Raw genomic sequence first — 49673 nt, forward strand, 5'->3', positions numbered from 1 at the left:
ATCTCGGCGAGGATGCGCTGCATCTCCTTCTTGGTCTCCGGGGTCACCACGCGCGGGCCGCGGGAGTAGCCGCCGTACTCGGCGGTGTCCGAGACCGACCAGTACATCTTGTGGATGCCGCCCTCGTACATCAGGTCGACGATCAGCTTCATCTCGTGCAGGCACTCGAAGTAGGCGACCTCGGGCTGGTAACCCGCCTCGATCAGCGTCTCGAAACCGGCCTTGATCAGCTCGGACACGCCGCCGCAGAGCACGGCCTGCTCACCGAACAGGTCGGTCTCGGTCTCCTCCTTGAAGGTCGTCCGCAGCGCGCCGGCGCGGGTGCCGCCGATGCCCTTGGCGTACGACAGGGCCAGCTCCAGGGCGTTGCCGCTGGCGTCCTTCTCCACGGCGACCAGGCACGGCACGCCGCGGCCCGCGGTGTACTGGCGGCGCACGAGGTGACCGGGACCCTTCGGCGCGACCATGGCCACGTCCACGCCCTCGGGCGCCTCGATGAGGCCGTAGCGGATGTTGAGACCGTGCCCGAAGAAGAGCGCGTCGCCCTCGACCAGGTTCGGGGCCACGTGGTCGGCGTACAGGTGACGCTGGATGTGGTCCGGCGCGAGGATCATGGTCAGGTCGGCCTCCTCGACGGCCTCCGCGGGAGCGAGCACGCGCAGGCCGTCGGCCTCGGCCTTCTCCCGGCTCTTGGAGCCCTCGGGCAGGCCGACCCGGACATCCACCCCTGAGTCGCGCAGCGAGAGCGCGTGGGCGTGCCCCTGGCTGCCGTATCCCAGTACGGCGACGTGCCGGCCCTGGATGATCGACAGGTCGGCCTGGTCGTCGTAGAAGATCTCAGTCACTTGCTTAACCTTTCGGGTTTCTCAGCACGCGTTACGCGGTCCGGTCCAGGGCCCGGAGAGAACGGTCGGTGATGGAACGGGCTCCGCGGCCGATGGCCACCATGCCCGACTGGACGAGCTCTTTGATGCCGAACGGTTCGAGGACCTTGATGAAGGCCTGCAGCTTGTCCGGCGTCCCGGTGACCTCGATGGTCACCGCGTCCGAGGAGACGTCGACGCAGCGCGCCCGGAACAGGTTGACCAGCTCCAGCACGCTGGAGCGGTTCTCCGAGTCGGCCCGCACCTTGATCAGCGTGAGCTCGCGCTGCACCGCCTGCGCCGGGTCCAGCTCCACGATCTTCAACACGTTGACGAGCTTGTTGAGCTGCTTGGTGACCTGCTCCAGCGGGAGGTCGTCGACGTTGACCACGATGGTCATCCTGGAGATGTCCGCGTGCTCGGTCGGCCCGACCGCCAGGGAGTCGATGTTGAACCCGCGCCGGCTGAACAGCGCCGAGACGCGCGCCAGCACGCCCGGCTTGTTCTCCACCAGCACCGAGAGCGTGTGCCTGCTCATGCGTCGTCCTCGCTGTCCCACACCGGCGCCATGTCGCGCGCGAACTTGATGTCGTCGTTGCTGGTCCCGGCTGCGACCATCGGCCACACCATGGCGTCCTGGTGCACCACGAAGTCGATGACGACGGGCACGTCGTTGATCTCCATCGCCTTGCGGATCGTGGCGTCCACGTCCTCGGGCCGCTCGCAGCGCAGGCCCACGCATCCGTACGCCTCGGCGAGCTTGACGAAGTCGGGGATCCTGCGCACCGTCTGCAGGTCGGTGTTGGAGTACCGCTTGTTGTAGAAGAGCGTCTGCCACTGGCGGACCATGCCCAGGTTACCGTTGTTGATGATCGCGACCTTGATCGGCACGCCCTCGATCGTGCAGGTGGCGAGCTCCTGGTTGGTCATCTGGAAGCAGCCGTCGCCGTCGATGGCCCAGACCGTGGTGTCGGGACGGCCCATCTTGGCGCCCATCGCCGCGGGCAGCGAGAAGCCCATCGTGCCGGCGCCGCCGGAGTTGATGAACCTGCCGGGCCTCTCGTAGCCGATGAACTGGGCGGCCCACATCTGGTGCTGGCCCACGCCCGCGGTGTAGATCGCGTCCGGGCCGACGATCTCGCTCAGCCGCTGCATGACGTACTGCGGGGCCAGCGAGCCGTCCTCGAACTCGGTGTAGCCCAGCGGGTAGGTCGCCTTGTAGGTGTTCAGCGCCGTCCACCAGTCGGCGTAGTCGCCCTTGCGGCCCTCGTTGCGCACCGTGGTGATCAGCTCGGTGAGGACCTCCTTGCAGTCGCCCACGATCGGGACGTCCGCGTGCCGGTTCTTGGAGATCTCCGCCGGGTCGATGTCGGCGTGCACGACCTTCGCGTACGGGGCGAAGGTCGACAGGTCACCGGTGACGCGGTCGTCGAAGCGGACGCCGAGGCCGATGAGCAGGTCGGACTTCTGCAGCGCGCCGACGGCCGACACCGAGCCGTGCATGCCGGGCATGCCCATGTGCTGGGGGTGGCTGTCGGGGAAGGTGCCCCGCGCCATCAGCGTGGTGACCACCGGGATGCCGGTCAGCTCGGCGAACTCCAGCAGCTCCGGCGACGCCCCGGCCCGGTGCACGCCGCCGCCCACGTACAGGACCGGCCGCCTGGCCTCGGCGATCAGCTTGGCCGCCTCGCGGATCTGCTTGGAGTGCGGCCGGGTCACCGGGCGGTAGCCGGGAAGCTGCATGACGACCGGCCACTGGAAGGTCATCTTCGCCTGGAGGGCGTCCTTGGCGATGTCGACCAGCACCGGGCCCGGACGGCCGGTGGAGGCGATGTGGAAGGCCTCCACGATCGTCCTGGGGATGTCCGCGGCCTCGGTGATCAGGAAGTTGTGCTTCGTGATCGGCATGGTGATGCCGGAGATGTCGGCTTCCTGGAAGGCGTCGGTGCCGATCGCGGCACTGGCCACCTGGCCGGTGATCGCGACGATCGGGACCGAGTCCATGTACGCGTCGGCGATCGGGGTGACCAGGTTGGTCGCGCCGGGGCCGCTGGTGGCCATGCAGACCCCGACCCTGCCGGTGGCCTGCGCGTACCCCTGTGCCGCATGCCCGGCGCCCTGCTCGTGCCGTACGAGCACGTGCCGGACCTTGGTCGAGTCGTAGAGCGGATCGTAGGCGGGCAGAATCGCGCCGCCGGGGATCCCGAACACGGTGTCGACCCCGACGTTCTCCAGCGCCCTCACGAGGGCCTGGGCTCCTGTCATCTGTTCGGTCATCGGCTCGTTCCTTGTGGCTGAGCATGCGTGATGGCATAAAAAAGGCCCCATTCCACCTGGTCGGCGGAGCTGGGGCGGCGCGCAGGTCGGAGTGCTTCGCTATCGGCCTGCGCGCCGGCGAAGTACTACGAGAATCCCACGGTGAAGCTGCATGGCTCCACCATGGCCGACCAGGCGTGTCCACGTCAAATCCATGGACAGGTATCTCAGATCGTGAGATATGAGCTCAGGCGGGGGTGCCGAGGCTGGAGAGGCTGGTGCGCATCAGCGAGTCGACGCCGCGCGCCGCCATCGGGCGCGCCACCAGGAACCCCTGGCCGCGCGTGCAGCCCATCTCGCGCAGCAGCTCCAGCTGCTCGGGCCGCTCGATGCCCTCGGCCACCACGATCAGCCCCAGATCGTGGCCGAGCCGCACGATCGTGCGGGTCAGCAGGGTCAGCGTCTCGTCGCGGCCGAGCCCGGACACGAAGGACGGATCGATCTTGATCATGTCGACCGGGAGCTGCCGCAGGAGCGCCAGCGAGGCGTACCCGGTGCCGAAGTCGTCGATGGCCAGCCGGACGCCGAGGGCCCGCAGCTCCGACAGGCGGACGATGGTCTCGTCGGCGTCCTCGACCAGCATCTCCTCGATGACCTCCAGGGTCAGCGCGCTGGGCGGCAGACCGCTGTCGCCCAGGGCCGACTCGACGGTCTCCACGAAGCGGGGCGCCATGATCTGGCGGGCCGACAGGTTCAGCGAGAGCCCGATCTCCCACGCCGAGGCGCGCCAGGCGGCCACCTCGCGGCACGCCTCCCGCAGGATCCACTCGCTCAGCGGCACGATCAGGCCGGTGTCCTCGGCCGGCCCGAGGAACTGCTCGGGCGGCACGGACTCCCCGGCCCGGCACCAGCGCACCAGCGCCTCGACCGCGGTGACCCGCGAGGTGGCCAGGTCCACCACCGGCTGGTACTCGATCGCGAACTGGTCCTCCAGCAGCGCCCGCTGCAGGTCGGCGGCCAGCTCCAGGCGCCGTACCACGTCGGTGTGCATGTGCGCGGCGAACACCTCGACCCGGCGCCCGCCGAGCTCCTTGGCCCTGGCCATCGCCACGTCGGCGTTGCGGATCAGGTCGGCGGAGGAGACGTCGTCGGCGGCGAAGGCCACCCCGACGCTCGCGGTCAGCGCGATGTCGCGGTCGGCCACCCGGAACGGCTCGGAGGAGACCGTACGGACCAGCCGCTCGGCCAGGTCCACCGCGGTCTGGGCGTCGGCCGCCCCCTCCAGCAGCACCGCGAACTCGTCGCCGCCCCAGCGCGCCAGGGTGTCGTCGGCCCGTACGGTGGCGCGGAGCCTGCGGGCGGCCTGGCCGAGCAGGTAGTCGCCGCTGGCGTGGCCGACCGAGTCGTTCACCGCGGTGAAGCCGTCCAGGTCCAGGAAGATCACGGCCGCGCCGCTCGTGCCGGGGCGGGCCAGCACCTCCCTGGTGCGCTCCTCGAAGTAGGCCCGGTTCGGCAGGCCGGTGATGCCGTCGTGGAAGGTCAGGTGGGTGACCTGGTTGCGCAGGGCCTCCTGGTCGCTGACGTCGCGGGTGGTGACCAGCAGCAGGTCCTCGCCGCCCACGTGCCGGGTGGCCACCGACTCGGCGGGCCGCCAGGTGCCGTCGGAGGCCCGGACCCGGCAGGCGACCATGCACGCCCCCGGCCCCTCGGCCGGCTCGTCCTCGACGCTCATCACGCTCAGGGCCGCCCGGATGCCCGGCACGTCCTCGGGATGGATGTAGTCGAAGATCGACCCTCCGACCAGGTCGGCGGGACGGTACCCGTAGGTGATCTCGACGCCCTCGCCGATCCGGTGCACCACGCCCTCGTGGTCGCAGACCATGACCACGTCGCCGGTGCTCTCGGCCAGGTCGTGCAGCTGCCGCTCGCCCAGGTGGACCAGCCGGCGCAGCCGCCCGGTCTCCACCAGCATCACGAACAGCCGTCCCACCAGGACGGCCACGATCGACGCGCACACCAGGGACAGGACCATCGGCGCCCCCTGGACGGCGCCGCCGCCGGCCACCCGCAGCAGCACCACGACGGTGGCCGCCGCGACCAGCAGCAGCGGCACCGCCGCGATCAGCGAGGAGGTGCTCTCGCGGACCGACGTCTCCTCGTCGGCGGGCTCCCACGGCCGCGTCGCGGGCCCGCTCCACGGGACCGCGGCCAGCACGAGGAAGGCGACCGGAGCGGGCCAGACCCAGGCGAGCGACGGCGTGTCACCGCTCACCCGGGCCAGCGCGGTGATCGTCTCGGAGGCCGCGACGGCGCCCAGCACGGACAGCGCGGCCAGGCCGACCGGCCAGGCCGACCGGCGGATCGGCACCACCGCGGGACCCACCACGCAGGCCAGGATCAGGCAGAACAGGGGCGAGGCGAAGGTGACCGCGAGGTTCCCGGCGTCGCCCGCCTCGCGGGAGGCCGGCCCCACCAGCGTCACCCAGAGGATCACCAGGATGGAGGCGGCGCACACGTAGGAGTCGGCGAGGTCGCGCAGCAGCGCGTGCCCCCGGGCGGGCCTGGCCGCCGAGAGGCCGGTGCCCACGGCGAGCATCGCCGTACCGGCCAGCAGCACCAGGTCGGCGAAGGTCACGACGAAGGGCGCGCCGTCCGCGATCGGCCGCACGCCGACCCCGGCCAGCCAGGTGAGCGAGCCGCCCGCCAGCCAGCGCCAGGCCAGCGCCCTGCGCCGGCCGTTCGTCCGGGAGGCGGCGGCGAACAGCGACCCCGCGGCGGCCGCGGCGGAGACGACCCCCGCCACCGCCTGCACGACCACGACGGGAGCCCCGCTGAGGAGCGCGGCGACGAGCCCCGCCACGCCGACGGCGGCGGCGGTCAGCGGTACCCGGGGGTCACGCCAGCGGATCAATGTCGTCTGCCCATCGGTGTCGTTACGGTGTCTCGCTCCGCGGCGTCCCTTGCTCGCCGCGCTCGTACCACCGGCGCGGGTGCTCCGTCGTTCGTCTCGGAGCCCACACCGGCACAGGGCCAGTGTGTGCCGTCCGGCTCGTACGGGTGGTGACAACGCCGTAGTCGTCACCGATCTGATAACCACGCGGGAACCGGTACCGCCTCTGACGAAGGTACGCAGCACAGGTCACGGGGCAGCCACGGTCAGGATTCCTTTACCGGTCAGTAAGAACCCGTGATCACATTTTTGAGCGGCTCGTCCGCGAGGTAGCGCAGGAGCTGCGAGCGGAGCAGTTTCAGGGTGCGCCGTACGGACGCCGGGCTGCTGCCCGCGACGTGCGGGGTGATGAGGACCCCCGGCGCGGTCCACAGCGGGTGGTCCGGCGGCAGCGGCTCGGGGTCGGTGACGTCGAGCGCGGCCAGGATCCGGCCCTCGCGCAGCGCGTCGACGAGCGCGCCGGTGTCGACCACCGGCCCCCTGGCCGCGTTCACCAGGACGGCCCCGTCCCTCATGGCCGCCAGGAACCCCGCGTCCACCATGCCGGTGGTCTCGGGCGTGAACGGCACCAGCAGCACCACCACGTCGGCGCCGGGCAGCAGGCCGGGCAGCTCGTCCAGGCCGTGCACGCCGGGCCTGGCGCTCCTGGCCACCCGGACGACGTCCACCTCGAAACCGTCGAGCCTGCGCTCCAGCGCCTCGCCGATCGAGCCGTACCCGACGATCAGCACGGTGGAGTCGGCCAGCACCGGGGTGTGGTGGTAGGTCCACTCGCCCCGCTCCTGCGCCCGGGCGAATCCCGGGAACTCCCGCAGCACCGCGATCATGGCTCCCACGACCCACTCGGCCGTACCCGCGTCGTGCACGCCCCGGGCGTTGCAGAGCGTCACCCCTTCCGGCAGGTGCGGACGGTAGGCGTCCACCCCCGCCGTGACGGTCTGCAGCAACCGCAGGGAGGTCATCCGGGCGAGCAGCGCGGGCAGGCCGGCCACCGGCATCAACGGCGGGATCCACACCTCGGCCTTCTCGGCCCCCTCGGGCACCGGCCCCGTGCCGTCGTAGACGACGCACTCCACCTCGGGCAGATCACGCAGAACACCGGCGGCGGCCTCGGAGGGAACCCAGATCTTCATGAGGACAACCCTAGGAGCACTTGAGGTTGGTCTCGGGTTTGTAGACCGTCGTCTTCTTGACGCGCTTGATCTCCTTGCCGTCCTTCTTGAAGACGCGCCAGACGTCGATCGTGAATCCCTGCTGCCCGACCATGTCGATGCAGTCGGGCCCGCTGCCGGTGGCGCTCCCGAAGGGAACGAGGTCGTAGCGCTCGGAGGAGACCGACTCGATCTCGTAGCGCCTGGTGCTCCAGAAGGAGACCGTGACCCCGCGGTCGTCGGCCGAGGTCTTGATCAGCACCCCGTACGGCGAGTCGTTCTTCCAGCGGAAGTCCGGCTCGGGCCAGGAGACCGTGGACTCCCTTCCGGCCGGGTAGCGGGAGATGTGGAACTCGTGCGCCACGTGCTGGACGTCCTCGAGCCCGCCGAAGAACACGGCGTTGTACATGGTGGTGACGAACTGGGAGATCCCGCCGCCGACCGAGTTGACCAGCCTGCCTCCCTCGATCATGGGGGCGGGCAGGAACCCGCGGGCCGTGTCGCGCTGCCCGACGATGCCGTTGAGCGAGAAGGTCTGGCCCGGTTTCACCACGTAGCCGTCGAGAAGCCGGGCGATCGTCTTGATGTTGACGACCCGCGCCGTGCAGCAGTCGTAGAACGTGGTGAACTGGCTGATCCGCTCCTTGATGCCGAGCTCGCGCGCCTGGGCGTCGGTCATCCGCGGCTGGACGGTGGTCAGCGACACCGGGATGGTGCGGTCGCCGCCGCTGACGATCATCTCGGTCACGTCCGCGGCGAGCCGCTCGTCGTCGACGCCCTTCCCCCTGCGGCCGGGCACCAGCTTCGGCTTTCCGGCGACGATCCGGAACGAGGGGTCGCGCGGGGCCGTGGCCGGGTCGACGAGGAGGTGCTCCACCGAGGCGACGGCGCTCCTGGCGTCGAACACCGGGCGCATGCCGCCGGAGCCGTCCGGCCGGTAGGAAAGGTGCGCCGCGAGGGTCTCCACCGGCAGCCGGACCCGCCTGCCGGCCACGGTGAGGGTGATCGGCTCGGACAGGGCCCTGGGAGCGCCGGCCGCGGCCTTGCTCACCATGGCGTCCGAGGCCTTGGGCTTGATCACCGAGACCGGGAGGCGGACCTCCCGCGCCGGGCCGAGGAAGGCGTCCTCGATCGCGGCGACCGCGGCCTCCCGCTCCAGCTCCCGGCCGTCGCGGGGCGTCACGAGGACGGGGTCGACGCCCTGGAAGGTGACCGCGCCCTCGCGGACCCTCAGGTCGATCTTCCTGGCCAGGCCCTCCACCGCGTCCTTCAACGCCTCGGGGTCGGAGGAGACCTTGGGGTCGAGCTCGGTGGGGCCGGTGAGGGCCCGCCAGACCTGGCCGGGCCCCGGGAAGCCGCTGGGGGCCTGGTTGATGGTGGCGACGACGTCGAACTTCAGCCCGGCCTCTTCGGGGTCGAACGCGAAGCGTTTGCCGGCCGCCAGCAGGGTCATCCTCTCGGACGCCGCGGTGGCGAGGCGGTCCCTGAGCCTGTCGGCCGCCTCGGTCGCGGTCAGCCCGCCGATGTCGACGCCCCGCACGGTGGTGCCCGGGAGCATCTTGCCGGACATGACCACCGCCGGAACCGCGTACGCGAGCCCGGCGAGGCAGAGGAGTGCGAGGACGGTCAGGACGATTCCGCGCCCTCTGCGGCGGCGCCGGGGCGGCTCCTCGTAGCGGAGCCCGTCGGGCCGGGGGAATCCGCCGTCACCGCCGGGGACCAGCGAGGGCTCGTCGCGTGGGGAGGGCCGCTCGGGGGGCGGGGCCATCTGCCAGGGCTGCGGGGGCTGCGCCGCGGGCGGGATGGACGCCGATCCGCGGGTGGGGCCGGCGGGGCCGCCGAGACCGGTGGAGCCGAAGATGTCGGGTGACACGCCGGGAGGGAGCCGGGAGCCGTTCTGGGATCGACCGGTTTGTCCGGTCGAGGGGCGCGGGTCGCGGGCACCCGGTGAGACGGGGCGCGAGGGAAGGGGAATCGCTTCGAAAGGGTCCGTCGGCGGGTTCACAGGTGCTCCGGCGTTCCGCACGGCCTCCGGCTCCTCCTGCCTCTCAGCGTCCACCTCCGGCAACCCTAAACCACATCGGATGACCACCGTCTAAAAAGGAATAACAAATCAGCCCATCCGGCGGTAGTGGTTGTGGGGGCCGTCCGGTGATCCTGTGGGGTGTCGTTCGGGCATTCAGGCCGTTCAACGCATTCGGGTCGTTCAAGCCGTTCGGGCCGCTCGAAAGGTGCGAGCCATTCGGGGTGTTCCGGCCGTTCAAGCCGTTCAAGCCGTTCAGGGTCCTCAGGGTCCTCAGGGTCTTCGAGGGGTGAGCGCCGCCGACAGGTCGTCCAGTGACGCCTTGACGCGCTCGATCGTCACCCCGTGCCCGCGCAGGCGGTGCGCGAGCAGCGGGGCGGCCAGCGGGGCCAGCAGGGTGTCGGCCAGGACGTGGGCGTCGGCACCGGGCCTGGCCCGGGCGACGAGCATCGACAGGTGGGCGTGGTAGGCCTCGTAGGCGCCGCCGAAACGGGCGAGCGGGGTCGCCGTCTCGGCCATCAGCAGCAGGTCGAGTTGCTCCACGGTCCTGTCGGCGAGGGCGTGCAGGAACGCGCGGATGCGGTCCGGCGCGTCGGCGCCCGGACCCAGGGGCGGCGGCCCCTCGATGAACGCCGACTGGAACGCGCGCTCCCGCTCGTCGATGAGCGCGTACGCCAGTCCCGAGCGATCGCCGAACCGGCGGTAGAGGGTGCCGACGCCGACCCCGGCCGCGGCGGCCACCTCGGCCATCGTCAGCCCCTCGACGCCCTGGGCCGCGACGATGCCGGCGGCGGCCTTGAGGATCTTCATCCGGTTACGCGCCGCGTCGACCCGCTCGGGGCGTGGGTTCGTGACGGCGTCCACGGTCACAGGCTAGACGTTCGCGCTCGCGGGCCATCGCGGAGGGTTGCAAGCGGAACAGGTTCCGTTTATCGTCAAACGGAATTGATTCCGGATAAGGAGAAGGCCATGACAGGCAGGGTCGCGCTCGTCACCGGAGGCAGCCGCGGGATCGGCGCCGCCGTCGCCGTACGGCTGGCCTCCGAGGGCACCGACGTCGTGATCACGTACGCGCGCTCGGCCGACCGGGCCGCGGCGGTCGTCAAGGAGATCGAGGCCGCCGGTGCCCGCGGCCTGGCCGTGGCGGCGGAGGCCGCCGACGCCGGCGCCCTGGTCGCGGCGGTCGAGCGCACGGTCACCGAGTTCGGGCGGATCGACGTCCTGGTCAGCAGCGCGGGCATCGCCCCGTACGGGCCTTTCGAGGAGGTCACGCCGGACGAGATCGACACCATCCTGGCGGTCCATCCCCGCGCCGCGTTCGTCCTGGCCCAGGCCGCCTCCCGGCACATGACGGAGGGGGGCCGGATCATCTGCGTCGGCAGCAGCCTCGCCGAGCGCGTGCCGTACCCGGGCTGGACCCTGTACGCGATGAGCAAGTCCGCGCTGGTCGGCCTGACCAAGGGCCTCGCCAGGGATCTGGGACCTCGCGGCATCACCGCCAACCTCGTCCATCCCGGCTCGACCGACACGGAGATGAACCCGGCCGACGGCCCGGACGCGGACGAGGAACGGCGTCTGTCCGCGCTGGGCCGCTACTGCGACCCCGAGGACATCGCCGCCACCGTCTCCCACCTGGCGGGCCCGGGCGGCAGGAACATCACCGGTGCCGTCATCCTGGTCGACGCTGGCACCACGGCCTGATCGCCATGGCCTGGATCCTGCTCGTCCTCGCGGCCATGCTGGAGATCGTCTGGGCCACCGCGCTCGAACGCTCGGACGGGTTCACGCGCCTCTGGCCGGCGGTCATCGGGGTGGCGACGGCGGCCCTGAGCCTCGTCATCCTCACCTTCGTCCTCAGAAGCCTGCCGATGGGCACCGCGTACGCCGTCTGGGTCGGGCTCGGCGCGCTCGGGGTCGCGGTCGCGGGCATCGTGGCCCTGGGCGAGAGCGCGGCGCCCGCGCGGCTGCTCTGCCTGGCACTCATCCTCGTCGGCGTCATCGGCCTCAGGATCCTGGACGGGTGACGCCCGTACGGCGGACCCGCCCCCGTCCCGGGGCGCTCCCGGTCACGGGGGAGGCCGTCCTGGCGTCGCCGATCCGGCCGCACGCGAAGACCTACGGGAATCGGCGGGCACGGGAGGAGGTCGTGGGGGGAACGCGAGGACGTGACGGCCGCCCGGCTGTGGGGAGCCGGGCGGCCGGGTCCGTCACCGGCGCGCCGGTCTCACTCCGCCAGGGTGTCGACGGCCGGGCCGTCGTAAAGGCGCTCGTGCTCCGTCGCCAGGTAGCTGCACGAGACGTATCCGGCGGTCCCCGAGGGCAATCCGGAAGCCGACGTTCTGCCCAGCCGGAAATAGCACCAGCCGTTCGTCGAGCCGTACCTGGTCTGCCCGGAATCGCCGTAGTAGAGATAACCGATGACCTTCGAGCCGCCCGGGGACGACCTGAAGCGCACCCCGTCGGCGATGATCACGGCGTCCACCCCCGCCGCCGCGGACGCGACGGAAGCGCCGGTCACGGCGGCCGCGGAGGCGGGGACCGCCGCGACGGCCACTCCCGCGACCGCCATCAGGGTCGCGGCCGTGGAGGCCAGAAATCTTCTCATGTGCATTCTTCCGATCGTGAGGTCAGGTCATACCGGAGCGAATGGCGAAAGTGCCGTGACAACTGTGCAAGTTATCGTGAATCACGTCAATAGCTGATGAATTTCAGAAGCAGGGATTACCGCATGAAAAGTTTCGGGTAAGCACGCGCTTTTCTCTCGCGGCCGCCGGACCCGCGAAAAGAAGGGGCCCGGGACACCGGCCGGCGGTCTCCCGGACAGCACCTTGACGGGCCCCTCTCGGGGACGACCACTTTCCCCGGGCACCCCCGCGGACGGCTCTCCGGCGGCTTCTCGAACAGCCCCTCGGCCGGTTCCCCGGTCGTCCTCCCTGGCGCTCTTCGGACAAGCCCCTCGGACAACTTCTCGAACGACTTCCCGGGCGCTTTCCCGGGCGGCCGGGCACGAGCAGGGACGTCGTCCCCGATTCCGGCCGCCGGTGTCATCGCCCGCAATCGTCACCTTCGCGCAGGAGACCGATGTCACAGCCGAGGGGTGATGTTTTGTCCGTGTTGGGTTAACGTCGATTAGATTCGTATCCTTACTTCAGGTATAACCTACCTGTGATACATGTTTCGGCACTTCGCAAGGTGTACGGCACCGGCGTCGTGGCACTCGACGGGGTCGACCTCGACGTACGCGAGGGCGAGATCTTCGGCGTACTCGGGCAGAGCGGGGCCGGCAAGAGCACCCTGCTGCGCTGCGTCAACCTGCTGGAGCGGCCCACCGGCGGCACCGTGACCGTCGACGGGCAGGACCTGACCGTCCTGGGGGACACCGAGCTTCGCGAGGCCCGGCAGCGGATCGGGATGATCCACCAGCATTTCGCGCTGCTGTCCTCCCGTACGGTCGCCGCGAACGTGGCCTTCCCGCTGGAGGTGGGGAAGGTGCCGCGCGCCGAGCGCCGGACCCGGGTGGCCGAACTGCTCGACCTCGTCGGCCTGTCGGACAAGGCCGGGGCCTACCCCGCGCAGCTCTCCGGCGGGCAGAAGCAGCGGGTCGGCATCGCCCGCGCGCTCGCGGCCCGGCCGAAGGTGCTGCTGTCGGACGAGGCCACCAGCGCGCTCGACCCCGGGACCACGCAGTCGATCCTCGCCCTGCTCCGGCGCCTCAACGCCGAGCTGGGGCTGACGATCATGCTGATCACGCACGAGATGCAGGTGATCAAGAGCGTGTGCGACTCGGCGGCCACCATGCGGGACGGGAAGGTGCTGGAGTCGGGACGCGTCCACGACCTCATCGCCCGGCCCGGTTCCCTGCTGACCAGGGAGATCTTCCCGCTGCCCGAGCCCGCGCCGTCCGGCAGCGTCACCCTGACCTTCGCCGCCGGGCAGGCCGGGGAGCCGGTGGTGTCCAGCCTGGTGCGGAAGTTCGACGTGGACGTCAACATCCTCGGCGGCTCGCTGGAGGAACTGCGCGGCGTGTCGGTGGGCCGGCTGCGGATCGGGCTCGACGGCAGGGAGATCGCCGCCGCGCTCGCCTACCTGCGCGAGCGCGGCGTACTGGTGGAGGAGAACCCATGACGTTCGAGGAGCTGCTGCCGATCCTGGGGCAGGCCACCCTGGAGACCGGGCAGATGGTGTTCTGGTCGACGCTGCTGACGGCGGTGCTCGGCCTGCCGATCGGCGTGCTGCTGGTCACCACCGACCGCGGCGGCCTGACCCCGATGCCCGCGGTGAAGGCCGTGCTCGGGGCGATCGTGAACGTGGGGCGGTCGCTGCCGTTCATCGTGCTGATGGTGGCGATCCTGCCGTTCACCCGGCTGATCACCGGCACCACCATCGGCACCGTGGCCGCCATCGTCCCGCTGACGCTCGGGGCCGTCCCGTTCTACGCCCGGCTGGTGGAGACCGCGCTGCGCGGCGTCGGCCGCGAGGTCGTGGAGGCCGCGCAGGCGATGGGGTCGCGGCGGATCACCGTGGTCACGAAGGTCCTGCTGCCCGAGACCCTGCCGGAGCTGGTCGCCGGGCTGACCGTCACCGTCGTGGCGCTGATCAGCTACTCCGCGATGGCGGGCGCGATCGGCGGCGGCGGCCTCGGTGACCTCGCCATCCGGTACGGCTACCAGCGCTTCGACACCGGCGTCATGGTCGTCACCGTCGTGCTGCTGATCGTGCTCGTCCAGTTCATCCAGATCCTCGGCGACGCCGTCGCCCGCAGGCTCTCACACAGATAGGAGAACACGGGGATGCGCAGATTGATGGGGGTCACGGCCGCGGCCGTACTGGCCATGGTCCTGACGGCCTGCGGGGGCTCGGCCGACACCGCCGGTCCCGCGGCGGCGACGTCGGGGGGCGCGGGCGCCTCGGCGGCCATGGACGCTCCGCTGAAGGTCGGCGTGAGCCCGGTGCCGCACTCGGAGATCCTCAAGTACGTCAGCGACAACCTGGCCGCCAAGGCGGGGATCAAGCTGGAGATCGTGGAGTTCGCCGACTACGTGCAGCCGAACGTGCAGCTCCAGGAGAGCCAGCTCGACGCGAACTACTTCCAGCACCGGCCGTACCTGGCGGACTTCCTGAAGTCCAAGGGCGGCGGGGAGCTGACCTACGTCCAGGACGTTCACCTGGAGCCGCTGGGACTGTACTCCAAGAAGATCAAGGCCGTGACCGAGCTGGCGAACGACGCCACGGTCGCGCTGCCCAACGACGCCACCAACCTGGGCCGCTCGCTCAAGCTGCTGGAGGACAACGGCGTGATCACCCTCAAGGAGGGCGTCGGGACGGCCGCCACCGAGCGCGACGTCGCGAACAACCCCAAGAACCTCCAGTTCAAGCCCCTGGAGGCGGCCCAGCTCCCGCGTTCCCTGGAGGACGTGGACGCCGCGGTGATCAACGGCAACTACGCCCTGGAGGCCGGTCTCAAGCCCGCAGGCGACTCGCTGGTGCTGGAGAAGGCGGAGGGCAACCCGTACGCCAACGGGCTGGTCGTCCGCCCGGGCCAGGAGAACGACCCCCGCGTGAAGAAGCTGGCCGAGCTCCTCGCCGGGCCCGAGGTGAAGCAGTTCATCGAGACCACGTACCAGGGTTCGGTGATCTCCTCCACGGGCTGACGTACGAACCCGCGGGGCCCCCGGAAGGGGACCCCGCGCCGTTCACGTGGCGGGGCTGGTCAGCCGGAGACGCCGAGGCGCTCCAGGATGAGCTCCCGGGCCCGGCCCGCGTCGGCCTTGCCGCGGCTGGCCTTCATGACGCCGCCCACCAGGGCGCCGGCGGCGGCGACCTTGCCGGCCCGCACCTTCTCGGCCGCGTCGGCGTTCTCGGCCAGCACCCGGTCGATGATCTCCATCAGCTCGCCCTCGTCGTTGACGATCTGCAGGCCGCGGGCGGCCACCACCTCGTCCGGGGAGCCCTCGCCGTTCACCACGCCCTCCAGCACCTGGCGGGCCAGCTTGTCGTTCAGCGCCCCCCCGGCGACCATCGCGCACACCCGGGCGATCTGGTCGGGGGTGATCGGCAGCGCGCTCAGCGCGACCCCGGACTCGTTGGCGCGGCGGGCCAGCTCGCCCATCCACCACTTGCGGGCGTCCGCGGGCGGGGCGCCCGCGGCGACCGTCGCCTCCACCAGCGCGATGGCGTCGGCGTTGTGCATGGCCGCCATGTCCAGGTCGGACACGCCCCACTCCTGCTGGAGCCGCCTGCGCCGCACGCTCGGCAGCTCGGGCAGGGACGCCTTGAGCGTGGCGACCCACGCCGTGTCGGGGGCGATCGGCACCAGGTCGGGCTCGGGGAAGTAGCGGTAGTCCTGCGCCTCCTCCTTGGACCGTCCCGAGGTGGTGGTGCCGGTGTTCTCGTGGAAGTGGCGGGTCTCCTGGATGATCCGGCCGCCACCGGCCAGGATCGCGGCCTGGCGCTCGATCTCGCCCCGGACCGAACGCTCGACGCTGCGCAGCGAGTTGACGTTCTTGGTCTCGGTACGCGTCCCCCACTCCGAGGAGCCGCGCGGCATGAGCGAGACGTTCACGTCGAACCGCATGGAGCCCTCCTCCATGCGCACGTCCGAGACGCCGAGGCCGCGCACCAGCTCGCGCAGCTCGGTGCCGTAGGCGCGGGCGATCTCCGGGGCCATCCGGTCGGTCCCCGGAATCGGCTTGGTGACGATCTCCACCAGCGGGATGCCCGCGCGGTTGTAGTCGACGATCGAGTAGTCCGCGCCGTGGATGCGGCCGGTCGCGCCGCCCACGTGGGTGGACTTGCCGGTGTCCTCCTCCAGGTGGACGCGCTCGATCTCGACCCTGACGGTCCTGCCGTCGACCTCGACGTCGAGGTAGCCGTCGAAGCAGAGCGGCTCGTCGTACTGGCTGATCTGGTAGTTCTTCGGCATGTCCGGGTAGAAGTAGTTCTTCCGGGCGAAGCGGCACCACTCGGCGATGGAGCAGTTGAGCGCCAGTCCGATGCGGATCGTCGACTCGATCGCGGCGGCGTTGGCCGTCGGCAGCGAGCCGGGCAGCGCCAGGCAGACCGGGCAGACGTGCGTGTTCGGCGGGGCGCCGAACGTGGTCGAGCAGCCGCAGAACATCTTCGACGCCGTGCCCAGCTCGACGTGCGTCTCCAGGCCCAGCACCGGCTCGAAGCGCTCCAGCGCCTCGTCGTACGGCATCAACGTCTCGGTGCTCATCGGTCGTTCACCCTTCCTCTTCCTCTTCCGCTTCCGCTCCGCGGAGCGATCGTCCCTCGCGCGCCGGTGCGCCCGGTGCGCCGGGATCCGCCCGCGCCCACCGTGCCTGTCTGTTCTGTCGTGAAACGCGCGTCGTGAGAACGCGCCGTGACGACACGCGCCCTGAGCGTCGTGACGACACGCGCCCTGAGCGTCGTGACGACACGCGCCCCGGGGACACGCGTCGTGGAGACGTGCGTCATGGACACCCGCGTCCTGGTTCCTGCGTCATAGATAACCGAGTCCCTTCAGCGCGTTCCTCGTCTCGGCCACCCAGTTCGCGTACGCGGGCACCTGGGCCAGGACGGCGAGATCGATGTTGCGTCCTATGTATTCGAAGTAGTCGCGGACCGGCTTGCCGCGCCGGGGGACGGTCGCGGCCAGCACCCCGGCGGGGTCGGCGATCCTGTCGACCTCGCGGGGCCGGGACGGCAGGAGGCTGAGGTCGCTGCCCTCCAGCCCCGCCCACACGGCCCGGTCGGCCAGCAGCCAGCCCTCGGTCTCGCCCAGCCCGATCACCGGCACCAGGTATTTCGAGTGGTAGCGCACGCTGTCGCGCCTGCGGCGTTCCCGCTGCTCGTCGTGCGTGAACAGCAGGTGACAGTCGGCCGCGAGCTCCTCCAGCGCCGCGACCAGGCGCTCCCGGTCGCAGGAGACGACCTCGGTGGCCTCGACGTCGACGGCGTGCGGCGACATCCAGGTGAGCTCGCGCAGCTGCCGGGAGATCACGATACCGAGGAAGCCCTCGTCGGCCTCCCCCTCGGCGACGAGTCCCGGGACCAGCGGGCGGCTCACGCCGCCGCGCCCAGGTACTTGCGGACCTGCCGGGGCGAGACGAACGTGCCCGGCTCGCCGTCCGGCTGGATCGGCTTGGCCACCGTCACCCGCGACACCCGGTCGTTGTCGGGATCGACGCGGACCGCGGTGTCGAGGAACGTCAGCGCCTCGGGCTCGGTCCGGTAGACCTCGGCGACGACCACCGGGGACTGGCTGGTGAGGATCACCTGCCGCAGCGGCTCAGGGCCCCCGGGCACGGTGATCCGCCGCCGTACCCGGCGCAGCAGCTCGCCCAGGCGGACGGGGTGCACCCCGCTCTCGATCTCCTCCACCAGCAGCGTGCCCGGGTGACCGGGGTCGTGCAGGGCCGTCAGCAGGCCGAGGACCCGCAGCGTGCCGTCGGACAGCAGCGCCGCCGGAACCGTCCCCTGCCCGTCGACGACCAGCTCGAAGGAGCACTCGTCCCGCTCGGCGCGCGGCACCAGGTCGCCGACGTCGGGGACCACCCCGGCCAGGTCCGCCGTGAGGTCGGCCATCGCCCCGGTGCCCGCCATCCGGCCCAGCACCGCGGCCAGGTTCGCGCCGTCGGCCGCGAGCGGCCCGGTGTCACCGGCCGGGCAGCGCCGGCGCATCGCCGCGGGCGAGGGCGCGTAGCGGCGCCAGGACCGGACCGTACGGCGGGGCGTGCCCTGCGGATCCGGGTCGGCGATCATGAGTTCCAGCAGCTCCGGGGGGATCTGCTGCGCCACGTGGCTGACGACGGCCCCGCTGGATCGGGGGATCTTCAGCACCATCTCCGCTCCCGCGTCGAACCTGATCGGCACGACCGTCCTCGGCTCGGGGGCGACCATCGCCTCCACCGCGACCACGAAGTCGGGCACGGCCGAGCCCTGGGCGACCCGGTGGAACTGCTCCCCCGGCAACCCCCGGGTCGCGCCGAACAGCCCGCCGGAGCCCTCGATCTCGGCGGCCACGAACCCGACCGCGTCGAAGAGGTTCGACTTGCCGCTCGCGTTCGGGCCGACCAGCGCGAGAAAGGGCGGCACATCGAGATCGAAGTTCAAGAAGGACTTGAACCCGTCGATCTCGATCCGAGTGATCATGCCGCCGTTCTCCCTGTCACCTGTCGCCCTGCCGCCCGTTCGCCCTCTCGAAGTCCCGGTGTGCCGGTGTCCCGATGCCGGGACGTCCCGGTGTCCCGGTGTTCCGAGGCCCGGGCCCTGAAGATCCCGACGTACCGGAAGGCCCTACAGCTCCGGCGCCCGGGACAGCAGGTCGCCGCCCCAGCGTCCGCGCAGGGCCCGCTCGACCGCGGCGCCGACCCGGTAGCAGCGGTCGTCGCCGAGCACCGGGGCCATGATCTGCAGGCCGACCGGCAGGCCGTCCTCGTCGGCCAGGCCGCACGGCACCGAGATGGCCGCGTTGCCCGCCAGGTTCGACGGGATCGTGCACAGGTCGGCCAGGTACATGGCCATCGGGTCGTCGGCGCGCTCGCCGATCGGGAACGCCGTGGTCGGGGTCGTCGGCGAGATGAGCACGTCCACCTGCTGGAAGGCCGCCTCGAAGTCGCGCGCGATGAGCGTGCGGACCTTCTGCGCCTGGCCGTAGTAGGCGTCGTAGTACCCGCTGGAGAGCGCGTACGTGCCCAGGATGATCCGGCGCTTGACCTCGGGGCCGAAGCCCTGGGCCCGGGTCAGGGCCATGACCTCCTCGGCGCTGCGCGTCCCGTCGTCGCCGACGCGCAGGCCGTAGCGCATGGCGTCGAAGCGCGCCAGGTTGGACGAGCACTCCGAGGGCGCGATGAGGTAGTACGCCGGCAGCGCGGTGGTGAACGACGGGCAGGAGACCTCGACGACCTTGGCGCCCAGCGACTCCAGCAGCTCCACGGTCTCGTGGAAGCGGGCCAGCACGCCCGGCTGGTAGCCCTCGGCGCTCTCGCCGCCGAACTCCCTGACCACGCCGACGCGCAGGCCCGCCACGTCGCCGTTGCGGGCCGCCTCGACCACCGAGGGCACCGGGGCGTCGACGGAGGTGGAGTCCATGACGTCGTGGCCGGAGAACGCCTCGTGCAGCAGGGCCGCGTCCAGCACGTTGCGGGCGAAGGGGCCGGGGGTGTCCAGCGAGCTGGCGAAGGCGATCAGCCCGTAGCGGGACGAGCCGCCGTAGGTCGGCTTCATGCCCACGATGCCGGTGACCGCGGCGGGCTGGCGGATCGAGCCGCCGGTGTCGGTGCCGGTGGACAGCGGGGCCTCGTACGCGGCGACCGCGGCCGAGGAGCCGCCCGAGGAGCCGCCGGGGATGCGGGAGAGGTCCCACGGGTTGTGGGTGGGCCCGTAGGCGGAGTTCTCGGTGGAGGAGCCCATCGCGAACTCGTCCAGGTTGGTCTTGCCGAGGATCACCAGGCCGGCCTCGCGCAGGCGCCGGGTGATGGTCGCGTCGTACGGCGGGCGCCAGCCCTCCAGGATCCTCGATCCGGCCGTGGTCGGCATGTCGGAGGTGGTGAAGACGTCCTTGTGCGCGATCGGCACGCCGGCCAGCGGGCCGAGCTCCTCACCGGCCGCGCGGCGGGCGTCGACGGCCCGCGCCTGCTCCAGGGTGGTCTCGGCGTCGACGTGCAGGAAGGCGTTGACCTTCGGCTCGACCTCGGCCATCCGGTCGAGGTGGGCCTGGGCGACCTCGACGGCGGAGACCTCGCCGCTCGCGATCATCGCGCCGAGATCGGCGGCGGTCGTGCGGATGAGACTCATGCTTCCTCCCCGAGGATGCGCGGCACACGGAAGCGGCCGTCCTCGACCGCGGGGGCGCCCGCGAGCGCCGCCTCGGGGGTCAGGCCGGGCCGGACCTCGTCGGGACGGAAGACGTTGGTGAGCGGGAGCGCGTGCGAGGACGGCGGGATGTCGTCGGCCGCCACCTCGGCGACGCGGGCGACCGCACCGATGATCACATCGAGCTGGGCGGCGAAGTGGTCGAGCTCCTCGTCGGCCAGCGCCAGCCGGGAGAGCCGGGCGAGGTGAGCGACCTCGTCGCGGGTTATGGCGGACATGAGTCGTTGAACCCGTTTCGTGAAATGTCAATTGGACACTGTCATCCTATGGCTCGCGACCTGAGGCTCCCGACTCATTGACCCGTCGGTGGCAACATCACGATCTCCTCACGCGTCCCCGCGCGGCCCTCACGGGGCCGTTCCGGTGCCGGTGAGGCCGCGGGCCGTCCCTCAGGCCCGCTGCGCGTCGAGGACGCTCCTGCGGCGCAGCAGGCTGAGATCGTGCGTGCTGAGCGCGCGGTGCTCGCGCAGCCACACGGTCGCGTCGGCGGCCGACATGGGCTCGGCGAACAGCCAGCCCTGGCCGAGGTCGCAGCCCATGGCCTTCAGCCGCCTGGCCACCTCGTCCGACTCGACGCCCTCGGCGACCGAGCGCAGCCCCAGGGAGCGGACCAGGTCGACGATGGAGCGGACGATCCGCTCGTCGTCCTTGGACTCGGCGATGCGGCGGACGAACGAGGAGTCGATCTTGACTTCGGCGACCGGCAGGCGCTGCAGGCGCACCAGCGAGGAGTAGCCGGTGCCGAAGTCGTCCAGCGCCAGCGGCACCCCCAGCGAGGCCAGGGCACTGACCGCCTCGGCGGTGTAGGCCTGGTCGGTCATCAGGATGCGCTCGGTGACCTCCAGCTGGATCGCCTTGGGCGGCAGCCGGTAGCGCGCCAGCCCCGCCCCGAGCTGGTCGGACAGGGCCGAGTCGAGCAGGTCGCGGGCCGAGACGTTGACCGAGATCTGCTCGTGCAGCCCGGTGTGCCACCAGTGCGCGGCCTGCTCGAGCGCCGCGTCGATGACGTACCCGGTGAGGTGACGCATCAGGTACGACTGCTCGGCCATCGGCACGAACTCGTCCGGGGGGATCATGCCCCGCTCGGGATGGCGCCACCGCACCAGCGCCTCCACCCCCCGCACCTGCCCGCCGGCCAGGTCGAGCTTGGGCTGGTAGTGCAGCCGCAGCTCGGAGCGGTCGATGGCCCTGCGCAGGTCACCGAGGAGCGTGAGCCGCTCGGGGCTGTTGCGGTCCTTGTCGGCGGCGTAGATCTCGACCCCGGTCCTGCCCTCCTTGGCCAGGTACATCGCCACGTCCGAGCGTTGCAGCAGCATCTCGAAGTCCGGGGCGTGGTCGGGGTAGATGGCGATGCCGAACGAGGCGTCCAGGTCGAAGCTCATGCCCTCCAGCCGGACCGGCTCGGTGATCGCCACCCGCAGGCGGGCCGCCACCTCCCTGGCCGCCGCCGCGTCCCTGACCGAGGGCAGCAGCACGGCGAACTCGTCGCCGCCCAGCCGGGCCACCATGTCGCCGGGGCGGACGCTGTGGGTCAGCCGGTGCGCGACCGTCTGCAGGAGCCGGTCGCCGACCGGGTGCCCGAGCGTGTCGTTGATCTCCTTGAACCGGTCGAGGTCGAGCAGGAACAGGCCGACCCGTTCGCCGTCCCGCGCCTCGGCCAGCGCCTCCTCGGTGCTGAGCACGAGCATCTTGCGGTTGGGCAGCCCGGTCAGCCCGTCGTGCATCGCCTGGTGGTCGCGGCGCACCGACATCATCGCCGTGAAGTAGACCGCCACCATGGGGGCCAGGAACAGCGGCACCAGGGCCGGCGAGTGGTTCATCACGACCACCACCAGCGGCGCCAGGCCGAGCATCCCGGCGTACACCAGGCTCTGGTGGCCGATGGTCGTCCTGATCACGCGGGTGATCGACCGGCGCTCGTGCAGGGCCACCGCGCCGGAGACGAGCAGTGCCCGCACGGTGAAGTAGCCGAGCCCGGCCAGCCCGATCATCAGCAGGTCCGAGCCGTCGGGCAGCCCCGAGCCGCCGAAGACGGGCAGATCGCCGAAGAGCCCGAGCACCAGCTCGGCCGCGCCGCAGGCCAACGTCACCTGAGCGATGTTGAACATGACCCGGTGGCACGCCTTGCGGGTCACCACCCCGTTGACCACGATGGCCACCGCTTGGAGCAGCGCGGCGACCGGAAGGCCGTACTGGAGGAGGGCGGCGAAGGTGAACATCGTCGACGGGTAGGTGCCGCCCACCGTCATCGACGACGACAGCACCACCGGGCGCAGTTCACCCAGCACGATCAGGACCGCGAGCATCCAGAACATCGGGCTGCGGACGAACACCGCCACCTCGGTCGCGTCCAGGCGCAGCTGGGACACGACGAGCACGGTGAACCCGATCGTGGTGACGACGGCCAGATAGCCCCACAGGGGCGTTCCCGGTCGCGGTCCGGTGTCGCGAGTGTCGGTTGGGTCGGCCATGAGTAACAAAACCCCCATTAGTTCACTATGGGAGAGTACGGCCTGCGGGCCACTTCGCGAAACCGATTGCGCACGTTCCGTTACGGAGAATTCACACGTTTTCACCGCCCGTCCCCGGGGCCCCGGCCGTCCCCCGGGCCCCAGGGGCGTCGTGACCACCCGTGACCCGCCTTCCCGCGTCGTGGATGCCGCCCCGCGCTCCTCTAGTCCTCGGGCGTCGGGGCCGTCTCGGACCCCCCGGGCTTCGGGGTCGTCTCGGACTCCTCAGACCTCAGGGGCGCCTCGGGCCCCTCGGGCGTCAGGGCCGTCGCGGCCGCCGCCTCGGGTCCCTCGGCCAGGAGCACCGCGAGGCCGTCCTCGTCCAGGACGGGCACGCCGAGCTTGGTCGCCTTGTCGAGCTTGGAGCCGGCGTTCTCCCCGGCCACCACGAAGGAGGTCTTCTTCGACACCGAGGACGCGACCTTGCCCCCGCGCGAGGCCAGGGCCGCGCCGGCCTCGTCGCGGGTGAAGGCGGCGAGCGTGCCGGTCACCACGAAGGTGAGCCCGGCCAGGGTCTGCGGGAGCTGCTCGGCCGGCGGGTCGTCGACCATCCGGACCCCGGCCGCCGCCCAGCGGTCGATGATCTCCCGGTGCCAGTCGACCTCGAACCAGTCGCGGATCGCCGCGGCCACCCGGGGGCCGACGCCCTCGACGGCGGCGAGCTCCTCCTCGGTGGCCTCCGCGATCGCCGGGATGGAGCGGAACTCCGCGGCGATCGCCTGGGCCGTCGGGGGGCCGACGTGCCGGATGGAGAGCGCCACGAGCACCCGCCAGACCGGCCGGTCCCTGGCCTTCTCCAGCTCCTGGAGCATCTTCTCGGCGTTCTTGCTGGGCTCGCCGCTCTGGTTGGCGAAGAAGGTGACGACCTTCTGCTCGCCGGTCTCCGGATCGGTCTTCGGCAGGCCGTTGTCGGGGTCGCGGACCACCGACCTGATCGGCAGGAGCTGCTCGATCGTCAGGTCGAACAGGTCGGCCTCGGTGCGGACCGGCGGCGGCTGCGGCGGCAGCGGCTGGGTCAGCGCGGTGGCCGCGACGTAGCCCAGCCCCTCGATGTCGAGGGCCTTGCGCCCGGCGGCGAAGAAGATGCGCTCGCGCAGCTGGGCCGGGCACGCCCTGGTGTTGGGGCAGCGCAGGTCGGCGTCGCCCTCCTTCTCGTAGGCCAGGGCGGTGCCGCACTCGGGGCAGCGCTCCGGCATCGTGAACGCCCGCTCGGTGCCGTCGCGCAGGCCGGTCACCGGGCCGGTGATCTCGGGGATGACGTCGCCCGCCTTGCGCAGCACCACGGTGTCACCGATCAGCACCCCCTTGCGCGCGACCTCCGAGCCGTTGTGCAGGGTGGCCCGCTCGACCCTGGACCCGGCCACGACGATCGGCTCCATCACCCCGTACGGCGTGATCCGGCCGGTGCGGCCCACCCCGACCTGGATGTCGAGGAGCCTGGTGTTGACCTCCTCCGGAGGGTACTTGTACGCGATCGCCCAGCGCGGGGCCCGGCTGGTGGACCCCAGGTTGCGCTGGAGCTCGACGCGGTCGACCTTGACCACGACCCCGTCGATCTCGTAGGCCGGGTCGTGCCGGTGCTCGCGGTAGAACTCGATGAACTCCTCGATGCCGCCGAGGTCGTCGACGACCCGGTAGAGGTCGCTGACCGGCAGGCCGAACCCCGCGAGGCGCCGGTAGATCTCCGACTGGGCAGGAGGCAGGGGCGTGCCCTTCCACACGCCGACCCCGTGAACGATCATGCGCAGCGGGCGCTGCGCGGTGACGCGCGGGTCCTTCTGCCGGAGCGAGCCGGCCGCGGCGTTGCGCGGGTTGGCGAACGGCGCCTTGCCGGCCTCGACCAGATGCTCGTTGAGCCCCGCGAACTCCGCGACCGGCATGTAGACCTCGCCCCTGACCTCCATCAGGTCGGGCACGTCGTCGCCGGTCAGGCGCTGCGGGATGTCGGCGAGGGTGCGGACGTTGGCCGTCACGTCGTCCCCGACCCTGCCGTCGCCCCTGGTCGCCCCCCTGACCAGGCGGCCCTCGCGGTAGACCAGCGCGATCGCCAGGCCGTCGATCTTCACCTCGCACAGGAACGGCGCGGGGTCGCGCTCGGCCAGCCGCTCGGCCCTGGCCCGCCAGGAGGCGAGATCCTCGGCGTTGAAGGCGTTGTCGAGGCTCTCCATCCGCTGCAGGTGATCGACAGGGGTGAAGTCGGTGGAGATCGGCGCGCCGACCTTCTGGGTGGGCGAGTCGGGCGTGCGCAGCGTGGGGTGCTCCTCCTCCAGGGCCCGCAGCTCGCGCATCCACAGGTCGTACCGGGCGTCGCTCACGGTGGGCGCGTCGAGCACGTGGTAGCGCCAGTTGGCCTCCTCGGCCAGCTCGGCCAGCTCCGCGTGCCGCTCCAGCGCCGTCACCGGCACACCCTCGACCTCAGCGCCCATCGCCGGACCCTCCCCTCGTCGTCACCCAGGGCAAACGTTATCGCCGGACACCGACAACCGGTTCCGGCGACCGGCCGCCGGAACCACGCCGCCGCGGCGCACCGCCGACGAACCACCGACGAACCACCGACGAACCACCGACGGCGGGACGCCCGTGACGCGACGACGGCGGTCCCGCTCACTCGCCCGGGTCGTCCCGCAGCACGCGGGCGGCCCGGCCGCAGGCGGCCAGGGCGGCCCTGGCGTAGGCGGGCGAGGCGCCGGCCAGGCCGCAGGAGGGGGTGAGCACGACCTGCGACGCCAGGGTGGAGGAGGGGAAGCCGAGACGGCGCCACAGGTCCTTCGCGGGCGCGGCCGTCGCTCCGGCGTCGGCGATCGGGGAGTCCACGCCCGGCACGACGCCGAGGAACAGGGCCGTGCCCGCCTCGACGGTCTCGCCGACCGCGTCCTCCTCGCGCCTGCTCAGCAGGCGGGCGTCGAGCGACACGCCCTGGGCGCCCGCCGCCCGCAGCACGCCGAAGGGGACGCGCGGGGCGCAGCAGTGCACCACCGTGAACACGTCCGGCGGGAACACCGCCCGCAGCCGGTCGGCGACGATCTGGCGGTCGACGGCCGACAGCCGCCCGAAGCCCGAGGCGGTCGGGACCGTGCCCATCAGCACGCCGGGCAGTCCCGGCTCGTCGAGCTGGAGCACGATCTCCGAGGCGCCGGGCACCCTGCGGCGTACCTCGGCGACGTGCGCGGCGAGCCCCTCGGCCAGGGACGCGACCAGGTCGCGCACCGCCCCGGGGTCGGCGAGCGTCTTGTCGCCGTACCGCAGCTCGATCGCGCCGGCCAGCGTCCACGGCCCGCACGCCTGGATCTTGAAGGGCCCCTCGTACCCCTGGACGACCTCCTCCAGTCCGTCGAGGTCGCGGAGCAGGTGGTCGCGGGCGCGCTTGGCGTCGCGTCCTGGCCGGTCGGCGAACCGCCAGCCCGACGGCTGCACCTCCACCGGCATCTCCAGCAGGAGCGACGCGGTGCGCCCGATCATGTCGGCGCCCACGCCGCGTGCGGGCAGCTCGGGCAGGTACGGCAGCGCGGGCGACTCGCCGAAGACGACCCTGACCGCCTCGGCGTGGTCCTCTCCCGGATGCGAACCGATGCCGGTCGCGGTCGCCTCACCCCATGGGTACTGGCTCACAACTGCTCCTGGTCTCGCGTCTGGACATGGGCGGGCTCCGCCGCGGCCTGCCCGGCTCACCCGCCCCCGCAGCCTATGGCCGCCGGATCACGTGCCCGGCCCGGGAAATCCCGCCACGCCGCGACGGAGGGCACCGGGCTGAGTAGGGTGCTGCCCGGTATTCACCTTTTCTGGGGTCTGTTCGCTCCGGGGCGTCCCGGCCGGGGCCGGTTCCCGGGGTGCTCGGGGGCCGTTTCGTTCGGGGGCGTCGCGCGTGGCTCGTTCTGGGGGCGTTTCATGATCGGTCGGGTGCTCGTCACGGTGCTGGTGCTGGCGACGTTCGCGGCGCCCCCGGCCGTGGCCACGGCCACGGCGGAGGTTATGGCCACGGCCACGGCGAGAGCGGCGACCACGGGCACAGACGTGACCACGGTCACGGGTACGGCGAGGGCGCCGGTCGCGGTGAGGGCGGGAGCCACAGCGGGGGGCGCGGCGCCCGAGAAGTGCACCCCCAGGCGCGGTACGACCAGCATCTCCGAGTCCTGGGCCCAGCGCCGGCTCAGCCTCCCGGAGGTCTGGGCGCTGACCAAGGGGGCCGGGGTCACCGTCGCGGTCGTCGACAGCGGGGTGGAGGTCCGCCATCCCCAGCTCACCAGGACCCGCTCGGTCGACATGACCGGCACCGGCACCCGCGACTGCCTCGGCCACGGCACGGCGGTGGCGGGCATCATCGCGGCGGCCGAGATGAAGGGGGTGCCCTTCACCGGGGTCGCGCCGCGCGCGCGGCTGATCTCCGTCAAGCAGACCTCGGACGGCACCGGGGACGTGGGCAGGCTGGCCGCGGCCATCGTGCGGGCCGCCGAGCTCGGCGCCGACGTGATCAACGTGTCGGTCCAGGCGAGCGACCAGGCCGACCTGCGCAACGCGGTCGCCTACGCCCTGGCCATGGACGCCGTCGTGGTGGCCGCGGCCGGCAACGTGCAGAAGGAGGACGGCACCCCTGCGCCGGCCTATCCGGCCGCCTACGAGGGGGTCATCTCGGTCGGGGCGGCCGGCCCCGACGGGGCGAGGGCGGACTCCTCGAACGCGGTCACCCCGATCTCCGTCCTGGCCCCCGGCCGGGACGTCACGAGCACCTGGGCCGGGCGGACCTACCGGGAGGACCTGGAGGGCACCAGCTTCGCCGCCCCGTACGTGGCCGGGGTGGCCGCGCTGGTCCGCGCCCGCCACCCGCGGCTGGACAACGCGCGGATCCGGCGGCGCATCGAGCTGACCGCGGACGGCGGCGCCGGGGCGGGCACCGGCGCCGGGATGGTCAACCCGCTGCTGGCGGTCTCCGCGATCCTGCCGTCCGAGCAGGTGGCGCTGGCACCGCGCGAGGCGGCCCCGCTGCCGCCGGACGCGGTACGGCCCGCGCCCGCCCGGGACGCCGTCGCCGTCTCGCGCTCGCTCTGGATCGCGCTGGGCGCGCTCGCCGCGGGCGTCCTGGTCACCGCGGCGGGCATCGCGGTGCCGATGGGCCGCCGCCGGGGGTGGCGTCCGGGCACACCCGATCCGGGCACACTTGAGAAGCAAATATGACAAACGTATTAAAAAGCCACTGCACCCCGCCCGATTTGGTTGGATGGGACCCGATTAACCTAAAGCGGCCTTATTGACAGCTGTGCTGGAAGGAATCCAATGGGGTATTTGTACCCATTACTGGCCGAAGATCCTCAGCGTATCGGGGTGCACGTCCTGGTCGGCCGGCTCGATCCGGACCCGGACCACACCGTCTACCTGGGACATCTTCTCGATGACGAGACCCCCCGCGTCATCCGTCTCCTCGCTCCCCGCCCGGACGCCGACGCGCAGGCGCGCGAGCGGATCACGACCGCGCTGAACGCCGCCAAGCGGGCCTCCGGGGCGCACACCGCCAGGCTGCTGGAGGTCGGCTGGTTCGACGACTCCCCGTACGTGGTCCGCGAGCACGTCGAGGGCCCCACCCTGCGGCAGGCGGTCGCGGAGGGCGGGCCGCTCACCGGGGACGCGCTGGAGCGGTTCGCCGCCGGCACGCTCACCGCGCTGACCGCGCTGCACCTGTCGGGTCTCGCCCACGGGGCGCTCACCCCCGACACCGTGATCCTCGGGCCGGACGGGCCGCGGGTCTTCGACATCGGGCTCGTCCCCGTCACGGGCGAGCAGGAGCCGGACTACCTGGCCCCCGAGCGGCCGCGCGCCGACCCCCTCGCCGCGGCGACCGGCGCCACGTCCGCCGCCCCCGCGTCCCCCTCCCCCTCCCCCTCCGCCGAGGCGGAGCGGCCCGCGGACCTGTTCGCCTGGGCGGCCACCGTCGTCCACGCGGCGACCGGCAGGCCGCCGTTCGGCGGCCTGCCCGAGCACGGCCCGGCGGACCTGGACGGCCTGCCCGCCGAGCTCCGGCCCGTCCTCGCCTCCTGCCTGGCCGAGCGGCCCGACGAGCGGCCGGACACCAGGACGGCCATGCTGCGCCTCCTCGGCGAGCGCGAGGCGGAGGCGCCGGGCGCACCGGCCCCCCTCCCCGCCACCGTCGCCGACATCGACGGCGACGGCGGTCCCGTCGACGCCCCCGGCAGCGGCCCCGGCCGTGACACCGGCAGCGCCCCGGAACCCGTCCCCTTCCCCGGCACCATCGGTACCGTCGACACCGTCCCGGGTCACGACGCGGGCACCGGAGCCGCCGTGACGACCGGCGCGACGGCCGGTGTGGTGACCGGCGCCGAGCCGGGCATCGGATCGGGCACGGGATCGATCATGGAGCCGGGCACGGGGACCGGCGCCGGAGCGGACACGGTCTCGGACATCGGGGCACGGGCGGCCTCCGCGTCCGGGCAGCGGTTCGGCACGGACGTCACGGGAACCGTGTACGGGGAGAACCTGCCGGCCGATGAGATCACGTCCGGTGACGCGCCGGCGCGTCCGTCGGGACAGGCGACGTCGATCTGGGGTGCTCCGCAGCTTCCCCAGGGCGCGTCCGCCTCCGGCGTCGCCGACGTCCCGGCTCAGGCGCCCCCGCCCGCCGCCCGGACCAGGCAGAGGACCGGCGGCCTCTCCATGGCGCTGGCCGCCTGCATCGGCGCGATCGTCCTGCTCTCCGGGCTGGGACTGTGGGCCGCCGGGCGGTACACCGCTCTGGACGAGCTGGAGCGCGCCTCCGCCGACGGCGCGGCCCCCCAGGTCGCCCTCGGGCTGGCGAACGGCTCGCAGCAGGAGCCCCAGGCCGCCGATCCCGCCCAGGGCGGCGGAGGCGACCCGGTGGGCAAGGTGACCGTGCCCTGGGGCACGACGCCCGGCCCCGAGGCCGCCGAGGTCGGTCCGATGCGGCTGCCCAGCGACGCCCCCACGGTGCCCCCGGTCCCGACCCTCGGCCCCTACACCGGCCCGCCGGTCCCCGCGCCGACCGGACCGCTGACCGCGCCGCCGACGGTGCCCGCGGTACCGACCGTTCCCGCGCCCCAGCAGGCGACCCCCACCCCCGAGGCGTCGACCACGCCGACGGTCCCGGCGACGCCGACCCCGACGATGCCGATCGAGCCGGAGGCGGCGCCGACCGGTACGCCGACACCGGTGCCGAGCCCCACCCCCACCCCGGGGCCGAGCGGCCCCCCCGGGACCGGCCCGACCCCGACGCCCACCCCGACCCCGACGCCCACCCCGACCCCGACCCCGACGGTCACCCCCACCTCGGTGCCCACCCTCTCGCCGACGCCGCCCCCGGCGGCGCGGCCGACGGCGACCAGGCCGGCGACCACAAGGCCGACGGCCACCAGGCCCGTCCCCAAGCCGTCGCAGACGGCCAGACCCACCACCCCCTGGCAGTCCGCGAGGCCGACGGTGAGGCCGACGGTGGCCCCGTCGGTGAAGCCGACGGCGCGGCCGACCTTCTCGGCGACCGCCCGGCCGTCGGGACCTCCTCCGGCGCAGGGGACCAACCCGTTCACCGCGGAGAAGCTGTGCGGGCCGGGCTTCACCGTGCAGGGCTCGGCGCCCGTGAACGGCGGGACGACCTCCCTGCTCTACAACGCCTCCAGCGGTAACGGCTGCGCGGTCACCCTCAAGACCACGAACGTCGGCACCGCCTCGCAGGTCTGGGCCGCGCTCGACGTCCGGGGCGGCCAGGGCCGGGCCGACCGGCGCGACCACCAGTACTACGCCGGCCCGGTCGTCCTCCCGATCAAGGGCAAGTGCGTGCGCGTCACCGGCGGCGTCCTGGGCGTCTCCTCCGGCTTCGGCTGGGGGAGCTGCACATGAGGCCGGGCGAGCGGAAGAACGCGCCGGCCGCCTCGGGTGAGGGGTACACGTTGACCGGTGATCCGGAGGCGGACCGGCTTCTGGCGGCCATCTGGGAGCAGACGAACCGCATGGAGGAGGTGGGGCAGAGCCTCGCCGAGACCAGGGGCCGGGGCGAGACGGCCGACGGCCACGTCCAGGTGGAGGTGCTCGCCAGCGGCGAGCTGGTGGCCCTGTGCCTCGACCCGCGTGCCCTGCGCCTGGGTTCCGAGGGCCTCGCCGAGGCGATCCTGAAGGCGTCGGGCGAGGCCGCCAGGGACGCGGCCGAGCAGACCGGCGGACTGCTGAACGCGCTTCTGGACGAGCCCTTCCAGGGCTGACCCGCGGCGCGCGCACATGGATCCGGCCCCGGGCGATCGCCCGGGGCCGGATCTCTTCCGGGCCGTGTACGGCCGTGCCCGTCTCAAGGTCGTGCCCTGCTCAAGGCGTGCCCGGTTGAGAACCGTGCCCGGCTCAGGGCCGTACCCGACTCAGGATCGTGCTCACCTGAAAACCGTGCCCGGCGGAAAACCGTGCCCGGCTCAAGACCGCGCTCAGGCGGGTGGCTTGGCCGTCCGGGAGCCGTGCACGATCAGCTTGGACACCCACTGCTCGAAGCTGGGCAGACCGGGATCTCCCTGGAGCGTGTTGTCCATCACCGTGTACGACCCCGAGCCGGCCAGCCGGGAGAACAGGTTGCCCAGCGCGTTGGGCGGGAACGCCCTCCCCCAGGGGCCGATCTTGGTCAGGTCGTAGACCCCGTTGAAGGCCATGTTGCTCGCGAAGCCCCGGCCGAACTGCTCGGCGTTCTCCCCCATGCTGGTGACGGAGTTGCCGTTGAGGTCCTTCTTGACCCCGCTGAGCTCGAAGATGCTCCACTGGATGACCTGCTGGCCACCGGCGTAGGCGATGCTGTCGCCCAGGTAGTAGAACGCGTTGTAGATGATCTTCTCGACGCTCATCTTGAAGAGCTTCATCTGCAGGATCGCGCGGCCCTTGAGCAGCTTTTCCATGATCTGCTTCTGCACGGCCGCGCCGATGCCCGCGGTGGCCCAGGCCCAGGCCACCGTGTAGACCATGTTCACCCACATCTGGATCGCGAGCACGATCAGCACCTGCCGGGTGATCTCGATGGCCTTGGCGTAGTCGCGGCAGGCCGTGGCGATCGCCCGGCAGAACGTGGCGACCTCGCCGGGGTGGGAACGGAACTTCCCCGTCCACATCCTGTTGAACTCGGAGATGGCCGCGCCGCCGTTGTTCTTCCAGACCTGCTCGGCGATGCCGTTCGTGTCGGCGCCGGCGCGTTCGACGGCCTCGGCCAGCCGGTCCCAGACGTCGGCCGCCTCACGGAGTTTGTCCGGGTCGCCCTCCGGCCACTGCACGCCGAGCATGGACAGGACGAAACCGCTCGCGCCGATGGAGCCGGCCCCCAGCGCGGTCGTGACCGGGTTGGCCTTGACGAATGCCAGGGGGTTCAATCGAGCTCGGCCTTGCTGCGAGCGTCGATCTGGGGACAGACGATCGCGGTGACCATCGCCTCGACCGTGGCCCAGTTGGCCCCGCCCACGTTGTCGCCCACCAGTCCCAGGTTGTCGCCGATCGTGAAGTAGGCGTCCCTGAGCTGCCCGGCGTGCTTCATGGCCTCGTCGCGGGCGGCGAGGTAGCCCTTGCCTCCGCCGCCGGCGAACTTCTGGCCGGCCTCGTCGTCGCCCCAGAAGGCGCCGAGACCGTCGAGCGCGGACATCGCCTGGGTGATGGCCCGGCCGAGCTCGTTGTTCTCGACGTGGAAGTCCTCCTTGCGTCTCTTCAGATCGGCCGGACTGATGTCCATCGGTTCCGCGGGATGTGACACGACGTTCCTCCCCCTGGACGTGACGTGTGTTCCAGGAGAGATGATATTCGTCCATCGTTACGGAGGAATATGCTCTTAAATCTCTTTCCGTTCACTTTCCCGGGTCGGGCGGCGGCATGAACGCGGTCTGAACGAGCCGCACCCCGTTCCTGCGGTCGGAGAGGTAGGCGCGGCCCGGCGGCAGCGCGTGCGGGCGCACCCCGAACAGGACGCCCTCGTCCTTGTGGCCCGACATCATCACGGCCGGGGTGGCCATGTCCTTGAGCCGCTGGAGCACCGGGTCGAACATGGCCCGCCCGGCACCGCCCATCGCGCGGGCCAGCACCAGGTGCAGGCCGATGTCGCGGGCCTGGGGCAGCAGGTCCATCAGCGGGACGAGCGGGTTGGCGCCCGAGGACACCACGTCGTAGTCGTCGACCACGATGTAGATGTCCGCGCCCTTCCACCAGCCGCGCGAGCGCAGCTCCTCCGGGGAGAGGTTCGCCGGGGGGAGCCGCTTGGTCAGCGACTCCCTGATCTCGGCGATGAACTCGCCCGCGGCCGTCGAGGAGGCCGCGTACCCGATGCGGTGCTCGGTGTAGGCGGCGTCCAGCAGCGAGCGCCGGTAGTCGATGACGATCAGGCGGGCCGCCGAGGGCTCGTGGCGGGCCACGACCCCCTCGGCCACCAGGCGCAGCAGGTTGGACTTGCCGCTCTCGTTGTCCCCGATGACGACCAGGTGCGGGTCGGCGTCGAAGTCGGCGAGCACCGGCGACAGGGTGCTCTCGTCGATGCCCAGCGGGATGCGCGCGCCGGTCAGGTCGGGACCGGGCAGGCTCTCGGGCGCGAGCACCGCGGGCAGCAGCCGCACGCGGGGCGCGGGCGGGCCCTGCCAGGCGGCGGCGGCCGCCTCGACCATCGCCCGGGTGGCGGCGGGCAGGTCCTCGGTGTGGGAGCCGCCGTCGACGCGGGGCAGCGCGCCGAGGAAGTGCAGCCCGTCGCGGGTCAGACCCCGCCCGGGGGTGCCCTCGGGGACGGCCATCGCGGTCCTGCGGTTCACCTCCGACTCGTAGGCGTCGCCCAGCTTCAGCTCCACGCGGGAACCGAACAGGTCGCGGATGGAGGGGCGGAACTCCGACCACTTGTTGGTCGCGGCGATCACGTGCACGCCGTAGCCCAGACCCCGGGCGGCCAGCTCGGTGATGACGGGCTCCAGCGACTCGTACTCCTGGCGGACCGTGAGCCAGCCGTCGACCACGAGGAACACGTCCCCGAAGCCGCCGGTGTCCACCCCACCCTCGGCGCCTTGAGCGATCCGGCGCCGGTAGGTGGCGATCGAGTCGATCCCCTGCTCGGCGAACTCGCGCTCGCGCCGCGCGAGCAGCGCGGTGACCTCGGCGACGGTACGGCGGACCCGGTCGGCGTCCAGCCGGTTGGCCACCCCGCCCACGTGCGGCAGGCCCTCCAGCGAGGCCAGGCCGCCACCGCCGAAGTCCAGGCAGTAGAACTGCACCTCGGCGGGGGTGTGGGTGAGGGCCAGGCCGGCGACCAGCGTGCGCAGCACGGTGCTCTTGCCGCTCTGCGGCCCCCCGGCCACGGCCACGTGCCCGGCCGCGCCGGACAGGTCCAGCCAGTACGGGTCGCGCCGCTGCTCGAACGGGCGGTCCACCACCCCGAGCAGGGCGTGCAGCCCCCCGCGTCCCTGCCACTGCGCGGTCGTCAGCCCGTGGTGCGGGGTGACGCTCAGCGGCGGGAGCAGCTCGTCCAGCGACGGCGGCTCGGCCAGCGGCGGCAGCCAGATGCGGTGCGCGGGCGGGCCCTGACCCTGGAGCCTGCGGACGACGACGTCGAGCAGCGACTCGCGCCCGGGGGTGGCGACCTCGGGTTCCGGTTCGGGCTCGGCCCGCGGGGGCGGCGCGACGTAGGCGGCGCCGTAGGGGACGATCTGCCGTCCCTCGGCGCGCTCGTCGCGCACCACGCGGCGCTCGGGCGTGTAGGTGCCGGAGACGTAGGCGGCCTTGAAGCGGACCATCCCGGTGGTGTCGAACTTCAGGAACGCGTTGCCCGGCGCCGAGGGCAGCTCGTAGGCGTCGGTCACGCCGAGCACCACCCGGCTCTCCATCGCCGAGAAGGTCCGCAGGCCGATCCGGTACGACAGGTGGGTGTCCAGGCCGCGCAGCCTGCCCTCCTCCAGCCGCTGCGAGGCCAGCAGCAGGTGCACCCCCAGGGACCGGCCGAGCCGGCCGATCATCACGAAGAGCTCGATGAACTCGGGCTGGGCCGAGAGCAGCTCGCTGAACTCGTCCAGCACCACGAACAGGGTGGGCAGCGGCCGCAGGTCGGCGCCCTGCTCCCTGGCCTGCTCGTAGTCGCGCAGCGAGGCGTGGTTGCCGGTGGCGCGCAGCAGTTCCTGGCGCCGTACCATCTCGCCGTGCAGGGCGGCGTGCATGCGGTCGACCAGGGGCAGCTCGTCGGCGAGGTTGGTGATGACGGCCGAGACGTGCGGCAGGGAGTCCATGCCCAGGAAGGTCGCGCCGCCCTTGAAGTCGACGAGCACGAAGTTCAGGACCTCCGAGGAGTGCGCGACGGCCAGTCCCAGCACCAGCGTGCGCAGCAGCTCGCTCTTGCCCGAACCGGTGGCGCCGATGACCAGGCCGTGCGGGCCCATGCCGCCCTGCGCCGACTCCTTGATGTCCAGCTCGACCGGACGCCCGTCGGTGCCGACGCCGATCGGCACGCGCAGCCGGTTGCGCGGCGCCCGGGGACGCCACAGCAGCGCGGGCTCCAGCGCGGCCGGGTCGCCGAGTCCCAGCAGCTCGGCCAGCGTGGTGTCGGCGGCGAGCGCGTCGCCGCCCCCGGCCCCGGCCGGGGAGCCGCGCAGGGGCGCCAGCCTCCTGGCCAGCCCGTCGGCCTGCAGGTAGGAGAAGCGGTCGGGCCTGCCCAGGGGGGTGACGACCTCCTTGCCCGCCTGGTCGGTGGTGACCCGGCTGAAGGAGTCGGCGGTGACGCGCAGCCGCAGCGTCGTCTTCTCCCCGGCCGGGGTCGTGGTCCCGTCGAGGTCGATCAGCGTGACCCCCTCGATGGCGTCCGCGCCCAGCGGGGAGTCCTGCGGGACGTGGCCGCCGTCGATGATCACGACGTGGTACGGGAGCGCGTCGGCCGAGACGCCCGGCCTGAACCGGGCCCGGTTCTTGAAGTCGTCGCCCAGCAGCCGGTCCAGCTCGCCCAGGTCGTTCGTCATCAGCCGGACGGGTCCCGCGGCGTCGGTCTCGTGCGGGTGCAGGGCGTGCGGCAGCCACTTGACCCACTCCCAGTGGGCCATCCACTCCTGCGAGGCGCAGACGGCGATCCTGAGCTCGTCGGGCGAGTGGAAGACGGCGAGCTGCGCGACGAGCGCCCTGATCATGTCGCGGACCGGCGCCTCGGGGCCGGTGGGCCTGACCCGGGCGAAGGAGTGCAGGGAGACCGCGATGGGCAGGTCGGCCACGGTCGAGTGGGCACGGACGAAGCGGCGCAGCGCTCCGGCGGACATCGCGTCCAGGTCCTCGACCGGCTTGGACTCCGGCGGGATGAGCTGGACGGCCAGCCGCTGGGCCCCGGTGCCCACCCGGACGGCGCCGAAGTCGGTGTCGGCCGGCCGCCGCTCCCACAGGCGGGCGCTCAGCGCGATCGACCACAGTGCCTCGGGGTCGGGGCCGTTCCAGTCCAGGGCCTCGCGCTGCCTGCCCGCCGCGCGCCGGACCTTGGCGCGGGTCTGGGACAGGTAGCGGAAGTAGTCGCGCCGCAGGCCGTTGAGCCGCTGCTTGCGCTCCCCCCCGGCGCGGCCCATCTGGCCGATCGACATGCCGACCATGGACAGCGCGAACATGCCACTGGCCACGTACATGATCGGGTTGCCGCCGCCGTTGCCGGCGAACATCAGGCCCATCGCGGCGGCGCCGGCGATCATCGGCAGGTACGTGAGCACCTGGGTGAACCCCGCCGAGGTGGTCTCCGGGATCTCCGGCGGAGACTCCAGCAGGATCTCACCGCGAGGCGGTACCGGCGGCGGACGTCGTTCAGGCCGCCGGACGACCACTATGCCCACTTCGCCCCCGATGTGAGTAAAGCTAATTTTGTCCCGGGCATACCGTAGCGAACCACTGTCCTTTTCTCGGTGGAATCCCCGTGAACGGCGCGGAACCGAGACGGGGCCGGGTGTCGGACGATCACCGGGATGGCTACCATGCGCCCGTGAACCAGGTAACCGCGATCCCGCTGTGCCGCATCACCGTCGTCACCCCGCGCCGCCGGGTCGACCTGGCGGTCCCCTCCGACCTTCCCCTCTCCCACCTGCTGCCCGACCTGCTCACCGCCACCGGCGAGGCCGACGCGATCCCCCCGGCCGGCGGCTGGGGGCTCCAGCGGATCGGCGCGCCCCCCATGCCGCCGGGGGCCGGCCTGAACGAGCTGGGCATCAGGGACGGCGAGGTGCTCTACCTGCTGCCCAGGTCCTCCCAGCTTCCCGAGGCGATCTTCGACGACGTCGCCGACACCGTGGCGACCGGCGTCAAGGAGCGCACCGGCCGCTGGCGACCGGCGCACACCCGGGCCACCGGGCTGACCGTGGCCGCGGTCGCGATGGTCGCGGCCGTCCTCGTGCTCGCGGCGAGCGGACCCGGCTGGGCGGTGGTCGTCGTCTTCGCCGGGGTCTGCGCGATCCTGGCCATGGTGGCCGGAGCCGCGCTCTCCAGGGCCGCGGGCGACGGCCGGGCCGGGGCGGTCGTCGGCTACACCGCGCTGCCCCACGCGTTCCTCGCCGGGGCGTACGTGCCCGCCTCCTCCACCGGCTCCGGCCTGTTCGGGGCGCCCAGCCTGCTGGCCGCCTTCGCGGTGACCGCGCTGGTCGCCACCGTGACCGGCTGGGTCGTCGCCGAGGGACTGCCCAACTTCTTCGGCGTCGGGCTGGCCGCGGTGATCGGGGCGATCTGCTCGGCGGTCGTGATGCTCACCGGCGTCCCGGCGGCAGGCGTCGCCGCGGTGGCCGCCGCGGTGATCCTGGCCTGCGCCCCGCTGATCCCGACGACGTCCTTCCGGCTGGCGCGGCTCCCGCTGCCCGCGCTGCCCGGCAACGCCGAGGAACTGCGCGCCGACACCGAGACCGTCGACGGCGCCGACATCCGCCGGCGCGCGGCCGAGGCCGAGCGGTTCGCCACCGGCCTGACCGCGGGGGTCGCGCTGGTGGCGCTGGGGGCGCTGCCGGCCCTGCTGTCCGCGAGCGGGTGGACCGTCCCCGCGACCGTGGTCACGCTCTCGCTGGCCCTGCTGATGCGCGCCCGCGTCTTCCAGGGGACCGGCCAGCGGCTCTGGCTGCTCGGGGCGGGGCTGACGGGGCTGCTGACGCTGACCCTGGGCGTCGCCCTCACCGTGCCGGGCTCGGCCCCGGCGGTGACGATCGGCCTGGTCTGCGCGGCCGGGCTGGCGTGCGGGATGGCGCTGTTCCTGCCGGTGCGGCGGCCCTCGCCGTTCTGGGGGCGCGCCGGCGACATCGTGGAGTTCCTGCTGGTCCTTGGCCTGCTGCCGCTCGCGCTCGGCGTGCTGGACGTGTACGCGACCGTCAGGGGCCTGTCCGGCTGACCGGCCCGGCCGCGCGGGACCGCTTCGTACGGGTGGTCCCGCGTGGCCGGCCCCACGCGACCGGCCACGCGACCGGCTCCGCGCGACCGGTCCGGGGCAGCCTCGTCGCGCGGCCGGTCCGGCGCGGCCGGTTCAGCCGCGTCCCAGGCCGTCCAGGGCGCGGGCGAGGTCGTCGCCGATCTCCTCGAACCGGCGGCGGGCCTCATCCATGTCCAGCGTCACCGGCTCGCCACCGGTGGCGGCGCGGATCAGTTCCTCGTTCGCGCGCCTGGCGTCCAGCTGGGCGGCGCGGACCGCCTCGGTCACCGCCTCGGCGACGGCCTGGCTGTCCAGCCGCATGACGCGCGGCTCAAGGGTGATCTCCTTGATCTGCCCCGCGCCGTCCACCAGCGCGCGGGCCAGGCCGCCGGCGCCGGTCCCCTCACCGGTGACGGCCTCCAGCTCGCCGACGACGTCGCCGAGGCGCCGCAGCGTCTCCTCGCTCTCCCGCACGACGGCGTCCAGGTCCTGCGGGAGCAGGTCCTCCGGACGCGGGTCCTCCGGACGCGGTGCCTGCGGGCGCGGGGCGTCCGGGCGCGGGACCCGCGGGTACGGGTACTCCGGGCGGCGGTCGAAGGGGTCGAAGGCGTCGAAACGGCTCATCTGTACGGCTCCGGCTTCTCCTTCTTCGGGGACAGCCACTCGAACGTCTGCCCCTTGGGCGGCTGCGGCACCTGGCCGGGACCGGCGGTGGGCACGACCTGGTACGGCAGGAGCGAGGCGTCGATCCTCGCCTTGGTGAAGTCCACCTTGGCCGACCCGGTGGGCTCCAGGTTGAACGACTGGACCCACGCCTTGCCGGAGAAGTACATCGACATGCTTCCGGCCATCGCGGCGACGAGCTTGCCCAGGGCACCGGTCGAGACGGCGATGATCTGGCTCGCCATGGTGCCCAGCATCCTCAGGTTGACCGCCGCGTTCGCCGCGTACGGGGTCGCCAGCATGGCGGCCGCGATCGTGGCGAGGGCCAGCAGGGTCGCCGCGATCTTGGCGATGGCCAGCCAGTACGCCCGGTAGGCGTCCCCCATCTCGTCCACGATCCCGGCGACGTTCTTGACGTAGGCGCGCAGGCTCTCCAGCGCCTCCTGCATCCGCTGGACGGCGTCGTCGAACGCCTCCCTGTCGTCGGCGATCCAGCCGTCCTTCTCCTTGGTGAGCAGGATGGCCACGTAGCTCTTCACCGCGGTGTCCAGGCGCGCGTGGATGGACTCCCAGTTGTTGTAGGCGTCGGCCATGCCCGGGACGTTCGCCACGGCGGTGCCCGCGATCGCCACGCCCGCCCACGCGGTGGGTGCCAGCCGCGCGCCCCCCTTGAGGGTGGACAGGACCTTGGACGAGTCCGTGATCACCCCCTTGGCGGCGCCCCTGGCCATCGTCAGCGGGCTCGGCCCGGGCACGGGCTTCGGCGTCCTGGGCGCCGGTCTCGGCGGCTTGGGCCGTGGTTTCGCTGCCATGTCACCTCCCCCTCACTCGTCACCGGTGAACGACTCACCCGTCACCGGTAGACGACGGTGCTGCTGTCCTCCGCCGCCCTCCAGTTGGCGCGGGCGGTGCCCAGCGCGCTCGCCCACGACTCCAGCACCTCCACGGCGTCGTCGAACTTCTCCCCGACGTCGCGCTGGACCGTCCGGTAGCGCATCCCGACCGCGGCCTCGCCGACGAGCCCCCAGCCGGGAAAGCCGACCGCCGTGTCGCCCAGCATCGCGCGAAGCTCCTTGAGCCGCGGGATGACGTCCTCCTCGATCTCGGCGCGAATGCTCTCGATCGCCGTCGAGGTGACGTACCTCTCCTGGGTCATGCGGCCTCCCGTGATCACGTGTTCCCGGACATCTCCTACCATCTCCAGCCGTTCCTTCCGGGCGCCTCGGCGGCCTGTTCACGCGTCCGCCGACGGGCGGAAACGTCCGCGATCACCACCGTTCACCACCGGCACCGCGTGTCCCGCCCGTCACGGGCGCTTCTATGCTGTCGGCGACCGCGCATCCGGCGAGGCGGAGGTGGGATGCAGACCCGTCGTGATCTCTACCAGGCGCACAGGCTGATGACCCAGCGCCTGGGCATGGCCCTGCTCCAGGGCGAGCCCGACGTGCCCGAGTCGCCGATGCGCAGGCACAACGTGGCCACGCTCTGCGGCGTGCTGGTCGCGGTGCTGGTAACGGCGGGGTTCGGCATCTACGGGCTGCTGCGCCCGGGCGGCGCCACCGCGCTCACCGCACCGGGGACGGTGATCGTCGAGGAGGAGTCGGGGGCGACCTTCGTCTACAGCGCGTCGCAGAACCGGATGATCCCGGTCGCCAACGTGACCTCGGCCCGGCTGCTGCTCGGCGGCGCCCAGGGGGTGACGGTGCGCACCGTCACCAACGCCTCCCTGGCGCGCTTCTCCCGGGGGCTCATGGTCGGCATCCCCGGGGCCCCCGAGTCGCTGCCGCCGCGCGACCGGCTGGTCCGCGCGCCCTGGTCGGCCTGCGTGGTCGAGGGCGTGGACGCGACCGGGGCGCGTTCCCCGTACACCTCGCTGATCGGTGGTATCGGGGTCGGCGGCGCGCCGATCGGGCGGGACACCGCGATGGTGGTGGAGGAGGGCTCGCAGACCTGGCTGCTCTGGGCGGACCGGCGGATGCGGGTGCCGACCGAGAGCCTGCGGGCGCTGACCGAGCAGCAGCCACGGCAGGTCCCGGCGGCCTGGCTCAACGCGCTCCCCATCGGCCCCGACTTCCGCGCGCCCGCGCTCACCGGTCGTGGCCGGGCGGTGCGCGGCCCGGACGGCGGGCGTTCGGCGGCGGGCCGGATCTACACCGTGCCTGCGGCGTCCGGCGGCACGGCCAAGTGGTACGTCCTGCTCGGCGACGGCCTGGCCCCGCTCACCCCCGCCCAGGCCGACCTGCTGCTCCAGGACCCGGCCAGCAAGCGGGCGTACGGCAGGGCCCCGGTGCGCGCCGTGGAGCTCGACGCGGCGACCGCGAACGGGATGCGGCGCTCGGCCACCCGCTTCGACGCGGCGGGACTGCCCGCGACGATGCCGAAGGTCGTCGCCCCCGATCCGGCCTCGCCGGTGTGCGCGGTCTACGCCGACACCGAGCGCGGATCGACGCTGGCCCGGCTGACCGTCGGCAGCACGGTACGGATCCCCGCGCCGCCCGGGGGCCGGTTCGACCAGGACTCGGTGGACCAGGTCGTGCTCCCGCCGGGCAGCGCCGCGCTGGTGGGCGTCCTGCCGGGGAACGGCAGGCTGGACGCGGTCGCCTCGCTCTTCCTGATCAGCGACCAGGGGCGGCGCCACGCGATCACCAGCGCGCAGTCACTGCCGAGTCTCGGGTACGCCACCACCGACGTCGCGCCCCTGCCCGCGCACATCGTGCACCTGATCCCGCAGGGACCCGCGCTCGACCCGGTGGCGGCGAGAGCCCCGATGCCACTGGGGCAGCGGTGATTCCCGTTACCGACGGTACGCCGTTCCGTTATCGGGGCGAGATGATTCCCCTGTCCACTTTGTAATGATCGAAATACCTATGTCCATCGAGCACCATGGAGGTGCCACGTGGTTCAGAAGACCTCCGCGTACCACTCGCGGCTCAGCGAGTCCTCGCAGAAGACCCAGGACGCCAAGAACACGATCACCCAGATCAAGACCCAGCTCGAAGGGCACCGCGGGGAGCTGCGCGCGGGCTGGGACGGTCAGTCGGCGACCTCCTTCGACGGCGTGTTCAACGCCTGGAGCACCGAGATGACCAACATCCTGCGCGAGCTGGAGGGCCTCTCCCTCAAGCTCAAGACCATCCAGAAGAACTACGAGACGGCGGAGGAGAACCAGTCCTCCGTCTCCACCAAGCTCTCCGCCGACATCAACAGCTGACACGGCTCAGAAACGGGGATCACCATGGCTAGCGACTTTGACCGCACTCTTGTCGACTTCGGCCAGATGGACCGCTCTGCCGCGGACTTCGCGCGGCAGTGGCAGATGCTGGAGGGGACCCTCCAGACACTCGAGGGAGACCTCGACCGGTTGCTCGGCGACTGGGAGGGCGACGCCCGCGTCGCCTACTACGGCGCACGCGCCCAGTGGGACGCCGCGTCCGGCCGGATGGCCCAGCTGCTCCAGCGCCTCGGTGGCGTCATCGAGATCGGCAGGGAGAACTTCGCGCAGACCGAGAAGGTCAACGTTTCGATGTTCGACGGGCGCTGACACCGGGTAACCGAGTGGGCCACGGCGATGCCGCGGCCCCCTCGTCACCGGGAGAACCGATCGGGCCGCGGCGACGCCGCGCCCCCTCACCACCGGGGAGAGAGGCATGTTACCTCCCGAAGACAGAGCCGAGCCCTCCTGGCCCGGCCTCGACAAGAACCGTCCCGCCGTCGAGATCAGGCGCGACCGCATCAAGCAACTCCTCAAGGCCCTGGAACAGGACGTCATGCGCTTGGAGGGCTCCAACGAGGGAGCGCTGCAGGACATGCGGGCCATGACCAACCTGACCGAGGCCCAGTTCGGCGCCTGGGACACCGCCAAGGACGTCGCCAGGACCACCCAGAAGGCCCACATGAAGATCGGCGGGGTCTACCAGGAGACGCTGGCCAGGTATCGGGCCGCGATCGACCTGCTGCGGGCCGCCGCCTACAACTACCAGGACGCCGAGCAGGCCAGTACCACGAACAAGGCGAGCTGAGGCGATGGGCAACGACCACGCGCTTCACCACATCAAGTTCGACGGTGAGAGCGCACCGGACATCGGCAGCCGTGGCCATTACAGCGGCTACAGCGCCGTCCAGATCAAGGAGATGCTCGAGGCCACCAACCCTCGGGCCATCGAGGAGGCGGGCCACGCCTACACCTCCGCGGCGGGCACGCTGCGGAGCAGCCACGCCCTGATCAGGGACGTCGCCGGCCAGCTCGCTCAGGTATGGAGCGGGGACGCCTCGATCGAGGCGCAGAAAGCCCTCCAACTGGTTCACAAGACGGTCGACGAGCTGGCCACCCGCTGCGGCCAGCTCGGGCCACCGCTGGTCCAGTACGGCAGGGACGCCCTTCCCAAGTACACCGAGCTCGCCGCCAGCAGGTCGTCGTCCCTGGGGGGCTGGTACGACGCGATCGACTTCCTCCCGGGGGACGACATCGCCACGGCGAAGGTGGGCGGCGGGTACCTCATCACCAACAAGTCGAACAACGACTTCGCCCGTGACGACCTGGTGAACCTCAACAAGGAACTGGTCAATCTCTACAACACCATCCCCCCGACCGTGGAGAAGGACCTGCCCTTCCTGGGCGGCCCGGCCGACCCCACGCTCACCGGTCAGGACTACCCCGGGGGAATCCCCCCGGGCGGCCTGCCCGGTAGCGGCCCGCCCGGCGGGGGAATCCCCGGGGGCGGCGGGTACGGGGGTCTGCCCGGCGGGGGCGGGTACGGCGGGGGCTACCCCGGCGGCGGCGGGGGCTACTCCGGTCCCGGCCTGCCGGGCTACCCGGGCGGTGGCTCGGGAGGGGGCGGTCTTCCCGGCTATCCGGGTGGCGGCTCCGGCGGTGGCGGCCTGCCCGGCTACCCGGGGGTCGTCGACCCCGGCGCGGGCAACCCGGGGGCAGGCAACCCCGGCGTGGGCAACCCCGGCGTGGGCAACCCCGCCTACCCGGGGGTCGGCAACCCCGGCGTGGGACAGCCGGGAACCGGCACCGTGCCGCCGGCGTACTCCCCCGGCGACCAGCAGGGCGTGCTGAACCCGAACGACCCGCGCGCCACCCAGCTGGCCGGTTTCGAACCTGCCACGCCCACGGTGCCCACGGTGTCGACGGGTCCCGGGACCGGGACCGGACCGGGAACCGGCCTGCCCACCTACACCGGGGGCGGCACGGGCCCGGTCGTCCCCTCGCTCGGCCCGAACGGGCTGAACGGCCCGAACACCACCACCGGCCCGGGTACCTGGGTCGGCAACGGCACCACCACCGGCGGGGCGGGCGCCCTGAACCCCGTCGGCGGTATCGGCGGCACCGGTGGTGTCGCGGGCACGCGGGCCGCCGGCATGGGCGGCATGCCGTTCATGCCGATGGGCGGCGCGTCCGGTGACAACAACCAGGACCGCGAGCGCTCCACCTGGCTCGTCGAGGACGAGGACGTCTGGGGCGGTGACGGCGGCACGGCTCCGGCCGTGATCACCTGACCGCGACTCGCCCGGGGGCGGCACCGTCCCCGGGCGAGACCCCGTCCCACCCGGCCCGTGTCACACCCGTCCCTGTCACCGCGACCGGTCCGGAGCACGCGCCTCCGGACCACCGCCGGCCCGGGTCGCGACCGTCCCGGACGCGACCACTCCGGGCGGCGATCCTCCCCGAGGGCCGCGACCCGGCTCCCCCTAGGCTGGGGGGATGAGACTCACGAAGTTCGGGCACGCCTGTGTACGCCTGGAGAAGGACGAGTCGGTCCTGGTCGTCGACCCCGGGGTCTTCAGCGAGGAGTCCGCGCTCGACGGGGCCCACGCCGTGCTCATCACCCACGAGCACTTCGACCACGCCGACGTCGACCGGCTGCGCCGGGCCGCCGAGGCCAACCCCTCCCTGGAGATCTGGACCAACGAGGCGGTGGCCGCCACGCTGGCCGGCCTCCCCGCGAAGATCCAGACCGTACGGGACGGCGACACCTTCGAGACGGCCGGTTTCGGGGTGAGGGCCGTCGGCGAGTGGCACGCCCCCGTCCACCCGGACATGCCGATCATCGGCAACGTCGGTTTCCTCGTGGAGGAGGAGGTCTTCTACCCGGGGGACGCGTTCACCGTGCCGGACATGGAGGTGCCCACCCTCCTGGTGCCGGCCAACGCCCCCTGGATGAGGGTCTGGGACATGGTCGACTACCTGCGCCGGGTCCGCCCCGCCCGCGCCATCGCCACCCACGACGGCCTGCTTAACGACCGGGGGCTCAGCATGATCGACAGGTGGCTGGAGATGGAGTCCGACCGGCAGGGTGCCGAGATGCGCCGCCTGCCCCCGGGCGAGTCCGTCACCCTGCCCTGAGTCCTGCCCGGATCCCCGCCCTGAGCCCCGGCCGGCCCCGGAGGCGTCAGGAGGCCGACGCGATGGTCGCGGAGCCGATCACGGTGTCGCCGAGGTAGAGGACGGCGGCCTGGCCCGCGGCGACCCCGGTGGCCGGGGCGTCCAGCGTCAGGTGCACCTGCCCGCCCGACAGCTGCACCCGGCAGCCGTAGACCTCGCCGTGCGCGCGGAGCTGGACCGTGCAGGCCAGCGGCTCGCGCGGCTCGTCCACCGGCCCGTTCCAGACCGGGCGATCGGCCACGACGGAGGTGACCTCCAGCGACGAGCGCGGGCCGACCGTGACCGTGTTGGAGACCGGCTCGATGGACAGCACGTAGCGCGGGCGGCCGTCGGGGGCCGGGCGGTCGATGCGCAGCCCCTTGCGCTGGCCGACCGTGAAGCCGTAGGCGCCCTCGTGGCCGCCCACCACCTCGCCGGACTCGTCGACGATCGGGCCCCGGGCCGCGCCGAGCCGGTCGGCGAGGAAGCCCCGGGTGTCGCCGTCGGCGATGAAGCAGACGTCGTGACTGTCGGGTTTGTCGGCCACCGTGAGCCCGCGCCGCGCCGCCTCCTCGCGTACCTCGGCCTTGGTGGAGTCGCCCAGCGGGAAGATCGCGTGAGCGAGCTGCTGCCGGGTCAGGACGCCCAGCACGTACGACTGGTCCTTGCCCTGGTCGGGGCTGCGGCTCAGCACGCCGTCGGTCACGCGGGCGTGGTGGCCGGTGGCCACCGCGTCGAACCCCAGCGCCAGGGCCCGGTCCAGCACCGCCTCGAACTTGATCTTCTCGTTACAGCGCAGGCACGGGTTGGGGGTGCGGCCGGCGGCGTACTCGCTGACGAAGTCCTCGACCACGTCGCGCTGGAACCGTTCGGCCATGTCCCACACGTAGAAGGGGATGCCGATCACGTCGGCGGCCCTGCGGGCGTCGCGCGAGTCCTCGACCGTGCAGCACCCGCGGGCGCCGGTCCGGTAGGACTGGGGGTTGGCGGAGAGGGCGAGGTGGACGCCGGTGACATCGTGGCCCGCATCGGCGATGCGGGCGGCGGCCACGGCGGAGTCGACGCCGCCGGACATGGCGGCAAGCACACGGAGACTCATAACCCCTTGAGCGTACCCGCGTTGGCAGGTGCGCCGCCGGGCTGGGAGAATCCGGGGTCATGCGACTGTTCGGGCGGAGAGACGAGCCCGCTCCCGATCCGGCGGGCGGCATCACCGAGTTCTGGGCGTGGTGGGCGCAGGCCAGGCCGGATCTGGACGCGATGGTCGCCGCGGGCGAGGCCGAGCGGCTGGCCGAGTGGATCGGGCCCGCGGTGCTGGTCGTCCACCCCTCCCTGGTCTGGGAGATCGCCCCCGGCCTGGCCGCCGGGCAGGCCCTGGTGGTCACCTCGGCGGGCGACCCGGAGCTGCGGCCCGTCGCGCACCGCTGGGCCGCGGCGGCACCGCCCGCCGACGCCTCGTGGGAGTTCCACCCCTCGCGGAAGGCCAACCCGCACGCGATGGACCTCACCCTCGACGTGGGCGGGTACGAGTTCGCGCTCGACAAGCTCGTCCTCGGGCTGCGCGTCCCGCACGGCAGGCCCAGGGTCGACGTGGTCGCCCACCATCCGATCTTCACCCTGCTGGACGACGAGACCCGTACCGAGGCGGCGCTGCTCGCCCTGGACTGGCTGCTCGGCGAGGACGACGTGGCCCGCTGGGTGGGGGACATCTCCGCCGCGGCGTACCAGCCGATCGACGCGGTGCCCGCCGTGCACCTGCCGGGCGTGGTCGCCGACCTGGCGTCGGGCTACCGGGACGAGCAGTGGGCGCTGCTGGAGGGGGAGACCCCCTCGGGCGCCCGCCTGATCGCCACCGCCCGCTACCCTCTCCGCCCGGTCGACCACCCACTGTTCGACCAGCACATCGCGATCACGCTGCCGTACGCGCACCGCGACGCCGAGGGACTGCCCGAGGGGTCCTCGCTGGAGGCGCTGCGCGACTTCGAGGAGCGTCTCGCGGGGCGGATCAGCAGGATGGACGGCCGGGCCGTCCTGGCCGCGCACATGAGCGCCGACGGGCAGCGGGTGCTGCACGTCTACGCCGATCCGGTGAGCGAGGCGGCCGCCCACGCCAAGGAGCTGGTCGTGAGCTGGGAGGAGGGCCGTCCCCGGGTCGACGTGGCCGCCGACCCCGGCTGGATCGCCGTCTCCCCCTTCCTCACCTAGAACGCTCTCCCAGCCGGAACACGCTTCCTCCCGTGCTCACGTGACGCTTCCCTGCCCACGTGACACTTCCCGTGCCCACATGCCGCTTCCCGGCCCTCGGACACTTCCCGGGCCCTCGTGACACTTCCCGGGCCCACACGACGCGGGACGCGTACGGGATCAGCTCAGGCCCGCGCGGCGGGCGCGCTCGACCGCGAGGCCGATCACCTCGACCAGCCGGTCCACGTCCTCGTGCGTCGAGGTGTGGCCCAGGGAGAAGCGCAGCGAGCCGCGTGCCCGGTAGCCGTCGGCGCCCATCGCGAGCAGGACGTGGGAGGGCTGGGCCACCCCGGCCGAGCAGGCCGAGCCGGTCGAGCACTCCACGCCCTTGGCGTCCAGCAACATGAGCAGGGCGTCGCCCTCGCAGCCGGGGAAGGAGAAGTGCGCGTTGCCGGGCAGGCGGTTCACCGGATCGCCGTTGAGGATCACGTCGGGAACCGCCAGGCGGACCCGGTGGATCAGGTCGTCACGGAGCTCGGCCAGGCGGGCCGCGGTCCCGGCCTGCCGGTCCACCGCGATCCGCACGGCCGCGGCGAGACCGGCGGCGGCGGGCGCGTCCAGCGTGCCGGAGCGCACGTCGCGCTCCTGGCCGCCCCCGTGCAGCACCGGCACCGGGTCGACGCCCCGGGCGAGCAGCAGGGCACCGACCCCGATCGGGCCGCCGACCTTGTGCCCGGAGAGCGTCAGGGCGTCGGCGCCGGAGTCGACGAAGGAGACCGGGAGCTGGCCGACCGCCTGGACCGCGTCGGTGTGGAAGGGGATCCCGTACTCCCGGGCGGTCGCGGCCAGCGCCTCGACCGGCTGGACGGTGCCGACCTCGTTGTTGGCCCACATGACGCTCACCAGGGCGACGTCGCCGGGATCGCGCTCGACGGCCTCCCTGAGGGTCTCCGGCCGCACCCGGCCGAACTCGTCGACCTCCAGCAGCTCGACGGTCGCCCCCTGGTGGTCGGCCAGCCAGTGCGCGGGATCCAGGGTGGCGTGGTGCTCGACGGCGCTGACGAGGATCCGTGTCGCGCCCGCGGCGCGCCGGGCCCAGTACAGCCCCTTGACGGCCAGGTTGTCGGCCTCGGTGCCGCCCGAGGTGAAGACGACCTCGCTGGGGCGGGCGCCGAGCGCGGCCGCGATGGTCTCCCGCGACTCCTCGACGACCTGCCGGGTACGACGGCCCGCGGCGTGCAGCGAGGAGGCGTTCCCCACCTGGCCGAGCTGGGCGGTCATCGCCGCGATCGCCTCGGGAAGCATCGGCGTCGTCGCCGCGTGATCGAGATAGGCGGACTTCACGACCGCATTCCTCCCCCAGTTCGACCGTCAACCTCCCCAGGGTATCCGCGCCCGCCGAGCGGCTCATCATCGGAGTTGACCACTAAACCGTCCAGACGGTACAGTACCTGCCATGAGACGGGAAGAGCTGTTGGACGCGGCGGAGGATCTCCTCGGCGACCAGGGCTCCCAGGCTCTCACCCTGGCGGCCGTGGCCGAGCGCGCCGGATGCAGCAAGGGCGGCCTGCTCTACCACTTCGGCACGAAGGAAGCCCTGATCAAGGGCATGGTGGAGCGCCTGATCGAGGAGTTCGACGAGCTCGTCGCCGCCCAGGGCCACGACACCTACACGAAGAACTACGTGGCGGCCACGTTCGCCGCCGTGCGGAGCGGCAGGTTACGGCGCTGGGCCGTGGTGACCGGCGCGTCGGGCAACCCCTACCTGCTGGCGCCGCTGCGGACGGCGATGGCCCGGTGGCACCGCGAGGGGCTCGGCGACGAGCCGGATCCGGAGGTCGCGCAGATCGTGCGCCTGGCCTGCGAGGGCCTGTGGGACGTGGCGAGCCATGATCCCGACCTCTACGGAGCCGAGCACTACGAGCGTCTGAAAGGTCGCCTGCTGGCACTGCTCCCCGGATGATCCCGGCCCTTGATCCCGGCCCTTGATCCCGGCCCTTGGTCAGGCCACGTCGGCCCGGTCACGGCGTCACGGGCCCGGATGGCGGTTCGGCGGGTCTGATCACGACTCCGCGGGGCTGGGTCACGGCTTCACGGGCGCGGTCCCGTCTCGGCGGGTCCGGTCACGGCTTCGCCGGTCTGGATCACGGCTTCACGGGCGCGGTCCCGTCTCGGCGGGTCCGGTCACGGCTTCGCCGGTCTGGATCACGGCCTCGCGGGCCCGGTCCCGTCTCGGCGGGCTTGATCCGATCACTGTTCCGCCGGTGCGGCCCACGCCCCTGACCGCCCGATCGCGGCCCTGCCGGTCCGGATCACGCACCGCCTGATCCGATCGACCCGGTACGACCGGATCGCGGCCCGGTGCCCGGCGGCACGCCTCGCCGATCGTCCGATCACCCGCCCCGCCGGGGGCGACCCCCCACACGGATTGGCGGTCGCGTGCGGCGGGGGGGGACCGCCCCCGTGCCCTGTGGCCCGGGCGCCCAGTGGTCAACCCGTTTTACGACGG

Annotated in this window: 41 protein-coding genes (1 of these 41 cut by a window edge); 17 read left to right on the forward strand and 24 right to left on the reverse strand. The window is 72.5% G+C overall.

Features of this window, described 5'->3' with window-relative positions; all coding sequences use genetic code 11:
• From ilvC to ACLQ2R_RS09630, 7 genes are all read right to left on the reverse strand, one after another.
• On the reverse strand, window positions 1-836 hold the 5' portion of the coding sequence (ilvC, locus tag ACLQ2R_RS09600) for a ketol-acid reductoisomerase (protein ID WP_344895955.1). It extends 145 nt beyond the left edge of the window; 836 of the gene's 981 nt are visible here — the first part of the coding sequence; it begins with the start codon at window positions 834-836; the stop codon falls past the left edge of the window.
• Between the two features lie 40 nt (window positions 837-876).
• Window positions 877-1401 carry an acetolactate synthase small subunit gene (gene ilvN / locus ACLQ2R_RS09605; RefSeq protein ID WP_425959006.1) on the reverse strand — a complete coding sequence of 175 codons (525 nt, stop codon included), beginning with the start codon at window positions 1399-1401 and terminating at the stop codon, window positions 877-879.
• On the reverse strand, window positions 1398-3191 hold the full coding sequence (locus tag ACLQ2R_RS09610) for an acetolactate synthase large subunit (protein WP_425959007.1): 1794 nt from the start codon (window positions 3189-3191) through the stop codon (window positions 1398-1400). Before ACLQ2R_RS09610 ends, ilvN begins: the two co-directional genes overlap by 4 nt.
• Before the next feature lie 175 nt (window positions 3192-3366).
• The gene (locus tag ACLQ2R_RS09615; protein WP_425959008.1) at window positions 3367-6030 is read right to left on the reverse strand and encodes a putative bifunctional diguanylate cyclase/phosphodiesterase; all 2664 of its coding nucleotides are present in this window, start codon (window positions 6028-6030) and stop codon (window positions 3367-3369) included.
• 263 nt (window positions 6031-6293) lie between these two features.
• The gene (locus tag ACLQ2R_RS09620) at window positions 6294-7202 is read right to left on the reverse strand and encodes a 2-hydroxyacid dehydrogenase (RefSeq protein ID WP_425959010.1); all 909 of its coding nucleotides are present in this window, start codon (window positions 7200-7202) and stop codon (window positions 6294-6296) included.
• A 10-nt stretch (window positions 7203-7212) separates the two neighbouring features.
• Window positions 7213-9093 (reverse strand): VanW family protein, encoded by a 1881-nt coding sequence (locus ACLQ2R_RS09625; protein WP_425959011.1) that lies wholly within the window; start codon window positions 9091-9093, stop codon window positions 7213-7215.
• A 423-nt stretch (window positions 9094-9516) separates the two neighbouring features.
• A complete protein-coding gene (locus ACLQ2R_RS09630; protein WP_425959013.1) occupies window positions 9517-10107 on the reverse strand; it encodes a TetR/AcrR family transcriptional regulator in 591 nt (196 codons plus the stop codon).
• A gap of 105 nt (window positions 10108-10212) precedes the next feature.
• On the opposite strand from ACLQ2R_RS09630, the gene ACLQ2R_RS09635 reads away from it, so the two are divergent.
• Together ACLQ2R_RS09635 and ACLQ2R_RS09640 are read left to right on the forward strand one after the other, a co-directional pair.
• The gene (locus ACLQ2R_RS09635; RefSeq protein WP_425959014.1) at window positions 10213-10944 is read left to right on the forward strand and encodes an SDR family NAD(P)-dependent oxidoreductase; all 732 of its coding nucleotides are present in this window, start codon (window positions 10213-10215) and stop codon (window positions 10942-10944) included.
• Window positions 10945-10949: 5 nt separating this feature from the next.
• Window positions 10950-11267 carry a DMT family transporter gene (locus ACLQ2R_RS09640; RefSeq protein WP_386242639.1) on the forward strand — a complete coding sequence of 106 codons (318 nt, stop codon included), beginning with the start codon at window positions 10950-10952 and terminating at the stop codon, window positions 11265-11267.
• Window positions 11268-11467: 200 nt separating this feature from the next.
• Here the strand turns inward: ACLQ2R_RS09640 and ACLQ2R_RS09645 are convergent, their stop codons facing one another.
• Entirely contained in the window at window positions 11468-11848 is a 381-nt protein-coding gene (locus ACLQ2R_RS09645; protein WP_425959015.1) for a hypothetical protein, read from the reverse strand.
• A gap of 560 nt (window positions 11849-12408) precedes the next feature.
• On the opposite strand from ACLQ2R_RS09645, the gene ACLQ2R_RS09650 reads away from it, so the two are divergent.
• From ACLQ2R_RS09650 to ACLQ2R_RS09660, 3 genes are read left to right on the forward strand one after another with little or no spacing between them, the layout of a single operon-like run.
• Complete coding sequence (locus ACLQ2R_RS09650) at window positions 12409-13368, forward strand: methionine ABC transporter ATP-binding protein (RefSeq protein WP_425959016.1); 960 nt, start codon at window positions 12409-12411, stop codon at window positions 13366-13368.
• Window positions 13365-14021, forward strand: a complete 657-nt coding sequence (locus ACLQ2R_RS09655; RefSeq protein ID WP_425959017.1) for a methionine ABC transporter permease — start codon at window positions 13365-13367, stop codon at window positions 14019-14021. Before ACLQ2R_RS09650 ends, ACLQ2R_RS09655 begins: the two co-directional genes overlap by 4 nt.
• Before the next feature lie 12 nt (window positions 14022-14033).
• Window positions 14034-14894 carry a MetQ/NlpA family ABC transporter substrate-binding protein gene (locus tag ACLQ2R_RS09660; protein WP_425959018.1) on the forward strand — a complete coding sequence of 287 codons (861 nt, stop codon included), beginning with the start codon at window positions 14034-14036 and terminating at the stop codon, window positions 14892-14894.
• A gap of 59 nt (window positions 14895-14953) precedes the next feature.
• On the opposite strand, the gene gatB is transcribed toward ACLQ2R_RS09660, so the two are convergent.
• The 8 genes from gatB to ACLQ2R_RS09700 all read right to left on the reverse strand — a co-directional run bounded on the left by gatB (window position 14954) and on the right by ACLQ2R_RS09700 (window position 26219).
• On the reverse strand, window positions 14954-16459 hold the full coding sequence (gene gatB, locus ACLQ2R_RS09665) for an Asp-tRNA(Asn)/Glu-tRNA(Gln) amidotransferase subunit GatB (protein ID WP_425959019.1): 1506 nt from the start codon (window positions 16457-16459) through the stop codon (window positions 14954-14956).
• Window positions 16460-16726: 267 nt separating this feature from the next.
• A complete protein-coding gene (locus tag ACLQ2R_RS09670; protein WP_425959020.1) occupies window positions 16727-17293 on the reverse strand; it encodes a hypothetical protein in 567 nt (188 codons plus the stop codon).
• Entirely contained in the window at window positions 17290-18378 is a 1089-nt protein-coding gene (locus ACLQ2R_RS09675) for an AAA family ATPase (protein WP_425959021.1), read from the reverse strand. The genes ACLQ2R_RS09670 and ACLQ2R_RS09675 overlap by 4 nt, the downstream gene beginning before the upstream one ends.
• A 144-nt stretch (window positions 18379-18522) precedes the next feature.
• A complete protein-coding gene (gene gatA / locus ACLQ2R_RS09680) occupies window positions 18523-20022 on the reverse strand; it encodes an Asp-tRNA(Asn)/Glu-tRNA(Gln) amidotransferase subunit GatA (protein ID WP_425959022.1) in 1500 nt (499 codons plus the stop codon).
• Window positions 20019-20318, reverse strand: coding sequence for an Asp-tRNA(Asn)/Glu-tRNA(Gln) amidotransferase subunit GatC (gene gatC, locus ACLQ2R_RS09685; RefSeq protein ID WP_362799866.1), 300 nt, complete (start codon window positions 20316-20318; stop codon window positions 20019-20021). Before gatC ends, gatA begins: the two co-directional genes overlap by 4 nt.
• Window positions 20319-20489: 171 nt before the next feature.
• Window positions 20490-22571, reverse strand: a complete 2082-nt coding sequence (locus tag ACLQ2R_RS09690; RefSeq protein ID WP_425959023.1) for a putative bifunctional diguanylate cyclase/phosphodiesterase — start codon at window positions 22569-22571, stop codon at window positions 20490-20492.
• 203 nt (window positions 22572-22774) lie between these two features.
• Window positions 22775-25036 (reverse strand): NAD-dependent DNA ligase LigA, encoded by a 2262-nt coding sequence (gene ligA / locus ACLQ2R_RS09695; RefSeq protein WP_425959024.1) that lies wholly within the window; start codon window positions 25034-25036, stop codon window positions 22775-22777.
• A gap of 178 nt (window positions 25037-25214) precedes the next feature.
• A complete protein-coding gene (locus tag ACLQ2R_RS09700) occupies window positions 25215-26219 on the reverse strand; it encodes a methionine synthase (RefSeq protein ID WP_425959025.1) in 1005 nt (334 codons plus the stop codon).
• A gap of 276 nt (window positions 26220-26495) precedes the next feature.
• On the opposite strand from ACLQ2R_RS09700, the gene ACLQ2R_RS09705 reads away from it, so the two are divergent.
• From ACLQ2R_RS09705 to ACLQ2R_RS09715, 3 genes are all read left to right on the forward strand, one after another.
• On the forward strand, window positions 26496-27779 hold the full coding sequence (locus ACLQ2R_RS09705) for a S8 family serine peptidase (RefSeq protein ID WP_425959026.1): 1284 nt from the start codon (window positions 26496-26498) through the stop codon (window positions 27777-27779).
• Between the two features lie 99 nt (window positions 27780-27878).
• Window positions 27879-30467, forward strand: coding sequence for a serine/threonine protein kinase (locus tag ACLQ2R_RS09710; protein WP_425959027.1), 2589 nt, complete (start codon window positions 27879-27881; stop codon window positions 30465-30467).
• A complete protein-coding gene (locus ACLQ2R_RS09715; protein ID WP_425959028.1) occupies window positions 30464-30826 on the forward strand; it encodes a YbaB/EbfC family nucleoid-associated protein in 363 nt (120 codons plus the stop codon). The genes ACLQ2R_RS09710 and ACLQ2R_RS09715 overlap by 4 nt, the downstream gene beginning before the upstream one ends.
• Window positions 30827-31039: 213 nt before the next feature.
• On the opposite strand, the gene ACLQ2R_RS09720 is transcribed toward ACLQ2R_RS09715, so the two are convergent.
• The 3 genes from ACLQ2R_RS09720 to eccCa form a co-directional block, all read right to left on the reverse strand.
• Window positions 31040-31963 carry a hypothetical protein gene (locus tag ACLQ2R_RS09720; RefSeq protein WP_425959030.1) on the reverse strand — a complete coding sequence of 308 codons (924 nt, stop codon included), beginning with the start codon at window positions 31961-31963 and terminating at the stop codon, window positions 31040-31042.
• Entirely contained in the window at window positions 31960-32337 is a 378-nt protein-coding gene (locus tag ACLQ2R_RS09725) for a hypothetical protein (protein ID WP_425959031.1), read from the reverse strand. Before ACLQ2R_RS09725 ends, ACLQ2R_RS09720 begins: the two co-directional genes overlap by 4 nt.
• A 91-nt stretch (window positions 32338-32428) precedes the next feature.
• Entirely contained in the window at window positions 32429-36403 is a 3975-nt protein-coding gene (eccCa, locus tag ACLQ2R_RS09730) for a type VII secretion protein EccCa (protein WP_425959032.1), read from the reverse strand.
• Between the two features lie 146 nt (window positions 36404-36549).
• Between eccCa and eccD the strand changes: the two genes are divergently transcribed.
• Window positions 36550-37932: a type VII secretion integral membrane protein EccD gene (gene eccD / locus ACLQ2R_RS09735; protein ID WP_425959033.1), complete on the forward strand. Its 1383-nt coding sequence runs from the start codon at window positions 36550-36552 to the stop codon at window positions 37930-37932.
• A 132-nt stretch (window positions 37933-38064) separates the two neighbouring features.
• Here eccD and ACLQ2R_RS09740 read toward each other — a convergent pair whose 3' ends face one another.
• From ACLQ2R_RS09740 to ACLQ2R_RS09750, 3 genes are read right to left on the reverse strand one after another with little or no spacing between them, the layout of a single operon-like run.
• Complete coding sequence (locus tag ACLQ2R_RS09740) at window positions 38065-38574, reverse strand: YbaB/EbfC family nucleoid-associated protein (RefSeq protein WP_425959034.1); 510 nt, start codon at window positions 38572-38574, stop codon at window positions 38065-38067.
• A complete protein-coding gene (locus ACLQ2R_RS09745) occupies window positions 38571-39425 on the reverse strand; it encodes a hypothetical protein (protein ID WP_425959035.1) in 855 nt (284 codons plus the stop codon). Before ACLQ2R_RS09745 ends, ACLQ2R_RS09740 begins: the two co-directional genes overlap by 4 nt.
• 41 nt (window positions 39426-39466) lie before the next feature.
• On the reverse strand, window positions 39467-39769 hold the full coding sequence (locus ACLQ2R_RS09750; protein ID WP_425959036.1) for a hypothetical protein: 303 nt from the start codon (window positions 39767-39769) through the stop codon (window positions 39467-39469).
• 204 nt (window positions 39770-39973) lie between these two features.
• Between ACLQ2R_RS09750 and eccB the strand changes: the two genes are divergently transcribed.
• The 6 genes from eccB to ACLQ2R_RS09780 all read left to right on the forward strand — a co-directional run bounded on the left by eccB (window position 39974) and on the right by ACLQ2R_RS09780 (window position 44962).
• Window positions 39974-41401 (forward strand): type VII secretion protein EccB, encoded by a 1428-nt coding sequence (gene eccB / locus ACLQ2R_RS09755; protein ID WP_425959037.1) that lies wholly within the window; start codon window positions 39974-39976, stop codon window positions 41399-41401.
• A gap of 108 nt (window positions 41402-41509) precedes the next feature.
• The gene (locus tag ACLQ2R_RS09760; protein WP_425959038.1) at window positions 41510-41824 is read left to right on the forward strand and encodes a WXG100 family type VII secretion target; all 315 of its coding nucleotides are present in this window, start codon (window positions 41510-41512) and stop codon (window positions 41822-41824) included.
• A 24-nt stretch (window positions 41825-41848) separates the two neighbouring features.
• Window positions 41849-42154: a WXG100 family type VII secretion target gene (locus ACLQ2R_RS09765; RefSeq protein WP_386233934.1), complete on the forward strand. Its 306-nt coding sequence runs from the start codon at window positions 41849-41851 to the stop codon at window positions 42152-42154.
• 106 nt (window positions 42155-42260) lie between these two features.
• Window positions 42261-42632: a hypothetical protein gene (locus tag ACLQ2R_RS09770; RefSeq protein ID WP_425959039.1), complete on the forward strand. Its 372-nt coding sequence runs from the start codon at window positions 42261-42263 to the stop codon at window positions 42630-42632.
• A 4-nt stretch (window positions 42633-42636) separates the two neighbouring features.
• Entirely contained in the window at window positions 42637-44115 is a 1479-nt protein-coding gene (locus ACLQ2R_RS09775) for a WXG100 family type VII secretion target (protein WP_425959040.1), read from the forward strand.
• 205 nt (window positions 44116-44320) lie between these two features.
• Complete coding sequence (locus ACLQ2R_RS09780) at window positions 44321-44962, forward strand: MBL fold metallo-hydrolase (RefSeq protein ID WP_425959041.1); 642 nt, start codon at window positions 44321-44323, stop codon at window positions 44960-44962.
• 46 nt (window positions 44963-45008) lie between these two features.
• Here the strand turns inward: ACLQ2R_RS09780 and mnmA are convergent, their stop codons facing one another.
• Window positions 45009-46079 carry a tRNA 2-thiouridine(34) synthase MnmA gene (gene mnmA, locus ACLQ2R_RS09785; protein ID WP_425959042.1) on the reverse strand — a complete coding sequence of 357 codons (1071 nt, stop codon included), beginning with the start codon at window positions 46077-46079 and terminating at the stop codon, window positions 45009-45011.
• A 59-nt stretch (window positions 46080-46138) separates the two neighbouring features.
• On the opposite strand from mnmA, the gene ACLQ2R_RS09790 reads away from it, so the two are divergent.
• Window positions 46139-47185: a DUF695 domain-containing protein gene (locus ACLQ2R_RS09790; protein WP_425959043.1), complete on the forward strand. Its 1047-nt coding sequence runs from the start codon at window positions 46139-46141 to the stop codon at window positions 47183-47185.
• Window positions 47186-47344: 159 nt separating this feature from the next.
• Here ACLQ2R_RS09790 and ACLQ2R_RS09795 read toward each other — a convergent pair whose 3' ends face one another.
• A complete protein-coding gene (locus ACLQ2R_RS09795; protein ID WP_425959044.1) occupies window positions 47345-48508 on the reverse strand; it encodes a cysteine desulfurase family protein in 1164 nt (387 codons plus the stop codon).
• Window positions 48509-48620: 112 nt separating this feature from the next.
• Here ACLQ2R_RS09795 and ACLQ2R_RS09800 point away from each other — a divergent pair, with 112 nt between their 5' ends.
• Complete coding sequence (locus ACLQ2R_RS09800; protein ID WP_425959045.1) at window positions 48621-49127, forward strand: TetR/AcrR family transcriptional regulator; 507 nt, start codon at window positions 48621-48623, stop codon at window positions 49125-49127.
• Window positions 49128-49673 lie beyond the last annotated feature (546 nt).

This window comes from Streptosporangium sp. DT93 (genome assembly GCF_049844535.1).
Classification (GTDB): domain Bacteria; phylum Actinomycetota; class Actinomycetes; order Streptosporangiales; family Streptosporangiaceae; genus Streptosporangium.

Bases quoted from the DNA above. Each gene is read 5' to 3' on its own strand.
- mnmA (WP_425959042.1), bottom strand. From the start codon at position 46,079: ATGAGTCTCCGTGTGCTTGCCGCCATGTCCGGCGGCGTCGACTCCGCC.
- ACLQ2R_RS09745 (WP_425959035.1), bottom strand. From the start codon at position 39,425: ATGGCAGCGAAACCACGGCCCAAGCCGCCGAGACCGGCGCCCAGGACG.
- ACLQ2R_RS09775 (WP_425959040.1), top strand. From the start codon at position 42,637: ATGGGCAACGACCACGCGCTTCACCACATCAAGTTCGACGGTGAGAGC.
- ACLQ2R_RS09765 (WP_386233934.1), top strand. From the start codon at position 41,849: ATGGCTAGCGACTTTGACCGCACTCTTGTCGACTTCGGCCAGATGGAC.
- ACLQ2R_RS09750 (WP_425959036.1), bottom strand. From the start codon at position 39,769: ATGACCCAGGAGAGGTACGTCACCTCGACGGCGATCGAGAGCATTCGC.
- ACLQ2R_RS09635 (WP_425959014.1), top strand. From the start codon at position 10,213: ATGACAGGCAGGGTCGCGCTCGTCACCGGAGGCAGCCGCGGGATCGGC.
- ACLQ2R_RS09705 (WP_425959026.1), top strand. From the start codon at position 26,496: ATGATCGGTCGGGTGCTCGTCACGGTGCTGGTGCTGGCGACGTTCGCG.
- eccB (WP_425959037.1), top strand. From the start codon at position 39,974: ATGCAGACCCGTCGTGATCTCTACCAGGCGCACAGGCTGATGACCCAG.
- ACLQ2R_RS09660 (WP_425959018.1), top strand. From the start codon at position 14,034: ATGCGCAGATTGATGGGGGTCACGGCCGCGGCCGTACTGGCCATGGTC.
- ACLQ2R_RS09780 (WP_425959041.1), top strand. From the start codon at position 44,321: ATGAGACTCACGAAGTTCGGGCACGCCTGTGTACGCCTGGAGAAGGAC.
- ilvN (WP_425959006.1), bottom strand. From the start codon at position 1,401: ATGAGCAGGCACACGCTCTCGGTGCTGGTGGAGAACAAGCCGGGCGTG.
- ACLQ2R_RS09710 (WP_425959027.1), top strand. From the start codon at position 27,879: ATGGGGTATTTGTACCCATTACTGGCCGAAGATCCTCAGCGTATCGGG.
- ACLQ2R_RS09715 (WP_425959028.1), top strand. From the start codon at position 30,464: ATGAGGCCGGGCGAGCGGAAGAACGCGCCGGCCGCCTCGGGTGAGGGG.
- ACLQ2R_RS09645 (WP_425959015.1), bottom strand. From the start codon at position 11,848: ATGAGAAGATTTCTGGCCTCCACGGCCGCGACCCTGATGGCGGTCGCG.
- ACLQ2R_RS09770 (WP_425959039.1), top strand. From the start codon at position 42,261: ATGTTACCTCCCGAAGACAGAGCCGAGCCCTCCTGGCCCGGCCTCGAC.
- ligA (WP_425959024.1), bottom strand. From the start codon at position 25,036: ATGGGCGCTGAGGTCGAGGGTGTGCCGGTGACGGCGCTGGAGCGGCAC.
- ACLQ2R_RS09610 (WP_425959007.1), bottom strand. From the start codon at position 3,191: ATGGGGCCTTTTTTATGCCATCACGCATGCTCAGCCACAAGGAACGAG.
- ACLQ2R_RS09790 (WP_425959043.1), top strand. From the start codon at position 46,139: ATGCGACTGTTCGGGCGGAGAGACGAGCCCGCTCCCGATCCGGCGGGC.
- ACLQ2R_RS09620 (WP_425959010.1), bottom strand. From the start codon at position 7,202: ATGAAGATCTGGGTTCCCTCCGAGGCCGCCGCCGGTGTTCTGCGTGAT.
- ACLQ2R_RS09690 (WP_425959023.1), bottom strand. From the start codon at position 22,571: ATGGCCGACCCAACCGACACTCGCGACACCGGACCGCGACCGGGAACG.
- gatC (WP_362799866.1), bottom strand. From the start codon at position 20,318: ATGTCCGCCATAACCCGCGACGAGGTCGCTCACCTCGCCCGGCTCTCC.
- ACLQ2R_RS09740 (WP_425959034.1), bottom strand. From the start codon at position 38,574: ATGAGCCGTTTCGACGCCTTCGACCCCTTCGACCGCCGCCCGGAGTAC.
- ACLQ2R_RS09800 (WP_425959045.1), top strand. From the start codon at position 48,621: ATGAGACGGGAAGAGCTGTTGGACGCGGCGGAGGATCTCCTCGGCGAC.
- ACLQ2R_RS09655 (WP_425959017.1), top strand. From the start codon at position 13,365: ATGACGTTCGAGGAGCTGCTGCCGATCCTGGGGCAGGCCACCCTGGAG.
- ACLQ2R_RS09640 (WP_386242639.1), top strand. From the start codon at position 10,950: ATGGCCTGGATCCTGCTCGTCCTCGCGGCCATGCTGGAGATCGTCTGG.
- gatB (WP_425959019.1), bottom strand. From the start codon at position 16,459: ATGAGCACCGAGACGTTGATGCCGTACGACGAGGCGCTGGAGCGCTTC.
- gatA (WP_425959022.1), bottom strand. From the start codon at position 20,022: ATGAGTCTCATCCGCACGACCGCCGCCGATCTCGGCGCGATGATCGCG.
- ACLQ2R_RS09675 (WP_425959021.1), bottom strand. From the start codon at position 18,378: ATGATCACTCGGATCGAGATCGACGGGTTCAAGTCCTTCTTGAACTTC.